The organism is Paenibacillus radicis (ex Xue et al. 2023), from assembly GCF_024722015.1.
Lineage (GTDB): Bacteria > Bacillota > Bacilli > Paenibacillales > NBRC-103111 > Paenibacillus_S.
This window is the reverse complement of record NZ_JANQBD010000010.1, coordinates 173,015-230,685: the sequence shown is the minus strand read 5'-3', so window position 1 is coordinate 230,685 and position 57,671 is coordinate 173,015. Positions and strand designations below refer to the sequence as shown.

Genomic DNA, 57,671 nt, shown 5'->3' with positions numbered 1-57,671 from the left:
GGAGATTTTCCAGTTAAGTTCCGCACCGAGGATGTAACGGGAAAATTAGCTCCGGAAATTCCAGTTAAAATATACTAACCCCCGACGAAGATGCATTCGTGCTTTAGCCGCCACCTTCTTTTCGAGTATAAAAGTTCAACATACGCTTTCGCGAAATTTATTGGTCAAGGTTGCCCGACGTCAAGAATAAAAAAATGCTTCTATTCGAAGCCTTCTCGATGAAGATACATTCGTGTCTAAGCGGTGGCTTTTCTTGCCATATCAGACTTGTTCAACTTCGCTGAAAACTTCTAAAGTTTGATAGTATAAAAAACTTCTCTCATAGGAAAACCGCCTTGCGGCGGCCTCGGTTTTCCATTTACGTTTTGTGCTTTTGGAGGGAGGGATAGATGTGGGATTACGGCAGCTGTTGGAATCGTGTTTTTTAATGTAGGCCTCGCAGCGTTTGGAACACGATCTTCAGAGGTAAGTTGCATACCCGAGTAGTTACCAGAGGTGATGATCAGAGCGGATGCTATTGCCCCTCCCCCGTACCCATACCCTCTTCTGTTGTATTCTGTGCTTAGTGTTACCACCTTACTTGCTAACCCGCCTTCAATCCTTAATCCGTAATCTCATAACCATGTTCCTCATTACCGACCACTATCCACGAACCCTGATTCGTTGTTTTAATGTAAAATGTTTACTATGCTATAAGTTCCTTTACTATGCGAAGCTCTACGATTGTGCACGTGGTAAGTTAACTTTCTGAGGTGTGATCACGATTGTACTCGAGGTGAGTTAACTTTTAAGGTGTTATCGCGATTGTACTTGAGGTGAGTTAACTTTTGAGGTGTGATCACGATTGTACTTGAGGTGAGTTAACTTTTTGAGGTGTGATCGCGATTGTACTTGAGCTGAGTTAACTTTTGAGCTGTGAACACGATTTTACTTGAGGTGAGTTAACTTTTTGAGGTGTGAGATCTGGAGGTTTCGTTGCTTGTTCAAGGGCTTGCAAAATTGAGAAGGCTTCCTCGTTAGACTGCCCGCACATATCTTCCGAAGGTCGCAAGCTGCTGCATATGGCAGGACGTTCTGGTTTCTGGAACAAGCCGCATCTATTATCGGCCGAAAGATGAATGCAGCTGACCCCTGCCGGTTTTCCTTCGGGCATTCCGGGAATCGGAGATGAAATCGAAATAACAATACAACATGCCGCGCAGCCTACCCTGCAATCCATAATGCCGTACCTCCTTTTCCTGATAGTTTGATTATAGCATGTCAAGTAAGGAACAAGTTAAGCCCACAAAGCAAAGCCAGGTGAGTCCCTATAAGAAAACCTCTATTGCGGCCTTTAAAAGATGAGCGACAGTGATTCATTTGTAGGTTTCTTGCAATATCAGACTTGTTTAGCTCCGCTGAAAACTTATAAAGCTGATATTATAAACAAAAGAACCTTCAACCCCACTATAAAAGTGGAAACTGAAGGTTCTTTTTCAACCAAATTACGGATAAAGTTTAGGCTGTAACTACCAATAAGTAATTATCGGACAGCCTAGCCCCTTTACTCCGTCGCGGTTTATTAATTATTTGTTAGTACTGTGCTGCTTACCGGGCAATTTATTGCCTGGATTCTCTTTTTGATGCTTTTTGTTTTTCTCAGCCTTCTCCTGTGTATCATGCACTTTCTCCACAAAATCATGTGTGCTGCTGTTATCCATCTATTGAACCCTCCCTGATTATGGAACATGATAAAATTAGCAAAGTTTAGGATCGAAGCCCTCGAAGCCTCTCGATGAAGATACAATTATGTTTAGCGGCAGATTGCTTACAATATCAGAATAGTTCATCACATATTATAAGCAAAGGACTCCTCACGGAGTCCTTCTCGACGGTGAATTGATTTGGTACTACTGTCTTGAACCTCTTGGAATCTTAGGTCTAACCACAATTAAACACTATGCAGTATAAGGTACTACAATAACGTCTCTGCGGCACATCCCCTCGCTTCTATTTAGATTCTAACAACTTCCCTAGTATTGCTCGTTAGATCGCCCAACGGAACCACACCTCTCGTTTCACCGTCGAATCATATTATAACTACTTCGCTGCCTTATTATTCAGAGATGTTGCAAAAAAAGCTGCTAAGCTTTAATCTCCACATATTCCGTCACAAACTTACGCAGCTCCAGCTCATTGATTTCCACACCCAGACCCGGGTCGTTTGGCACCTTAATAGCTCCCTGTTCCAGCTTGAACGACGCGCTGGAGTACTGCTCGGATGCCCTCAACGAATTAGGCTGATATTCGAAGATCAGGAAGTTGGAGATAGCGGCAGATACATGCACCGAGGCAGCTACACCTACTGCCTGATGCACACTAAGATGCGGTGCAAAGGACAGATGATGAGCTTCCGCCAAATGGGCGATTCGCATCATTTCTGTAATACCGTTGCGGCCCAGATCCGGCTGTGCCACCTCAAGCGCTCCCTCCGTAATCCAATCCCTGAACGTATAAATAGTACGCAGCGGCTCCCCAACGGCGATAGCGGTATCAATAGCGTCCGCCAGCTTCCGATGCCCTTTAATATCCTCGAAGGTCAGCGGTGTCTCAAAAAATAACAGGTCAAGCTCTCCCAGTGCACGACCAAGCGAAAAGGCTTCTGAATGGGTATATTTCCCATGACCGTCCAACATTAAATCCAGCTGGCTTGAATCATACTTTCGGCGAATGGCCGACAGCAGCTCCAGATCAGCTGTTTTTCCTTTGCCAAATGTATGAATTTTAATAGCATCGTAGCCATCCTCCATAATCCGGTCCACGCTTTCGAGCCGTTCCTCGGTCGTTCTCCCCGGCACGCTGGAGCAGTAGCTCCGCAGCTTGTCGCGGTATTGCCCTCCCAGCAGCATATAAACAGGCAGTCCGAATGCCTTGCCTTTGATATCCCAAAAGGCTACATCCAGCCCTGCCATCGCATCGACCAAATATCCGCCGGTGTAGCCTCGCTCGCGCAAGGTATCCAGCATTTTATCCCACAAATATTGGGTTGCCATCGGATTCTCTCCGAGAACCAATGGGGCCAGATGGCCTCTAATGACAGCCGCCGCCACTTCGGGGTTCGTTGGAGCAAGCAGCTCGCCCCAGCCCTCAATCCCCTCATCGGTAGAAACTTTGATGAAGATAGTCTCCACCTTATCCGAATAAATGCAGGAGCGGCGCCCTTCATTAATATAATAATCTTCGGTTATGTAACGCTTGGTATTGGGAGAAGCTACCTTGGGAGTTGGAATTTTGACGATAAACACTTCAACCTTCGTAATTTTCATGCGGAATGGACCTCCATCCATTGATTGATTGACAGCAACATCTATCTTTCCTTGAAGTTATATATAATTCATATCCCCCGTCTGGGCCTTATCCCTTTTCATCTGTAAGATCAGGCAGCAGCCTATAGCTTCCCGGCTTCCAACCCGCCCGCAAGTCATCCCTTACGACCGCAGAAACGGATTGTGACGTCATCCCTCCATCCACTAGCAGGTCTTGCCCTGTAATAAAGGCCGCTTCATCCGAAGCCATAAACAACACGGCATTGGCAACATCCTTCGCCGTACCGAAGCGGCCAAGCGGATAGCAATCCAATGATATATCGGAAGCGGCAGGCGAGGCACCCTTCTCCCTGAACGTCAGGCTTGGGGAGACGCTGTTCACTCGGATGCCTATAGGCGCACACTCGACAGCAAGCTGCTTGGTCAAGGCGAGTACACCTCCTTTGGATGCACTGTACGCTGACAAGGCAGGTACCATTGTGTAAGCGTTAACAGAAGCAATATTGACGATACTCGCCGAACGCGATTGCTTCAACAAAGGGACCGCATATTTACACATAAGAAACACGGAAGTCAGATTAATGTCCAGGACGCGATGCCAATGGTCAAAGTCCAATTGGTCAACAGCAGCTTTTCCTCCCGTCCATCCTACGTTATTAACGAGTATATCGAGCTTGGGCAGCGTGGATACCAGTGCTCTAACCTGCTCTTCACTGCATACATCCATCTGCTTGAATTCGACACTCCCTCCCTGCTGCCTAATCTTCCGCGCTGTCTCCACTCCCTCAACCTGATCCATGTCGGCAAAAATAAGATGAGCGCCCTCCTCAGCAAAACGAGCTACAATGCCTTTGCCGATTCCTTTTGCTCCCCCGGTAATTAAAGCCGTCTTCCCTTCCAGTCTCATACAATCGCCTCGCTCCAGTGATAAGGGAGCCCCGGCCGCCCCCTGAATAGCCTTATAGCTGTAGTCGAGCTCAGTATATCTCAGAAAAATAAGGAGAAGCTTCAATATTTATTGCAGTTAGTACAATATTTTAGGTTCTTGCAGCCTACTCGACCTTGTAAAGTTAGCTTTTTGAACACACACTTTGAGAACCTCTGCTTCCTAATCCGTGTTAATTTTTAAACAATTTGATTTGAATATTTAATTCCGTTAAAAATCCCCCTACCCTATAATACGTTTATCAACAAGGAATGGGGGAACAGAGATGACTGGAAACACTATCAATTCGAATATTCAATCTGTAATGAAGCACAGGAAAAATCGCATAAATTGGATGCATAAGCTGCCAATCCCCCTCCTAATCCGAGCAATTAGCTATTAATAGCTAGCCGTAATATACCCCATCTTCATTGAAATCCGATCCGTCGCCTCAATCAGAATGGAAGCCAGCTCACTTTCCCTTTGCGGAAGGTTAATCTCGGATAATGGACCTGAGAGACTGACGCCTCCTATAACCTTCCCGTTGCGGCCCTTTACAGGTGCAGCTAAACAAGCTCGCCCGAGGGCCAGCTCCTCATTCTCAGTTGCGTAACCTCTCTTGCGAACCAGCTCCAGCTGTTGCACTAATTGTTCTTGAAGGACTATGGTTTTGTCTGTATACCCCTCCATTCCCGCTTCATCAAGCAGCGCCGTCACCTTCTCACTATCCTGATAAGCGAGCAGCACCTTGCCGATTCCCGTGCAGTGCAGCGGATTTTTGCGGCCAATCAGCGTATACATTCGTGGAGATTTATGACTGTCGACATGAGCCAAATAAAACATATGGCATCCGTTCAAAATAGCCAGATTAGCACCCAGGCCAAGTCTTTTTTCCAGGTCATGCAGCTCGGGCAATGCTTGCTTGCGGATTTCATAGTGGTTAAGCGCAATGCCTCCGAGCGATATGATCGCCGTCCCCAAACGGTAAAAGCCGGTTATCTCATCCTTCTCCACATACCCCAGTGTAACCATTGTAGTAAGCAATCTCGATACGTTGCTCTGGGTTAAATTCAGCTTCTTGGCAAAATCGATTCCTCTTAGCTCTGGCTGCTCATCGGAGAAGCATGATAATATCGCCAACGCCCTCGTCACGCTTTGCGTCAGCATAGTTGCCGTTTGCGCCTGCTCTTTTTCTTCCTCTTTTTTCAATACGTCCACCCTCTCGTGTCTAAACAACAGATTATCTATGTGTGTCCATTGTATTATCAATAAATGCCGTATTCAATATAATGAATTATATATTAATATTGAAATATATATTATCATATTATACAATCTACTTGCATATTACGAAATACATATTCAAATTTACTTGGAAAAGTGGTGAGTCAATGAATATTAAAAGCGTCGAGGTGTTTCCGTTAAAGGTTAAGAACGGTCCCGTCTACTTAGGAAGCAGCCCCGCAGGAATGTCCAGTGAGAGCGATTACTATATTCGTCCCGAGTATCGCTCCATCTACTCCCGCAATCTGGAAACACTGCTCGTGAAGATAACTACGGAAAGCGGAATTTACGGCTGGGGTGAAGCACTCGCTCCCGTAGGTCCGGAAATTACCGGAGCCATTATCGAACGGCTGTTCACTTCGCTGCTAATTGGAAGGGATGCCAGGGATATCGACGTCATTTGGAGCTGCTTGTATGATTCTATGCGGGAACGCGGCTACTTCACAGGCTTTATGGTAGATGCTATTACCGCAGTCGATGTCGCGTTGTGGGATCTATTAGGCAAGTCCGTTGGGCTTCCGATCTACCAGCTGTTGGGCGGTGCATACCGTCGGAAGATTCCTGCCTATGTATCCGGTATTCCCAAAACTACAAGAGAAGAACGAATCGAGCTGGCGCTGGAATGGAAAGCGAAGGGCTTCACTGCAATCAAGCTGCATCTTGGATTCGGGGTGCATGAGGATGCCGAGATCGCCGCTTATATGCGTGAAGCGCTAGGTCCCCGCTTCCGCCTTATGATCGACGCTCATTGGCAGTATTCGGTCTCCGAAGCGATCCAGCTCGGCCGAAAGCTGGAAAAGCTCGATATCGACTTTTTGGAAGCGCCTACTGCACCGGAGGATGTTGAAGGCACTGCGGAAGTTTCGCGTGCGCTTGATATGGCTGTTGCCATAGGTGAAGCCAAACGCACCCGCTACCAGTTTAAAGATCGCCTGCTGAAACGGGCAGCGGATATTTATCAGCCGGATATCGGACGTACCGGCATTACCGAAGCGAAGAAGATCGCCAATATGGCGGAAGCCTTCAACATCCCTATCGCCCCCCATCTTAGTGTCGGTCAAGGCATCTGCATTGCCGCAACGCTGCATCTTAGCGCTGCCATTCCTAACCTGTATATATTGGAATATCAACCAACCGTCATGAGTACAGCCAACTCGCTCCTGATCCATCCCATTGTCTGCGAACAGGGGCATTATATGCTCCCGGAAGGCCCGGGTCTCGGAGTGGACATTGATGAAAAACAATTAAGAGCACTTATATAATTCTGCTGATGGAGGAGATTTATAATGACCAAGCAAGTGGCCTTAGAGGGCGTTTATCCGATCTTAGCTACACCATTTACAGAGCAAGGGGACGTGGATGAAAACAGTCTACGCGAGCTTGTCCGCTTCCAGCTTCATGCCAAGGTGGATGGAATCGCCTTATTTGGGATGGCTAGTGAAATGTATACCCTTCTGGACGATGAAAAGGCGAGAATCGCTGAGATCGTAGTCGACGAAGTGAAAGGACAGGTGCCGCTCGTGTTCGGCAGCGGCCATACAGGGCTAGAAGTCGCGGTTCAGCTAAGCAAACGCGCGGAGAAGTCAGGGGCGGATGCGCTTATGGTGCTCCCGCCTTATATGGCTAAGCCGGATGGCAAGCGGCTGTACGATTATTTTGCCGCGGTGGCCAAGGCCGTCACCATCCCGATCATGATTCAGGACGCCCCTCTCGCGAGCGGTGTCAATATGCCGGCGGCTATGCTCGCACGGCTGTCCAAGGAATTCGAAAACATCGCCTACGTTAAGGTAGAAGCTCCGCCGACAACCTTCAAAGTAACTGAAGTGCTGGAGCAATCGGAGGGTCGCTTAACCGTATTCGGCGGAATGAACGCTATGTACTTTTATGAGGAGCTGGGTCGTGGAGCTGTAGGAACGATGCCGGCTTGCGAATTCCCTGAGGTGTGCGTGAGCATCTACCAAGCCTTCAAAGCCGGCGATTTGGATACGGCACGCAGAACCTTTTATCAATATCTTCCTTTCCTGAGAATAGGTACGCTTCCGGGCTCTGCCATGGCTGTACACAAGGAAATATTGAAAGCGGGCGGCGTTATCGAATCAGCCTATGTCCGTAATCCGAACGCACCTATCGACGAACGGACCCGTCAGGAAGCATTGGATACACTCAAGGACCTTAACCTGCTGGCGCTGCGTTGGAATGAGCTTAAAGCTGCAAGATAGAACAAATGCAGGCAGCCTCTGGCAGTCCAGCTAAACAACCTATACTTTCCTTCTCCTAACCTCTGCGGAAGCATTTATTATGCTGCTGCAGAGGTTCTTTACAAATAAAAAAAAATCTGGATTTCCGTGTATTTATTATGTTATAGTAATGCCTAATATACAGGAGATGATCAGATGAATGCTAAGGTTTCATTTCAAAATGTAAGCCGGCGAAAGCTTGTTGATGAAGTCGTGATGCAATTGCAAAAGAAAATATCGAGCGGCGACATCCCTCCGGGCCAAAAAATACCAACGGAGCCGGAGCTTATGGAGCAATTCGGAGTCGGACGTTCAACTGTACGTGAAGCGGTTCGGGTATTGGTGCACGCAGGTCTGCTGGAGAAGAAGCAGGGCTTCGGCACTTATTTGAGTACCAATCTGACTATTCAAGAGCCCTTGGATCACCGTCTGCGCCGCGCCGAAATTTTGGAGGTTTATGAGGTCAGACGTATGCTGGAGCTGGAAATCGCCAAGCTGGCCGCCGAGCGCCGGGACGACGACGATCTTGCCCAAATGCGACAGTTTTTGGATCAGCGTGCTCAAGCGCTAAAGATCGGCCCCAATAATGATTATTTGAATGCGGATATTTCATTCCACATTGCCGTGGCTGCAGCCAGTAAAAATTCGATTGTTATCGATCTTTATCGAACCTTCTCTACCGTACTCCGCGAAGCTCTCGATAAACTCGTTCAGGTAAGCACTGTGCACGATTCCCACGATCTGCACCATGAAAATTTGTATGACGCCATTAAAAAGAAGGATGCAGCAGCAGCGGTTCATTGGACCCTTCAAAATTTGGAGGAGACTGTAAGCAGCATGAAAAAATCTTTAAACGCTGCCGATGATAACTGACCCTAAGGAGCAGCTGTGATCGAATGTCATTCCCAAGGGCTTGAACTGTTTAAGCAACAATCTACGCAGACGATCAGCCTCTTTAGAATAGAGGTATCTTTATCCGTGGCCTTGCATAATTTCAAACATCAGATGATAGGATGTTCCAAGAAGTTTTTACACAAATTTATATATACATTTTATGAGGTGATCGCATGAGTATTTCAGCAAGCAGCAGTAACAGTAATAGCATCAGCAGTCCGCAAACGACCGTTTTTTCCATCATCTTTGCAATCAGTCTAGTTCATCTATTGAATGACTCGATCCAGTCTATAGTTCCCGCGATGTTCCCGATTTTACATGATGCCTTGAAGCTTTCGTATGCGCAGATCGGTTGGATTGCTTTTACCCTTAATATTACGGCCTCCTTCCTGCAGCCATTGATCGGATTATATACCGACGCCCGGCCCAAGCCTTACATTCTCCCGATCGGGGTTGGCTTTTCGCTGGTTGGAGTTGTCCTCCTTGCTTTTGCCTCATCGTTTCCACAGATTCTTATAGCGGTAGTGTTATTAGGAATAGGCTCGTCCGTTCTTCATCCGGAGGCATCGCGAGTTGCGTATTTAGCAGCTGGCCCTAGAAGAGGCTTGGCTCAATCGATTTTTCAGGTGGGTGGGAATATCGGGCAGGCGCTCGCGCCTATATTTACAGCTCTTATCTTCGTACCGTTAGGCCAGTTTGGAATCATTTGGTTCACTGTTGCCGCAGGAGTCGCTATTGTGGTTCAAATCTATGTAGCCAAGTGGTACAAAAATCATTTGTCACAGCGCACTAAAGCCACACAAACGGCAAGACGCTCCACATCCCAGCTGTCAAAAAGTACTTTGCTGCTCGCGTTATTCGTTCTCATTATGCTCTTATTTTCCAAATTCTTTTATTTGTCGGCTATGACCGGTTTTTACTCCTTCTTTTTAATCCAGAATTTTAACATGCCTGTCGACCGTGCCCAACTCATTATTTTCGCTTTGCTTGCCGCAGGTGTTGTAGGAACCTTTTTTGGGGGCCCTCTTGCCGATAGGTTCGGAAGAAGAAATATGATTTGGTTCTCAATACTCGGCGCTGCGCCGTTCTCCATGCTGCTGCCTTTTGCTAACTTGTTCTGGTCGGTTGTTTTGTGCGTGTTGATTGGTCTTATTATTTTATCCAGCTCTTCAGTAATTGTCGTGTACGCTCAGGAGCTGCTCCCAGGTAAGGTTGGGACGGTTTCGGGATTATTTTTTGGCTTATCCTTTGGTCTTGGCGGTGTCGGCTCGGCCGCGATGGGCACGCTTGCGGATGCCACGAGCATCACGTTCGTTATTCAGCTGTGCGCCTTTTTACCGCTGCTTGGTCTGCTGGCTGCATTCCTTCCCTCAGATTCCAAGCTGAAGCTAGCACCAATACCAGCTCAAGGCGCAGAAACTTCTGCTCGTTAAAATTCGCTATAATTCAGGAGGCGGAGCATCATGGAAAAGGTTATTGAAATGAACAATGTATCATGGAAAAGAGAGCATAAAACTCTGCTTCACCAAGTCAATTGGCATGTCAATAAAGGGGAGCATTGGGCTATTCTTGGTCTGAACGGATCGGGAAAAACCACCCTGCTTAATATGATCAACGGCTACATCTGGCCTACCAATGGGGAAGTCAGCGTGCTGGGGCATCTGTTCGGCACCTTCGATTTGCGCGAGCTGCGCAAGTCCATCGGCTGGGTCAGCACCTCCCTTCAGGAGAAGCTGTACGGCAGTGACCGGACGCAAACGGTGGTGCTCAGCGGCAAATTCGCGACCATTGGCCTCTATGATGTGGCAACCTCTGAGGACCACGAACGTGCGCTGCAATTGATGAATCAACTGGGCTGCAGCCACTTGGTTGACCGCACCTATCAAACCTGCTCGCAGGGAGAAAAGCAAAAGCTGCTCATCGCTCGCGCGCTTATGGCTTCGCCGCAGCTGCTCATTTTGGATGAGCCCTGCAATGGCCTTGATTTTCTTTCCAAGGAGATGCTCCTTGCCAGTATTGATGAATTAGCTGCGCAGCCTGATGCGCCGAATATTTTATATGTAACGCATCATACAGAGGAAATATTGCCGATTTTCTCCCATACACTGCTCATTCGGCGTGGCGAAGCGTTCAGAAGCGGAAAGACGGAGGAGATTCTGGAGAGCTCCTGCTTGTCGGATTTCTTTGAGACGCAGGTTGATGTACAGTGGCGTAACGAGAGGGCATGGCTGTCTGTGCACTAGTTAGTAGGTATTATTTTAGATAAACAACCGACCCGCCAGCAAATTATTGTGGCGGGTTGTTCTATTGTCGAGATACGGTTTGCTATCGATGTATCTTTGTTAGTAGGTCTTGTACTATAGGGATAACAGGCGGGCTGATATTGTCTGGAATTGCTTCCAAATCAAAAAAACGGGCTCTCCTGCTCTCCTCATTAACTGTTAAATTTCCTTTATAATTAGATGACCTATAAACGATATCAACGTTGTATACCTCATCACCATGCGGATATTTATAATAAAGCTCTTCACCCGAGAAGACATTGTATAATTCTAATTCAATTACTTCTAAGCCGGTTTCTTCAAATACTTCCCGCCGAGCTGCATCTTCTACTTTTTCACCAAGCTCTATTGCTCCGCCAGGAAAACACCAGCAATCGTTGTCAGATCTAAGGAGCATTAATACCTGCCCCTCTGCATTAAAAATCATAACAGATGCCCCACATAACATAATGGGTCTCTGTCCAACGTACTTTCTCATTTCTTTTATATAGTTTTTCATTGCGATTCTCCCAAATAAGAACGATTTAAAAAATTATATTATTAAAGATAACAGAATGCTTTCACAGCCCATTGTTCAGCATCTAACCTACAATACTTTTAATATGGTTAATAGCTTGCTCCGCGAAGGAATCAAGCTGACTGGTATGCTCCTGCCGCTGCTGCGCAACTGCATAAGGGTTGGATGCCGGCGGCATAAATTCCATAGTAAGCGCCCCCGAGTAGCCGATTTCGCGTAAGGTTGCAAGGATTGCTTGGAAATTCATACTGCCTACGCCTGGTGCTTCCCTGGTATTCTCCGCAAGATGAACGTGGACTAATTCAGGGGCAATAGCGCGAAGCGTCCCACAAATATCCCGTTCCTCTAGGTTCATATGGAACACATCAGCCATAAGCTTGACGTTGGATGATCCCGTTTGCTTGATAAGCTCCAAGCCGGCCTCCAATCGGTTTATCAAATGGGTCTCATAACGGTTCAATGCCTCTAATGCAAGCCATATCCCCTTGCTCTCGGCGTATAGGCCGCATTCCTTGAGACTCCGTACTGCCGCCTTCCATGCTTCCTCTGCCTCTCCATCCGGAGACAATAATCCAACTGGAGATGGAACGACAATTACACAGCTTGCCCCCACCCGAGCTGCTAAATCCACACAATCCTGTACATATTGGACCGCTTGATTACGTACTTCTTCATGCATCGAGGACAAATTTCTTTCTGCGGTATAAATCCCGCATATCGAGGTGCACTCAAGTCCATAATCCTGTAACAAAGCCGGGACATTAGGATCGGAGAAAAGCTCAGGATCGCCTGTCAGCTCGATGCCGTCGTAACCGTATTTTTTTAACCTTTCCAAAGTGCGGCTTAGAGCTTCTTTGCCAAAAATCCATTGTGTTGCGCTTATTTTATACATAAAATCTTCCTTTCGTCAGTCAGGATTCGCTAGATTGTTTTCAGCACTATTTGGGAATGGAATCGCTTGCATAATCTGCAAAATCTATTGAAGCATCCGTTGGTCTAATCGGGGCCGAAGAAGGGAAAACTAATCTACGCCCACTATATCTCAAAGTTGAATAAGGAGCAATAGCCCCAGGGGCTCTCCTCTAGCTTTAATGGTATAATAGCAATAATCTATGCTTACCTGACAATTAGAGAATCAGAGCTATTTTCAACAAATGACGAAATTACCCGGAGGAACTATGACTATACGACCCGCACAGCTAACGGATGCTTCAGCAACCGTACGATTATTGTTTAATGCTATTAAGGACATCGGTTATCAGTTAACCGGAGGGGTGACCGAACAAGAGGTAATAGAGCGGTTGACGAGCTTTTATGAGCAAAAGGGAAACCGGTTCAGCTATACCAACTATCTTATAAAAGAAATGAACGAACAGGCTGCCGGCATGATCCTGTGTTATCACGGCTCGCAAGCCGAAACGATTGATAAGCCCATAATAGACCAGCTGCGCCGCATGAAGAACGAGCCGAACCTGACTATTGATAAGGAAGCGGACGAGGATGAATATTACATTGATGCTCTTGCCGTATCACCGGAATGGGGAGGCCGCGGATTCGGTACAGAGCTAATCACAGCAGCTGAACAGCATGCTCGCCAGCTCGGTTATAAGAAGATTGCCCTTAACGTGGAGCAATACAACGAACGGGCTGTTTCTTTGTACAAAAAGCTGGGCTATGCTACCGATAAAGAAACGCAGATTAACAAGAAAACCTACTATCATATGATAAAAAGCGTTTGAAGCTATCTATGGACAATGGAGTCGCATGCTCCAGCATACATACAAATAAAGAAGCTCCCCGAGGTCAAATGACTAAAGGGCAGCTTCTTTCTTTGCTGTGCTTACTTGCTATCTTAATTGCTATTTTACATACCGTCTTGCTTACTGTCTTAATCTCTATCTTACATACCGTCTTACATAATATCCTACTTACTATCCACTTGCTGTCTTACATTACAAATCTCAGCTGCACCATTTGTGCAGTCCTTATTTTAACAAGCTACTTCTTAAGCGTTGATGATGTATTGGTTAACGATAGATCTGATTAGCTCAATACGACCGGACTTGGATTCAATGGATTTGTTTTGCAGCGCATAAGCTTCCAAAGTGTGGAAGTTAGCTTTGCCTGCAACGATATCCGCACCAATACCTGTTTTGAATGAAGCATAACGGTCTTCAAGAATATTTTCGAAAACGCGATCCTCAATCAGCTTAGCAGCTACTTGCAGCCCTCTCGCGAATGAATCCATCCCTGCAATATGAGAATGAATCAAATCGACAGGCTCAAAGGATGAACGGCGTACTTTGGCGTCAAAGTTGACACCCCCGCGGCCGATTCCGCCCTCGTTCAACAAGATTTCGTACATAGCAAGTGTTGTCGAATACAGGTCCGTCGGGAATTCATCTGTGTCCCATCCCAGCAGCACATCACCTTGGTTAGCATCAATGGAACCAAGCACTCCGTTAATACGGGAAACACGCAGCTCATGCTCAAACGTATGACCGGCTAATGTCGCATGGTTAGCTTCGATATTAAGCTTGAAGTACGGCAGCAAATCGTATTTTTGCAAGAATGACAGCGCAGTTGCCGCATCGAAATCATACTGGTGCTTGGAAGGCTCCTTCGGCTTCGGTTCGATCAGGAATTGAGCATCAAAGCCGATTTTTTTGGCATAATCTACAGCCATGTGCAGGAATCTCGCCAAGTTATCGAGCTCTAGACCAAGATCTGTGTTCAGCAAGGATTCGTAGCCTTCGCGGCCGCCCCAGAACACATAGTTCTCAGAACCAAGACGTTTGCCGTGCTCCAACGCTTTCTTCACTTGAGCCGCTGCATAAGCGTATACATCTGCATTACTTGTAGTTGCCGCGCCATGAACAAAACGAGGATTGGTGAACATGTTTGCCGTGTTCCACAGCAGTTTTTTACCAGTTGCTTTCATTTGCTGCTCAATTAGTCCAACAATTACATCCAAGTTCTCGTTTGTTTCTTGCAGCGTGTTGCCCTCGGGAGCAATGTCACGGTCATGGAAGCAGAAATAATCGACGTCAAGAATATTTAACAGCTCGAAGCAAGCGTCTACTCTCGCCTTTGCCAGATCCATACCGCTGTATTGATCCCAGCTGCGTACATATGTACCTGCACCAAACGGATCGGAACCATTAGCCGAGAAGGAGTGCCAGTAAGCTACGCCAAAACGCAGATGCTCACGCATCGTTTTGCCAAGAATGACTTGATCAGGATTGTAAAATTTAAATGCCAACGGATTGCTCGATTGCTTGCCTTCGTACTGAATTTTCGATTGCTGATTAAAATAACTCATATTAGTCCCTCCAATAAGAAGTAGTGAATTTTTCATAATCTTACGTTTGTGTTCTTATCATATCACCGAATATAAAGTTTGTAAATTGATTAAACTAACTTAGTTTGATGAACATTATTTGTTTTCGTGCTACAATCGAGGAGTCTGATAGATGAACGGAATCACTATCCAATTGACTTTTACCTACTAGGCTGGAAAACCAAGAAAATTCTTATGCAGCTAATTATTTGGAGGACATAATGAAACAAACAGGCGATTTGAATCTCGTAAAAAAAATAAATAAATCAATCGTGCTCGAACATATAAAAGATAATGCCCCTGTATCGAGGGCCAAAATAGCTGAATTAACCGGACTAACCAAAGCCACCGTGTCGACGCTGGTTAACGAGCTGATCGAGAGCCAGATGGTATATGAAATCGGGACCGGGGCATCTAGCGGAGGCCGCAAACCGATGATGCTGTTATTTAATCAAGCGGCTGGCTATGCGGTAGGCGTCGATCTTGGAGTCGGCCAGATATCGGCTGTGCTCACCGATCTGAAAGGCGAGATCATCGAGGAATACAAAACAGCTCACGCTAACGAATCCATCGATTCAGTTATAGGCACGCTGATTTCATGCATCCACGAAACGATTCGACGCGCTCCGGATAGCCCCTACGGTGTTGTAGGCATCGGAATCGGCATTCCGGGCATTAGCGATGACGAGGGCAATGTGCTATTCGCCCCGAATCTGGGCTGGCAAGATGTCCCGCTCCAGCAGCGGATTGAGCAGGAATTCGGAATTCCAGTGGTCATTGACAATGAAGCTAATGCCGGGGCTGTCGGAGAAAAGCAATTCGGGTCCGGAAAAAATGTTTCTCACCTGATCTATGTGAGCATCAGCAGTGGGATCGGAACGGGTGTCATCATCAAGGAGGAGCTGTACCGAGGAGTTTCCGGCTTCTCCGGAGAGATGGGACATCTATCGATCGAGTTAAATGGACGAGCATGCCGTTGCGGCAATGTCGGCTGCTGGGAGTTATATGCATCAGAGCAAGCATTGATAGATGATGCTCGAAAGCAATTGAATGATCCATCCATTAATTTGGAAGCATTAGCACAACGTGCAGGTAATGGGGATCAAAAGGCTATAGAGCGCTTTGAGCAAACAGGACGATATTTGGGGATTGGATTGGTTAATGTAATTAATTGCTTTAATCCGGAGCTGATCATTATTGGCGGCAGTATCGTTAGCGCCAAGGAGTGGCTGCTACCTCCGATTCTAAGCATAATGAAAAAGCGTTCCCTACCGTTTCCGCGAGCCCAGCTAAGCATTGCATTCTCTGAGCTGGAGGGCCGTTCGACCCTACTTGGAGCAGCTTCGTTCGCTATTTCCCGTTTCTTCGCATCCACCAAGGTTATTCTTGAATAATAGTGAAGGAGCTTGTCTCACGTCACAGCGGTTCTTTAACGGGTCCCACGGAATGCCAACTTGTTTAATCCCAGCTGCTCTATCCATGGTTCGAGTAGATAGCGGAAATCATCCTTCCGCTATTTTCAAAATAAGCCTAAATACGGTTAAATAGCGGAAGCATTCATTCCGTTATCTTACCATTTTTAGTGTGCGAAGCCCTATTTTCCCAAATAACGGAATTGCAGCTTCCGCTATCTTCTCGGATTTAACCCAGTGGACAAAATAGAGGAACTTTGAGTTCCGCTAGATAAAGCAAGATACATATACTTGCTGCTCGACGCAAAAAGCCGTGAATATGATTCACGGCTACAATTGCATTCAAGGTTTAATCTCCACTGTAGTTTAACTTATCCGATATACTCTAATGATGATGCTATACCCTTTTATTCCGTTGAACTTCCAGCACCTACTCCTGAACCTGCACATACTCTTCGTCCTGCTTTTCCTCTTCTTCTTCCTTAAGAGAACGCTTCTGCAACCACAAGAAGCTAGCCATCAGAATGAATGCGATCAGAGCCAGAAAAGGGATCGTAATAAATCCGAGCCAATCGATGTAATCCTCATTGCACGGCACCCCTACTGTGCATGGCAGCAGCTTAGCCAAGGCGGGAATTTTTTGCTCCGCATAGTGGTAGAGCGAAATGCATCCTCCAATAAGGCTCAGCGGAAACAAATACGACGCCATTCTGCGATCATTCTTGAAGCACGCCATCCCCAGCAATATAGCCTGTGGATACATGCATATGCGCTGAAGCCAGCAAAGCTTGCATGGCTCATAGCCCAAAATTTCACTAAAGTACAAGCTACCCAGCGTAGCTACAAGCGACACTACCCAGGCCAGGTAAAGAGCATATTGCTTAGCGGCTTGAATAATCCTCATCCTGGCTATTCACCCTTTACTGCTTTATCAATCGCTGCTTTAATGGCGTTGTAATCCATAGAATTATCGAACTTCTTGCCATTAATAAACAGGGTCGGTGTGCTGTTCACTTGATTTTTACGGGCAAACGCATTGTGTGCATCGACCTCATTTTGGTACTTTTTCGAAGTAATATCCAGCATGAGCTTGTCATAATCAATCGGCAGGTTTTCTTTCTTCGCCAAGTCTACCAGAAATTGAGGAGTCGCCCACTGAACCTTCTCATCACCTTGGTTTTTATACAGAGCATCGTAAAACTTCCAGTAAGCATCATTATTTTGATGAAAAACAGACTGGCCAGCAAGCGCCGCGGTATTCGAATCAGGTCCGATAATGGTAAAATTCATAAAATGAAATGAGGCTAAGCCCTTATCCACATAGTCTTTCTTAATCTGTGGCTCGAACTGCTGGCTGAAATATTGGCAGGAAGGACATTTGTAGTCCCCTAGCTCCACAATTTTTACAGGAGCATTCGCTTGCCCCAGGCTCGGCATGGTGTCATAAGCGATCTCGACCGGTGCTGCTTTCGGTTGAAAGATAATAACAGCTGCAATAATCGCAACGATAAAAATACCCGTAATCCAAATAAGTCTTCTTGTCGTTCTTTGCTGCTTCTGCGCTTCCAGCTTGCGTTGTTCTTTATAGCTTGCCTTATTGGTATTGTTTTTTTTCAACGGATTCTCTTCCTTTACTATGTGTATAGTTTAATATTCTACTTACTAACGCATGAGGATCATAAACATAACGCTCAACAGCGCAACCACCTGAATCGAAATCATAAGAGGTGCCATTGGCCATTTTAGCTCAAGCTTTCTTTCAGGCTCCAGAATCTGCTGAATTCGATAGTTAATCGAAGCATCTGTGATGGAAACATGCGATACCGGCATCCGCGCGGGAATGCCTCCCCTCAACAGCTTCAGCAAGGCGCTTCCGAGCTCTGCCGAGGTTCCCATACGATGTATGGCGTACTGATCTGCCAGCACTTCCCTCACAATGTTGTAGTTACGCTGAAACCATTTTAAAATCGGAATATACCACAATGCCGTGGCAAAAAGAGACAGCATGAATGTTTTCAAAGGATCTGAAGATCTGGCATGAAACGATTCGTGGTAAAGGACAGCCCTTAGCTCATTCTTGCTTAACAGCTTCAGCAGACCCGTTGAAAGAACAATACGCCGTTTAAAAAAGCCTGTTGCCAACGCGATAGGCGTCGAGCTGTTTATGACCGAAATCTCCTCTTTGCCTGTTCCGTACTTTCGATTCATTTCGCGGGAGAGCAGCTGGTTGCGGCATACGGCGATCTTACTTGCAAACCTAATGGACAGATAAGCTTGTCGGATGATCGTAAAAACAAATAAGAAAAAGGTTTGATACACGATGGCTTGAAGCGCATAACCGGCAAAATTCAGCCCATATGCCTGCAGTAGAGTATGGCAAAGCTCAATGATGTTGTAACCCATCCTCCAGTCCATAATAACATGAACCATATACAAGCCCATTTGCAGTAACAGCACACACGAAAACAACGAACATGTGATAAAAATCAACCTCGACCGGTTCTCCCACATAGATTAGGTTTCCTTCTTGAGTTCCTTGATTTTTTGCTCCAGCTTATCCATGAGCATAGGATCCGCCACTTCCAGCGCGTCCAACATATGATTCACCACTAGAGAGCCAAACTCCTCCATAAGCTCATGTGTCAGTTCTTTGGATTGTGCCTCCAGAAATTCAGGCTTGGACAGAACCGGACGGTATAAAAAGGACCTGCCCGCTGCACGCTTTTGCAAAACACGCTTCTCCACCAGCCTGTTCATAACAGTCATTACGGTGTTAAAGTTGACGACTTTCTCCTCTTCAAGCTTATGCTGTACGTCTTTAATGACCATTTCCTCGCCGTCCCAGAGGATGTCCATTATCTTCGCTTCCAGGGTTCCGAAAAAACGGTTTAATCCACTCTCGTTGTACTTAAAATTATGTATTTTCATTCGGCCACACCTCACACTACAAATTGTAGTGATGACAACTTTAAAAGTCAAGCTTTACCGTCGCTAATTGTCCTGCATTTCTTCGAATTCGTGAACTCACGGACAGGTGTGCATCATAATAGAGCCCCCTGTTCCTCGGAGTGATGCGAAGTTAAGCAACACACAAAGGAGCCGTACCAATGTGCATTGGCCGACTCCTTATGTGCAATTCCTTATTGGTTCTCTGCAGGCCGTATTACCGTGATGAGACCGGTATATTCTGCTCAGCAAATTCTATCCGTTCTATAGAAAGAGATGCAATTCGGGCTAGAGATTCCACACGGTAACCCGCTTCTTGAAGCTTGCGGTAACCATCCTGAAATGACTTTTCTATTACGATCCCCATACCTACTACCTCTGCACCGGCTGCTTCAACGATACGAGCCATGCCGAAGGCAGCTTCTCCATGTGCAAGAAAGTCGTCAATAATCAACACTTTCTCTCCTGGCGACAAAAACTTCCGCGATACTGTAACATCGCTTGTCTGCTGTTTCGTAAAGGAGTAAACCGTTTCGACATACAGGTTGTCCGTCAGCGTCAACGACTTTTGCTTACGGGCGAACAGCAGCGGTGCTTTCAAATACAAAGCGGTCATGAGCGCCGGGGCGATGCCTGAAGATTCTAAGGTGAGCACCTTATCAATAGCTTGGTTCTCGAACCTTCTAGCAAATTCCTGTCCAATGCTCATCATTAGCATAGGGTCAACCTGATGATTCAGGAACGAATCTACCTTCAATACCTCTTCGTTAAGCACAATACCTTCATTAATTATTTTATCCTGCAGTTCTTTCATACATGTTCCTCCAGCAATATGCGAAAATCTAAATCCCTGCTTTAATCACCATGTTATCCATCTTAATAGCACTTTCGTACAGAATCCGCTCTTCATCCAAGGTGAGCATCTCTCTATTGATCATAACGGCCTTACCGTCAATGATTACATCCTCGACATCCTTACTCGTTACCGATTGAATTAATGTGTTCACTAAATTACGGGTTGGAGAAAGATGGGGTTGATCGATATCAACCAGAATCAGATCGGCTTTCTTGCCTGCTTCAACCGTTCCGATTTCATTCTCCAGGGACAGTGCTTTAGCCCCTCCAGCGGTGATCATCCTCATTAATTCAGTTGCTGGAATAACCAAGGGATCGAATACAGGAAGTCCATAAAAAGCGACTATTCCCGCACGAAACACTCTGATTTCATCAAATAAACTAAGATTAGAGCCTGCCGAGCCATCGCTTCCGATACCAATGGTCATTCCCATCTGCATCATCCGTGGAGTTTTTGGAAATCCATGAGAACCGAAGTTGGCCCGCGGGCAATGAATGATCTTAACATTCCGTTCATTCAACAAATCCAATTCGCCCTCTGAGTATGCGACATTATGGGCAGTGACCAGATTCGGACCCAGCGCACCCAGCGAATCCAGATATTCAGCCGGCCTCAGTCGATATTTCTCTAAGCAATATCTTACCTCATCACGATGCTCAGCCAAATGCGCATGAAGCCCTGTGTTGTACTCCCTTGCTTTTTCAGCAGCCGCACGGATGTATTCCGGCGAGCAGCTCATCACTTGTCTTAGACCGAACCAAATATGGATCCGATCATCACCCGCTCCATGATACTCTTGGAATAACCGCTCCGTGCTTGCAATAATTTCTTCTTTGGGCTGCCTCATTGAAAGGGGGAGGAATTCGCCGATATCCATGGACGAGCGCGTAATGGTTGCTCTCATTCCCGACTCTACGGCGGCCTTAGCCACCTGATGCATATGAACTCCGCCCGCATCGTTAAACGTCGTCGTCCCTGATTTGATCATCTCAAGGCAGCTTAGCTGAGCGCTGACATAGACGTCTTGCTCATCAAGATTGCTTTCAAAAGGAACCAGGATCCGCGACCAAATCATCGGCAGCTCTTCCATCGTTCTTCCTTTTAACAGCTGCTGGCATGTATGCGTATGGGCATCCACCAATCCCGGCATACATAGCTTTCCTTTTCCCACGATAATGCGATCCGGTTCATATTTCATTCGAAGCTCCGAATAAGTGTCTATCTCTATGATTCTATTGCCCTGAATGACGATAGATTGATTCTGCGCGATTTCAAAACTCGGTAACAAAAGACTGCAATCTTTTATTAAAATATCACATTTCATCATGTCATCTTTCCATTTCTGTTGTAATTAGCAGCCCAGTTCTGTTATAAAGGACTGCGTTCTTCCATATATCCTCAAAAAATTATTTAGTACCAAGTCGCTGCGAAATCATCGCTGCTGTGTATTTGCACTGCAACAAAATGCTTTCCGATTGCTCGAACATTCTAAACTCAGGTCCGGTCACGCTCAATGAGGCTATAATGTCTCCGTCATAATTGGTAATAGGAGCCGCTATCCCCATCGACCCTTGCGTATATTCGCCTACAGTTATACAGTGACCTTCGCCCCTGATAGTTCTAAGCTGCTCTCTAAGCTTCTCGGGATCGGTAATGGTCTTTTCAGTCATCTTCTGCAAACCGTCCTGAATAATTTTCTCGATTTTGTCCTCAGGTAAATAAGCCATCAGCATTTTAGATGTAGCTCCCGCATAAAGCGGCACCCGGCGACCGAGTGGTGATGTCGATTTTATGCTATGGGTACTTTCCACCTTCTCCAAGCAGATGCCTTCGAGTCCATCAGGAACAAGCAGCATGACAGTCTCGTTCACATTTTGGGACAGCTCATCCATAAGCGGCTTGGCAATTTTGCGTAAATCCATTTGGTTGCTTACAACCATGCCTAATTCAAAGATTTTAATACCCAGCGTATATTTCTTGGTAGTCGAGTTCTGTGTTACGTAGCCTCGGCCTTCCAGCGTGCTTAACATTCGGTGTACAACACTTTTATATAAATCCAGACGATGGCTGAGCTCTGTTACTCCCCACTCCGGTGTCTCCAAAGTAAAACATTCCAGAAGCTGCAGCAATCGATCAACGGTTTCCAACTTTTTCGTTTTTTTAATAACCACTTCACTCATAAGGACATCTTCCTTTTTTCCAATTTAAGCTATTAATTCTATGGAAAATGTTTGAACACCTTTTTTCTTGATTACGAAAGGATGCTCGCGGGTTACGATTATTTGACTCCGCCTTCGGTCAGACCTCGGACAATATACTTTTGGAAAAACAGAACCAGAATCAATACAGGCAAGCTCGCCACAACACCCGCTGGAAACATGATTTCGTAGGCAATCCGGTCTTCCCCGATGAATTCAGCCATTCTTACAGAAAGTGTTTTGACATCCGTGTTAGTCATAGCGCTTGCGAACAAAAATTCATTCCATGCTCCGATAAAAACAAAAATACCGGTTGTGACCAGCCCGCCTAAGGAAAGGGGCAGCACAATTTTTCTAATTACCTGTATTCTGGAACAGCCGTCAAGCTTGGCAGCCTCCTCAATCTCATACGGAATGGAATATATAAAAGCTCGGAACATCCAAACCACATACGGAAGGGAGAAGCTGATATAGGTAATGATGAGCCCTTGATACGTATACAACAATCCCGAAATTCTAAGGATCATAAACAACGGAATTAACAGTGCCATGTGAGGCAGCATTTGAGAGGCGAGCACCGTCATAAGAAATGCATTTCTTCTCGGAAACTTGAATCTGGCAAAAGCATAGGCACCCAGTGTTCCAATAGCTAATGAAATGACCGTAGTAAACACAGCCACAATAAAACTGTTAAGCAATGCTTTATTGAAAGAAGGATCCGTCATCAGCTTCAAATAGTATTTAAACGTCACTTCCCCGGGCCATACCTTGGGAGGATTGCTGAATAACTCCAGTGGTAATTTGACGCTCGATAAAATCAACCATAGCAATGGAAAAAGAATAAACAGCATCAACAGTAAGGAGACTAAGACTTGAATCACCTTGACCAGGCTCTTATTCACACTAAATGCACCTCCTCCTCATGAAATTTCAATGCTCGGCTATCGGAGGAATCCCCCAAGCAGCACTGTCACTCAGGGGCCTTCCAATCCTGTTCTGTTATTTACTCAAAATTTGTAGGATCTTCTGCTCTGCATCCTTCAAGGCTTGCTCGGCAGTCACTTTACCCAACACGGCTGCAAGCAAATGCTGAGACAGTTCATCGGTAATTAAAGTAGCCTTTTCATGTCTAAACAAACCGAACGGATATTTGACCTGCTCTGGAATAATGCTGAAATGCGGGTACTTGCTCTGTACTTCTTTATCCGTTAGCGCTTCGCTGTCCGTCGGAATTTTTCCGGTTGCTAATGCCATTTTCTTTTGCTGATCCATGCTGGATACGAATTTAATATATTCCCAAGCTAATTCCTTCTTCTTGGAGGAAGCTGGGATCGCAAGGCCTCCGGATTCACCGTAGGATGCCGTCTTCACTTTACCGCCAGGGATAAGAGCTACACCCACCTGATCGACAATCCGGGACTTCTCACGGTCATTGGATAGCGGATAGGTTTGCGGTGTATTCATGTTCATAGCTACCGCTCCTTGAGTGAATACTTCAGCCATCGGGCTAGAGCCGTTAAATTCTTTGGACATAGGACTCATGATCTTATGCTTTAAATTCATATCCACCATTAACTGTAAAGCAGCCAAGCCCTCTGGAGTGTTGAACGAAGGACGATCGGTTTGATAATTCCAGAACTCTCCTCCGTTGGCGCGCATATGAACGATAAATGACGAGTAAGAATATTTGGTTCCCCAGGATTCAGCATAGGCAGAAACTTTGTCTTTACCGATTTTTTTGGACATTTCGATCAGCTCGTCCCATGTTTTGGGAGCCTCGTTGTAGCCTGCATCTTGAAGCAGCTTTTTATTGTAATAAAATTGCCAAAGCCATACATAGCGTGGCACCGCATAGGTCTGTCCTTTATACGACATCGCCTCCAGGGATTGAGGATTCAGCCGTTTTTTCATATCATCGGTGATGTTTTTATCCAGGGAATCAATAATTCCTTTGGATGCAAATTCAGTTGCCCAATCATCGCGTACGTGAATTACATCATAATCGCTGCTTCCGCCTGTAAACGAAGTAACTACTTTATCATGCAGCTGCGTAAAAGGAACCGTTTCATATTTAACCTTAATTCCGGTCGCTTTTGTAAATTCTTCATTTTGAGCTTTCCAGAACGGCTCGTCCAAATATAGTACCGTAATTTCTTTGTTCTCCGATTTGGCTTGACCCGCTCCCGATTCCTTATTGCCAGCCGCTGCGCCGCAGCCTGCAAGCATTGAAATTGATAAAGCAGTGGCCGTGAAAGTCAGTAGTTTTTTTTGCATGTTTACTCCCCCAATATAATGTTATTAAGAATGTTCGTTTTTCCCGATCGTTTTAACATAAAGAAAGGTGAAAACAAACGTTACAATCGTTATGAAAAAAGCTAAAGCCGAACCATACCCCATGTTGGAATGCCTAAAAGCCTGCTCATACGCATACACGTTTAATACCATGGTAGAATTGAGCGGACCGCCTTGGGTCAGCACCCATATAATATCGAACACTCGCAAAGCCCACATCGTTTCAACTACGAATAATACCATCAGCACCGGTTGAAGAGACGGCAAGGAAATATGTATAAACCGCTGAAAGCTTCCTGCCCCATCAATCTGTCCAGCTTCGTAAAGATCCTTGGATATCGTCTGCAGACCGGCCAAGATCATCAATGCCGCAAAAGGGACAGCCTTCCATATGTCGGCAAAAATAATGGCCCCCATCGCCGTCGATTCCTCCGCCAGCCATGATTTATACTGATCGAGCAGTCCCAGTGACACAAACAGCTCGTTGATGATTCCATTATTGCCGTTATACATCCACTTCCACATAAGGCCGTTAACTACATTAGACAGCGCCCAGGGAATGAGAAATATTTTTTTGAAAAATTCCCCGCCCCATACTCCATGGTAAATAATCAAAGCAATGCCTGCGGCGAGAACCATGGTCCCTACGACTCTTACGACCATAAATATCAACGTTTGCGAGAGTACAGCCGGTATTTTCGGATCTTTTAACAGTTCCAAGTAATTATCCAGTCCAACGAAGGTGAAATGCGGGAGCCCCTGAACGAATTCCATTTTTGAAAAAGAAAGAAATAAAGCATAAACCATGGGAAATAAGATAGTCAGAATAAGCAAAATAAAGGTCGGAGACAAATAAAGTGCAGCTGTCGCTGAATCCGATAATCGTTCAATTCGTCCAGAGAGCCCAGAAGAAACGGTTTGGTTGTCATTATTTTTCATGTCATCCGGCTCCAATCAACATACCCTGTTAAGGAAATGTTCTACAAATTGAGTTGAATCCACTTCAAAGCAAACATGAGTATTCGGGCTTGTAGATGAGGTCGAGGTACGCAGTACATCTTCTATCGTCCTGCCAAGCGAATCCTCATCAAGATCAACGTCTATATACATCGGTACGGTCTTAACAATCTCCGGGTGGGTGACAACCCCTACAGCAAGCGGATCATGCAAAGCACATCCATCCAAGTATGGATAATTTTCCTTGTAAGCATTCATGTAGAATTGTGTAGCTTCAGCCAAAAGAAGGCTTAGCTCGGTTCCTTGAGACCGCCAATTATCCAATTCGGAGCTCTTAAGCAACGTCTTTCTGGTTACATCAAGTCCAACTAAAATAATGGGCAGCTCGGATTTAAAAACGATATTGGCGGCATGAGGATCAATGATAATGTTGGCTTCAGCAAATTTAGTAGCATTGCCTGGGGTAGCCACAGCCCCGCCCATACTCACGACTTGGCCGATCTTATGTATAATGTCCGGCTCTTTAATAAGAGCATGCGCCAGATTAGTGAGAGGCCCGGTTGTGATTAGAGTTAAATCCTTTTCGTATTGCCTGATTTGTTCAATGATAAAATCCACTGCATGCTGAGATTCAGCTCTACGTTCAGGAGGGGTTTTAACGGCTTCTCCTAAACCATCATGCCCATGAAATTTACCGCTGTATTGTCGAGTCCGTACAAGCGGTTTATCAGAGCCTTTAAAGACAGGTATCGCGCTTTGCAGATGCTCAAGTATTTTAAGCGTGTTCCTTGAGGACAAATCAACGGTCACCATACCGTAAGTCGTTGTAATGCCAAGAAGCTCGATTTCAGGAGAACCTACCGCATAGGCAATGGCCAGTGCGTCATCAATTCCAGTATCTACATCCAATATCACTTTTTTCATTAATAATCGATCCTTCTCCTAGAAAAATTTGATTTCCCTAATAGCCGTTTTCAACTCCTGATTAATCCCTACCGTTATAATCGTTCTTATTTGCGGAACGTCGTTCTTCAATATGTGCAAAAAAAAGGTTTTTTACTGCAATCAATTTTTTAATATTATATATCTTGCCTCGCGGCTTGGTCAATATGATTATTTTACATGCATAGAAAAGACCGCCATTTCCCTATAAGGTTAATCGACGGTCTTTCTGGCTATTTCTCAACTGGACGAGCCTACAGCTTACAGTATCGGTGATATCTCCAGCATTGCTTTGCGGACGTCCTCCGCGTTAAACACGCCGTCTCCTGTTATGTCTCTCTTAAAGGATAAAAACTGTATAAGCTGATGAATCTGGAATTTGTCTCCTGCCTTCATTCCTGTTAATTCTTGCAGCAGGTCCCTCAAGAGCTGTATCTCATACTCCACCGTAGCATTCGTTCCATAATTCAGCACGAGCTTCAAGCTGGGGTCCAATATCGTAAAATCATTAACAGCATTCCCTGTTGTTTTATTGACCACCTTCGCCGTTGCTCCAGATTGAAGCGAAAGCTGGCTAAGCAAGGTTCCCACTGTTGTCCCATTCGCGACTCCTATTATTTTGTTGCCGTACACAGCGCCAATACTGCCTTTCATGGTAAGAAGCACGGGCCTTAGTACATTTATTTTATATGTGCTCTGAGCACCATTCTGTGCGAGCACCGTCACATTAACATCCGTACTTGGCGAGTTTAAATAAACGCTTTCTGTTACAGAACCTGCAGCCGTAGTTGCAGCAGCGCTCATGCCTGGGTACGTTATGGAGATGCGGCTTAGCGTATCATATACCGCTGCATTAACGGTGATGCTGGTTGCCTTGCTGTCAACGGTCGTAGTATAGCTTGTTATATCTTTGGCGAAGCTCGGGCTTAAGCTGTAATCACCGCCTAGGGACAAACTGTTCAGTTGAGTATTACCGGATAGCGGATCTGTAACTCTCGTGATACTGAGGTTGTACATGCCTGATGCAATGCCATCCTCAGCCGTAACCCATACGGGTATATTATTGACCCCTGGAACCAGATTTACATGGGTTGTTACTGTGGAGAGCCCAGATACTCCCATTATAGTAACAGTAGCGCCCGGTGATTCTGCTGTGGCTGTAACAGCCGTGCTGTACACATTACTCGATACAGTGGAAGAATATAAATAGGTGGAACTTGAAAATGCAGGAGTAATCGCTGCTGCATCCGTGGATAATGCGCTCAGCTTGGCATTCCTGTATAGCAAAGATACCATACCTGGAACCGATACTCCCCCCTCAGTCATTGCGGAAACTCCAATGTATTTTGTACCAGCCGGTAATTCAGTATTATCAGGTATTTGAATTCCGTAAGAGTCTGCTTTGTAATGAAAGTAAGTGTTCTTATACGATTGCAGCACATGATTATCGCCATCCATGAAATATATGGCAAAAGCGTTGTCAAAAACATTTGAATTATAATTCCAGTTCAGATACCCGCTAATTTTATTCGGGTCGGGGTTAAAGTCATAGAAATCCACTTTGGTGGGAGCGGTTATTGCGGAATTTGTAATTAAAGGAAAATTCGTTCGGCTGGAAGTATCATCCGTTACCTGGATTGAATAGTAGTTAGAGATCTCTCCATGCCAGTCCAAGGTTGTGATATACAAATCCGGGGCCGATACTCCTACTTGATATTCATAGGGGAGCTCGAAGGAGTACCACGGTTCACCAGAAGCAAGAACAATTCCAATTTGCCGAAAAGCATTGCTGTAACGCTCATAAATTGCATAATGACTGATCCTTGATTCATTCCCTATTTTATTCCAAGTAATAGTGCCTTGAATATATCCGGGCTCCTTATTGGAATCTTGCTGCTGCACATTAAACATGAAGTCGCCAGGGCTATCTCTTAAAGTAATGTATACCGGTGTTTTCTTCTTATCTGCAGAGTCCATAGAACTTGTCTTATAAAAGCGCAACTGCTCAGCACCGGCAGGGATAGCTGTGTCTGGAACTTCATACCGATAACCCATAGCTCCATTTATTGTAGTCGTCTCCAATTTACTCTTCACTGCAAGCGGAGGTACATTCGTTATGATGTTGCCGCTATCATCGGCAAAATACACTTGATAAAAAGAAAAGCTGTCATCCTCCATGGAAGGAGAGCCCCATTGGAGAGTACCGGCTATTATCCCCGCAATGTAATTATTATCGTAAAAGTTAGCGTAATTAGGATTTTGGATAGAAATCAATTCAGCTGTATACGCCAAATCTCGATCCGTTACACTCAGATTTTTATAGTAATAATAATATTCATACGGCGAATCCTTCACTTTGGTTGTATCAACATGCAGCTCATACTGCCCTGAATCCAGATTGCTGAACACTTTGGTACCATCAGCGGTGCCATTTACAGGATAGATGGGTGCGTCCCAGCTCTCCCCGTTATAATGCATCAAATAAGCAGTATAAGTGGAAGTGGTATCATTGGGATCCAAATTCACCTTAACGGTTATTGAGTGCGATATGTACGCTGCTTGAGCAGCAAAAGGACTCGCCACTAATGCATGACAAACAAAGAGGAGCAAAACCATCCATAAAGCCATCATTTTCTTTTTATATAAAGCTTCCAAAAAAATCCTCCATCTGGCACCTTCTGTAGTATGCCTGGTCATTAAATACATCAATTATTTTAAGTACTAATAGTTAGGTTGTCTATACTATTTTCTTATCTTTACAGCTATATAATATATTTTTAGTGCTGTAGTCCGAATAGCTTCCAAGTTCTTCCCTCCGATATCCTAACTCTATTAAATATTAACTCTACTAATTATTGTATTTTTAAAATAAACGGTTGTCTATGTGTAATATCTCTCTTTCTGGCTTGGTTTTCATATAATGGGAATCCCTTGGTTGACACCGGCTCCCCTTGATGTTATGTTGAAAGTTGTAAAGGCATTCCGCGAATTACGTGGGGTGCCTTACTGTATTTACAAATACATTTTACATTTAATGTTAGTTATAGATGAGGAGGCAGATGCTTATACTAGTCTAATAAGAAGAAATGCGAGTATAGGTGATAGTTTCGAAAAAATAGAACATAAAGGATGATAATTCAATATGATACAAGTTAAGGAATTTGTAGATTCAGATACGTCTTTAGCCGAGAAAAAGGCTAATGTTTTTTTAGCAGAGCTTCAGGACGAGCAAGTTATAAATATTTGTTACGGCTCCATGACCAAACCAACAGCATCAGGTATGAATGCACAAAGGAGCACGATCTTAGTTACTTATAAGACAATCAGTAAACAAGGGTAATGGTAACGGAGAATGAAGTAAACAGAAGATACAGGATCTTTTTCAAATCACTTTCTATTGCAGGTTCTCTTCTAATTGTGATTTCTTCGATTTGCTATATAGTTTATATATTTTTGAAATAAATTCCTGTATGGAGGTCATCATGAAATTATTACTGATTTGTCAAATAGTCCTCTTAAAAAGTGGAATATTCAACAAACCGTAGTAACCTGCTTGCCGGAACCGGAACAATCGTCCTAAAATAAGCCTATAAAAACAAAACAAGCAGCCTTCGCCTTCATGGCGGAGGTTGCTTGTTTGTTTTCATTGAAAATATCTTTTTACGAAAAGATTAGCGCTATAGATACCCGCAATTGTTGTACATAATTTCCTCAAGCTTTACATCAATTTCCCCGGAAGAAATCTTAAGCTGATAAGTTTCATTAATTTTGGCCATCAACAGCTGCAAACCGATAGGAGATAAGAAAGATATCTTGTTGCTATTGGGCTCTGCCTGATGAGGAAAAACGATCGTATATGAATCTGTGAATCCGTCTTCCAAATAACTGATTTTCATTCGACTGCCTATTAGCACAGTAGAATTCAGGCTTTCTTCGTTAAATTCGCCAAGTATTTTTTCAAGTGTCGCGGAATAAACGGACAGCAACAGCTCGATCTTACTTCTTTCCTTAGCCGAATTAGGGAAATATTGATCCAGGAAATCTTTTTTCTGCTCATCAAAATAAACAAGCTGATTAATCAGCTGCGTCCGTGATCCCTGCAACAGAAGACTATGGCTCATAGTAGATTTCCCCCCCTATGCGAAGCTGCTCCATTGTGACGAAGAATGCAAGCTTTTTCATATATGCTCCTCCTTGTATAGAAATAAAGGCCTCCCAATGAGGGGGGCCATATAGGTATCTTACCAAATATTCAGGGTATATCCAAGAAAGCATTTTCATTTCATTCATTTAGCCAGTGCAACTTGAGGAACTACAGCTGCCGGAGCACCCAAACTTAGCCATGCTTGAGCTGCTGCAATTCTTGCTAACGGCACTCGAAATGGCGAACAGCTTACATAATCCAAACCAGCCTGCTGGCAAAAGAAGATGGATTCTTTGTCGCCACCATGCTCGCCGCAAATCCCCGTTTTCAATGCAGGCTTCGTATTTCGCCCCTCTTTCACAGCCCACTCGATAAGCTGCCCCACTCCTTCGGCATCAAGCACCTGAAATGGATTTTTCGGCAAAATCTTATGATCCACATAATGGGCAAGAAACTTGCCTTCTGCGTCGTCCCGGCTGTAGCCAAATGTCATCTGCGTCAAATCATTGGTGCCGAAGGAGAAGAAATCGGCATGCTTAGCAATAGCTGCTGCAGTTAGTGCAGCTCTCGGTACCTCAATCATCGTACCTACCTTATAATCCAGGCTCCGTGTTCCAAGCACAGCTTTGGCCGCTTGATCTACAAGCTCCCGCATACGCTGCAGCTCATTAGCATGACCGACAAGCGGAATCATAATCTCAGGGATTACGGTTATTCCTTTATTAAGGCACGCTAAGACTGCACGAAAAATAGCAGTCGCCTGCATCTCATAGATTTCCGGGAATACGATCCCAAGACGGCAGCCACGGGTTCCCAGCATCGGATTCATCTCCTGAAGATTCCGCACCTTTCTTATTAAAGCTTCGGTTTTCTTCCATTCATCCTCAGCTTCTGCCGCTGCATGACTACCAGCTCTCTGCCGTTCTTGTTGCAGCAGCAATTCCTCCAGCTTGGGCAAAAATTCATGCAGCGGCGGATCAAGCAGCCTGATCGTGACCGGCAATCCGTCCATGGCTTCGAAAATCCCCTCAAAATCACTTTGCTGCATAGGCAAAAGCTGGTCTAATGCTGCTTGGCGGCTCTCCGTGTTATCCGCAAGAATCATAGCCTGCACGACAGGCAGCCTGTGCGGCGACATAAACATATGCTCCGTGCGGCATAACCCGATCCCTTCGGCTCCGAATTCTCTTGCCTTGGCTGCATCCTCCGGCGTATCTGCATTCGTCCGCACCTTCATAGATCGGACCTCGTCCGCCCACTTCAATAGCTCCAGCAGCTCGCCGCTCATCTCCGGCTCCTTTAGTGCAACAACACCGGAGATTACCCGTCCTGTAGCGCCATCCAACGTAATCCAGTCTCCTTCATTGAATGTCCTTCCCCCCGCTGTAAACCGGCGCGCCTCCAAATCTATGTGAACCTCTTCACATCCACACACACAAGGCTTGCCCATTCCTCGGGCTACTACCGCCGCATGGCTGGTCATACCACCTCTGCTTGTGAGGACTCCTTCCGCCGCTATGACCCCATGAATATCTTCCGGAGTCGTCTCCATGCTTACCAGCACGGAATGTTTACCGGAACGGCTCCATTCCTCAGCGGTATCTGCATCGAATACAACCTGCCCCATGGCAGCTCCCGGTGAGGCGGGAAGGCCAGTAGCAACGACATCCAGATGCTCTCCATCTTCTATCGCCCTATGCAGCAGCTGATCCAAATGCTCCATCTCTATTCTTTGCAGAGCCTCTTCCTTGGAAATAATCCCTTCTCTTACCAATTCCACAGCCAGCTTAACGGCAGCCTGCGCCGTACGTTTTCCATTACGGGTTTGAAGAATGAACAGCTCCCCTTTTTCAACCGTAAATTCAATGTCCTGCATATCCTTATAATGACCTTCAAGTCTTGAAGCGATTAGGGATAGGCTGGTGTGAATCTTGGGCATTTCGGAATTAAGCTTCGCTATGGGAAGAGGTGTGCGCACACCTGCAACTACATCCTCCCCTTGGGCATTCGTTAAATATTCACCATAAAGCAAGTTTTCTCCAGTTGAAGGATTACGCGTGAACAGAACACCCGTACCGCTCTCTTCACCCATATTTCCAAAAACCATAGATTGAATATTAACCGCAGTACCCTGTTCGTCGGGAATCGAATATAGCTTACGATAAATAATAGCTCTTTGATTATTCCACGAACGGAACACCGCCTCTACCGCAAGCTGCAGCTGTGCATATACATCTTGTGGAAATTCCTTGTTAGCCTTCGAGCGGATTACAGCCTTATATTGGGTAATCAATTCCAGCCACGCTTCCGCCGGAACCTCTTTATCCGTGTGGATTCCATTCTTCTCCTTCAATTGATGAAGCAGTCTTTCAAAGTAAATTCCCTCTATGTCAAATACCACATTGGCGAACATCTGAATAAGCCTTCGGTAGCAATCATAAGCAAAACGTTCATTACCTGTATGCTGAGCTAACGCTTGAACCGTCACATCATTCAACCCAAGATTCAGTATCGTATCCATCATCCCTGGCATCGAACTCACAGAGCCAGAGCGGACCGATACAAGCAGCGGATCGCTGCTTCCTCCAAATTGCTGGCCTTTCCTTTGCTCCACCTGCTTTAAGGCTGCGCGTATTTCGTCGAACAATCCTTCCGGCAGCCTTCCCCCATTAGCATAATACTCCCGGCAAGCTTCCGTACTCACTGTAAAACCTGGAGGCACAGGCAATCCGATGTTCGTCATCTCCGCTAGATTGGCGCCCTTCCCCCCAAGAAGCTTTTTCATGCCGGCATGGCCTTCTTGAAAGTGAAGCACTCTTTTATTATTCATTGATAAGTTCCTCCTGATTGGTCTTCGCGCCAACGCCGGTGCAGCTGCTTCTCTTACAAACGCTATAGTAAGTAGTCACTTTTTCTGTATCTTGAGTCGCAATAACTTCCCCGCAATGCTTGCAAATAATGACTCCCAGCTCCAACTGCTGCTTGCTTACAATTAGATTCATTAGATTCATAAGATACCCGCTCCTTTAGCAATTTTGTTGGCCAGCATTGCTGCCACATCGATAACACGACAGGAATATGCCCACTCGTTGTCATACCATGCCAGCACCTTCATTTGATCTCTTGTTACCATCAAAGAAGGTCCATCAATAACAGCTGAATACTCACTCCCTATAAAGTCGGAAGAAACCAGAGGCGTATCCACCATGCCCACGTATTTACTCATTTCACCAGCTGCAGCCTTCTGCAATACTTGCATCGCCTCATCGTGTGTAACGATTCTGCCGAGCTGTACCGTTAAATCCACCAACGATACATCAGGGGTTGGCACCCGAATAGAAATACCTTGAATAATGGGGGCCAAGTGTGGCAGCACATCCGTTAAAGCTTTCCCCACACCCGTCGAGGTGGGAATTATCGATTGTGTACAAGCTCTCGCTCTACGCAAATCTTTGTGCGGGTTATCCATATGATTCTGATCGCTTGTAAAAGAATGGACGGTTGTCATCCAGCCGCTCTTCACAGCAAAGGCTTTGTCCAATATATGCAGAAGCGGTGCTACACAATTGGTAGTACATGAAGCGGCTGATACAATCCGGTGCTGATCAGGATTGTATCTGCTGTCGTTGACCCCCATCACCACAGTTAAGTCCGCTTGCTTCGAAGGGGCTGTAATAATCACTCTTTCGGCACCTGCCGCCAAATGCTTTCCCGCTCCCTCGCGATCTGTGAACTTCCCTGTTGCATCGATGGCGATATCAACGCCCAGCTTCCTCCATGGAATGAATGAGGGATCTCTTTCATTCACCATATCAATGACATTTTCATTAATGTACAGCTTTCCATGCTTAACCGTTATATTGGCATCCCAACAGCCATGTATGGTGTCATATTTCAATAAATGTGCCACCGTTTCAACCGGGTATGAACAGTTGATTGCTGAGATGGCAATACCGCTTCGTTCATCTGATAATGCCTTTCTAACAAGCAACCTACCGATTCTCCCCATCCCGCTAATGCCAATTTTGCTGTTCAAATTATCACAACCACCTTTTAAAAATCATGATATATAATACATACCATATAATTATTTATGATGCAATAATTAATTTGAACCTTTGTTAATATGACATACTTTATTTTATTTTTAACACTTATGCGTTATCTTCTCTAGCTATGCCGCTTTTCAGCATGTTATAATCTGATCGAAGCGTATTCGGTGAAGCTTCAAGCCAACCTTGAAATTTCGGAGGAACGACATTTTGCACAAAGTTATGGGAGCCATCGACAGTCAAACCAGGTGTTCGCATTATCATAGTGAATTGGACATAATAGCCATTAAATTCAAGTGCTGTGACACCTACTACGGATGCTATTTTTGCCATGAGGAAACGGTTAACCATGAGGCTGTTGTATGGCCCAAGCTGGAATGGCATACCAAAGCTATCCTATGCGGACATTGTCAAACGGAGTTATCTATACATCAATATTTGAATAGCGGCTATGCATGCCCTTCATGCAAAAGCCCATTCAACCCCGGCTGCAGCAACCACAACCATTTATATTTTGAGTCAGCGTCTGAATAGCAAAAAAAACAGCGAAGACTTCCCCTGCTACTAGCCATTAGCAGCATGGGGAGCTTCGCTGTTTGCGATCGCTTTATTTCAAACTCCGTGAAGTTCTGGCCTAAGCCTTCCACTTCAGCAATTCATCAATGATTTGATGCTGGCCTATAGGCGTCCAGCTCATCCCAACCCAATTCGGAACTTCCCGGGTTTGATTGTTCCTAACGGCTTTCATCCCACTCCATGAGGTTGTTTTCTGAACCTCCGCAAATAGTTCAACCTCCTCCGCCAGAGGAAGATGCTTATACATGTACAAAAAATCCGTTTCAAAGGGCGGCAAACTCCCTAAAGCAAACTGCCTGTTCCGTTCGCCGAGAGGGACACAGCTGCCCGGCCTTAAACCCAGCTCATTGTATAACAGCTCGTTAAGAGGATGATCCACTAATCCCTGTACCCTGATTATTGTACTGTACAGGCGAATGAAGGACACCGTCTCCTCTCCTATAGTTTGAGCCAAGATGTTGCGGGCATATTTCACCTTCAGCTCCAGCTGGCTGAAGTTTTGCTCCGCTTCCTTCTCCCTTCCGACCAATTCGGCAATCTTCATATGGTTAACACGCCAATCATAGGAAAAATCCAAAATAACAGTAGGCGCGATTTGTTTTAATTGCTCCTGAAAGGGCAGATGTCTGTAATCTGCGATAATTAGATCGGGATGCGCTTGACGCATCTCATCGAGTTGAGCCTCCATGAACCGTTTATTTTGCTCATCTGTGCAATTTCTGTATGTATAACGGTTCATTTCAACAAGCGGCTCGATGCCTAAGGAGCGCAAGTTATTCTCATAACGGAAGCAGGAAGCGACAGCCACCTTCAGCTCCCTCCTTTTGACATATACGGTTGGAGAAATCCCGACAGTACGTTTGAACATTCGGCTAAAGTAGAACTCGTTGCCGAAGCCAACTGAATCCGAAATTTCCTTGATCGAGCAATCCGGCTGCTGCAGAAGCTGCTTCGAAGATTCGATTCGAACATGATTTAAATATTCAACCGGCGATACGCCCATTGCTTTCTTGAAGCTCCTCGAGTAGGAAGTCGGAGTTAGTCCCGCTATGTCCGATAAAGCGTCCAGTTTAATTTTATTAGTAAAATGTTTATGCATATAGCTGATGCTTTGATCTATTCCCTTGCTCTCCTCCTCTAGTTCATCCTGCTCCGGCAAATCCTGCAGCACCAAATAAATAAGGCTTTGGAATAGCATCTGCAGCTCAGAAGGACTTTTGGACCGAGCTTTACTTTCCTCATGCAGCTGCTTCACACGGTCGAGCTTTTGCTTCGCATTTTTCAGTTGAATTTTGCCATAGGGGAGTAGAGAGGTCTGTTCAGCATGGGTGCTCCATGAGCCTTTATGTTTGGAAATAGTCACACTGCTCAAGACCAGCATGTAATATTCGGCCATGTCCGAATCCAACAGCACTTCGACAGCCATTTGGGGAGTAAGAAAAAACGCTTGATTAGGAGTAATTTGCAGAACTTGATCATCTATACGCAGCATCCCTTTACCTTGGGTCACTATACACAGGACATCGCCAGGAATCTTTTGCAAACGTAAAGTGCTGTTTTTTTTATAACGGCGTTTATGAATTGAAGAAAGGAGTACAAGGGGATATCTTTTGGGGGTACCTGGCAGCATATACAGCCTCACCTTCCTGTCCAAGATCTCTTGGTGGAAACACAGCAATAAGTGTCCGTCTGCTCTCGTCTATGGAAAGCAAACCGGACACCTGAAGACGGTATTTTTCACCCATGCCAACTATGATAATTATTATCAATTAGTATAGCTGGTTTCCGGGCATATAGGAAGGATTATATTAGAGAATTCTCATCGCTGCTTTGAGTGGAGCCAGGAACTTGGGCTACTTCGAATCAATGATGGTCAGCAGCTCCTCAGCTGGCTTGCGCGGCTGTACCGGAGGCACAGATGCCGGATAACCAATATGCAGGATACCGACTATTTTCTCACCTGGCTGTATACCAACCGACTGATGAAACTTGGGAGCATAATTGTAATTATTTGTTTTCCATACAACTCCGAGACCCTGCTCCCATGCGGCTAGCTGAAAATTCTGAATCAAAGCGCATACCGCCCCGTAATCTTCATCCCATTGCTTCTGACGCGGGTCCTCCTTCATAATCACGACCAAATGCGCTGGCACCTTCATAAAGTAATCCCATTTATGCTGTCCGTACTTCACCTTATCTTCAGCGGAATAGGTCTGGATCATCGCATCAGCGAAGGCTACTCTTCCCTCTCCCTTATACAGTATAAATCTCCAAGGCTGCCTGTTGCCATGATTTGGTGCCCACACCGCTACATTCAGCAGCTCCTGCAGCAGTTCAGTCGAGACCGGATCGTTATTGAATGCTCTAATGCTTCTTCTCTCTTTGATCAAATCTACAATGGATCCAGCATATTTCATTTCTAATAAACTCATAATTGTCCCTCCCTAGTAGTTTTGCTTTAGCAAAATTTGCTTCGCAAGCGACTGTGTTATCTTGAATTTCGTTTGGTGTACAGCAAATAAATGAAGAATGGCGCGCCGACGGCCGACGTGAACACACCGACTGGAACATCCAGTGGAAGGAAGAACGTCCGTCCTGCAAGATCCGCAAATGTCACAACAATCGCGCCCAATAAGGCGGACACCGGGAGTACGCTGTCGAAGCTTGCTCCAACCAGCTTGCGCGCCATATGAGGCGCGATTAATCCAACAAACCCAATGCCTCCTGCAACTGAAACTGCCGAGCCCGCTAGAGCTACGCTGACCAACAGCAGCAACAGACGGTTAAATTCGACCCGGCTTCCCGCGCTAGCCGCGATATAATCACCGAGCTGGCCAATATTGACATGACGAGCCAATATAAATGCGATCGGAATGAGGATAAGGGTCCAAGGCAAGACGGTCAGCACATTTTCCCAGTTGGAGGCGTAGATCGACCCTGTCAGCCATAAATAAGCTTGACCGGCATCGTTCTTCGGGCTAAAGACGATCATCATCGTTGTTGCAGCGGACATGAGGGACGACATCCCGATCCCAACTAGGATGAGGCGAATGGGCGTTACTCCTTTTTTCCAGGCAAGCAAATACAAGAGAATGGCGACAATCCCGGCTCCGAGCATTGCGGAGACAGGCAGCAAGCGAACATTTACCACACCCGATAAGTAAGTAATAAACGATACTGCGGCGACTGAAGCGCCTCCCGTAACCCCCATAATATCCGGTGATGCCATAGGATTGCGGACAATGCCTTGCATGATCGCTCCTGCTGCAGCCAGAGAAACGCCAACAAGGATGCCGACTATTATACGTGGCAGGCGAAGCTTTTGAATGACCATCGTATAATCGTCTGCCCCCACTCCCAGCAAGCTGCGGACGACATCCAGTGGTGAAATGTACATCTCTCCGATGCCAATACTAATAACAGCAATAGCTATGCAGGCAACAAGCAGTACAAACGATATAAGCATTGTTTTCTTATGAATTAGAAATGAAAGCTCTCCGCGTTTGAACCGAAAGGGAATATGCTGCTTCATGATTTGACCAGCCCCCTCCGCGCAATATAAATAAAGAACGGAGCCCCGATAATCGCTGTCATAACACCAACCGGCATTTCCTCGGGAATCATAATAAATCTCGCGCCTATATCAGCAAGAATCAACAGAATAGCTCCGAGAACCGCACAGTACGGAATAACCCAGCGATGATCGATTCCAACAATAAACCGTGATATATGCGGGATGACGATACCGATAAAACCAATCGGACCTGCCACGGAGACTGAGCCTCCTGCCAGTACAATAACAATGATTCCTGCCGCTACTTTAACGAAGATCGTCTTCTGTCCCAAACCTTTCGCAGCATCCTCACCCATCATAAGAAGGTTCATATCTCTTGAAATCAACCATGCAGCTGCCCAAGCCAAAGCCATATAAGGTAATACGGCTAGCAAATTGTCAGGCGAACGGCCTGCGATCGTACCGGTCAGCCAGAACAATACGGTGTTCAAGCCTTGTTTGTTCAATACCAAAATTCCCTGCGTAAAGGATGAAAACAGTGCGGTCATCGCTGCTCCTGCCAATACGATCTTCAGCGGAGTTAATCCGTCTCTCCCAAGCGAGCCCAGAATATATACAATTACCGCTGCTGCCGCAGCACCTAGGAATGCAACCCACATTAGCACCTGCATGGAAGAAACAGACAAGGCTGTTGCCGCTACAACAACCAGGAAGGTGGCCCCCGCATTGACCCCAAGCACGCTAGGCGAAGCAAGCGGATTACGAGTCAAGGTTTGCATAAGTGCGCCAGCGATCGCAAGGCTCGCTCCAATAGCTGCCGCAATACAAGCACGTGGCACTCGTGTTGTTCGAATAATAATCTGTTCGCTGATCGCTTCATCGTAATGGAAGACCGAAATCCAAGCCGTATGTAGATCATAATTAGCGGCTCCGAATAAGATGCTTGAGATCATGCATAGGACCAGCAGCAGAATACCGGCCAGCAGCCCTGCTGCTTTCCCTAGATTCGTTTTCATAAAATTAAGCTCATTCCCTCGTAATGCGTCCTATTTGATTTCAAAATATTTGTACAAATCATCCAGCAGCGCCTTAGCGGCAAGAGAGCCGCCAGACAAATTCCAGGTAATCGCATCAACCTTGAAATATTTCCCGTTCTTCGCGCCTTTCAAATTTTTCCAGAGCGGGTGGGAGGTCCATTCGTTCTGGGTTTTCTCTGTAGACAGGTCACTCGCGCTCAACTGGGTAACATCGAAGATATAATCCCCATCCAATTGTGCCATCTGCTCTTTGGAGGTGATAGAAAGGTACGTCTTCCCTTCCACAATTTGCGATTTGGGCCGTCCCAAACCAAGTTCCTTAAAGATACTTCCGGCAAACCCCGTACTATAAGCACGTGCGCTGCCATCCTTCTCAAAACGAATGATCGAGACTTCCGTTTTCGCTAAACGGTCTCCCGCCTTTTGTTTAAATTCGGCAACTCGTTTATCCCAATCGCCAATAATTCTTGCGGCTTCATCATCTTTGTACATCGCTTCCGCACTAATTTTTAGATTGTTCTTCCAATCGAACAGCTCTTCCATAATAATAGTCGGTGCGATGCTGGAGAGCTGCGGATATATCTTCTCATGGCGCGACTTCTGTCCGATGATCAAATCAGGCTTCAACGCTATAATGGCCTCTACATTGGGCTGAATTTCATCTCCAAGATTTTTGACCCCTTCCATATTGGCACGCAGATACTGATACCACGGTCTTTGATCCCAGGACTCCACGGCCCCAACCGGCTTAACTCCCAGATTGATGATGATATCGTTCATACCGTTGAAGAGCACCACGACACGTTCCGGCTTTTTCTTCAAAACCGTTGTGCCCATAGCATGCTTGATTGTTCTTTCGGCGGCATCAGATTTGCCTTGGTCCTTCGATGCAGCAGGATCAGCGGATGCAGCCTTTCCACCAGTACTTGAAACCCCACTCGGCGACACGGCTCCACAAGCGGTAACGGCCAACGAGAGTATAACAATTATGATCATTTTTAAAGCCTTCATTCATTTCTTCCTCCTTGTACAGCTAAGCAAACATCAATCGTTGAGAATTATTATCAATTATAAAAGGTCAATACCCCATTGTACATGTCGGATTATATCCGTTTCGTACACTTAATTTATCTGTCCCCAACAAAATATCCCCACAAAGTGGGGTCTTTCTTCGAAGTTGATTCAGATACTTTGCGGGGAGCCCCAAAACATATAAATTCTGGCGTGCAAAAAAAGGCCATCAAAAGCATGGCCCCGTTAGCCATACTCTTAATAGCCTTCAAAACTAACTATCATGTAGGGACTACCTTATTTCCATGGCAGAAGCTTTCGCTCAAGCCACTGCAGCCCACGGTTAAAAAGAAGCCCTAATAAAGACAAAATCAGAACACCAACCATTAGCTTTGTCGTAATCATCAAATTCCCGTAATGAAGAATCATCGAACCGACACCTTTTTGGGCTGCAATCATCTCTGCCGCTACCAGCAGCAGCAGGGAAGTTCCAGCCGCAAGCTTAAGACCGGCAAAAATCATCGGCAAAGCTCCGGGAAGAATAACCTTCCGAATAACATTCAAATGGCTGGAGCCGAACGTAACTGCCGCTTTAATCCAAATAGGATCGACATTCTTGACTCCCGAGAACGTATTTATTACAACCGGGAAAAATACACCCAATGCAATCATAGTGAATTTAGGGGTTTCCCCGATACCAAGCCAAAGAATAATCAAAGGCAGCAAAGCGATTTTGGGAATCGGATAAATCGAATACACGACAGGAGAAAGTATAGCGTCCACCCAACGCGAAAATCCTAAAACGAGCCCGAAAATAATACCGCAACCAGCACCTATGGCATAACCAATGGCAATCCGGTATAAGCTAGCCAGTATGTTTTCGTGCAGCTCGCCACTTGACAGCATATCCCACCCGGCTGCCAATATTAGGGAAGGCGCCGGCAAAAACAACGGCGGGACTATTTCCAGGCGACAGACCAGCTCCCACAGAATTAAGATTCCGACAATCCCTATAATAGAAGCATAACCCGGAATCTTTTGCTCCAGGAAGGACACGCGGTTACGGATAACATGGCGCTGCTCTCGTCCTTGCGCTGAGGCTTGGGCGGGATTCGCGGCGGCTTCTCTTGATGTTTGATTCATTGCTTATCCCTCCTTCAGCGCTTCTTGTGCATCATGCCGGATTAGCTGCCAGATTTCATCGGCATAACGTTCAAAAGCAGCACGATGCTGCTCTTGATCCCTTCCCATCCTTGGCAAATCAATCTGAATCACTTCTTTGATTTGTCCTGGATGACGGGAAAGCACAATAACCCGATCAGCCAAATAGACGGCCTCCTGAATATTGTGAGTGACATATAATGTACTTAATCGGGTGCGATTCCAAATGGAAAGCAGCTCCTCTTGCATCAGCGTTCGTGTCTGAGCATCTAGAGCGGAGAATGGCTCATCCATCAGCAGCAAATCAGGTTCAACGGCAAGAGCCCTCGCAATGCCTGCACGTTGGCGCATTCCTCCCGATAGCTGTTTCGGATAAGCCGATTCAAAGCCGGTAAGACCCACCAGATCAATGAAGTTCTGACCTTTTTCCCGCTGCTCCTGCTTGCTTGCCCCCTGCTCTTCCAGACCGAATACAACATTTTCATAAACCGTACGCCAAGGAAACAGCGCAATCTCCTGAAAGACAATTCCTAGCCGGGGTTCCTTTTGAGAGGTCATCCCTTCAAAGTACACCTCACCGCTGGATGGGGATAATAGACCACCCACGATGTTCAGAAGTGTAGACTTCCCACAGCCGCTGGGACCGACCAATACAACAAACTCCTGCTCTTCGATTGTAAAGTTGATGTTTTGAAGCGCAGTAACTTCACGTTTCTTCGTGTCAACGAACCGCTTTTCCACGTTGTTTACGACGATTCTCATGATATTATTTCCCCAGCTTCTGTAAGGCTTCATCCAATAAGCTGGTATTAACAATCCCCGCAGGATCAATTGCTTTGTCAATCAGCTTCTCTTTAGCATACCAATCCGCTTGTGTCTTGATATCAGTTGCCAAGAGCTTGCCGTCTCTATCCATGTAAGGAAGCCCCTGCTTCACATTTTCTTCAGGCTGGTCTGTATATTTGGCAACAATTTTGACAACCTCATCATAGTTGGCGCCAGGTACGATTTTGCCATCCTTTTGAACAAGCACCGCGTCATAGTAATAACGTGTAGCCTTAGCATAAGCCTTCAAAAAGCGTACCGCTGCATCTTTATTGCCTGCAAGCTTAGGCGAGAAGAACAATCCGGATGTTTGGTATTCAATTTCATCCCCTACTTGTGCTACAACCTTGCCATATCCCTCTTTCACCACAGCGGTGATATTCGGTTCATTAAGCATAACCGCATCAACCTGCTTGCTTTTGAGAGATTCCATCAATCCTTTAATGCTGTTCAAAGGCACCAGCTCAACATCTTTAAGTGTCAAGCCATGCTTCTCGAGAAGTCTTCCTACCATATAATGGTAAGTAGATCCAGTCTGAGTAATCCCGATTTTCTTCCCTTTCAATTCATTTATAGCTTTAATAGCCGAATCCTTGGGAACCATTAAGGCCGTGGACGAATAACCCTTTTGCTCTCTTCCTTTATCAGCCACGATAACAAGCTTTTGACCTCCGGCTACCATGTTGTATAAGCTGGCAGTAATTCCGGTAGCGCCTACATCTACACTCCCGCCTGCCGTAGCCACTGCAATAGGCTGTGCCGCGTCAAACCATTTAGGCTTAGCCTCAATATTCTCTTCCTTGAAAAAACCTTTTTCAATCCCAATAAATAAAGGGGCCGAGCTAGCTAGCTTGAGCATGCCGATGTCCACCGAAAGCGCTTCAGCTTTTGCCGGTGCTGCTGCTTTCTCTGGTGCTGCGGCTTCTTTTTTTCCACAGCCGGCCAGAGCGGTGGTTACCAAAAGTACCGCGGTTAATGCGAGAAGTGATGCTTTTTTCATTTTCTGTGTACCCTCCAGTTTTTCATTGTTGAATTAAATCCTATAAGGATTCGACAACGCCATTAGGTTTTCCTGCGAAAATTCTTATTTTTATTGAACATTGTTTAAATATTTAATCTTAAATAAATCTTCTGAATTAATGCTTCCATTTCAATAGATTTACATTTTCTCCCTGAAAAATTCTGGTCATATACATGATCTGTCCTGTATGATAACTATAGTGTACCGTTACGTGATACAGCAGCTCCATCAATTGTCGGTTGGAGGACGCTATCCCCGCATCAGGAGGATAATAGACGGTTACTTCACGGTAAAGATCTTCCTCCGAAAGTGTGCCCAGAACCTCCCGCGACTTCTCTCTCACTGCATTCAAATGCGCTGAGAGCTCCTTGCACGTGTATCCGCCTTCTGCCAAAAACTCAGCTGAACGCTCCCGAATATACGGATAGCCACCTATACTGTTTACAATATTGTGATATTCGTTCCCTGCCAGATGAAGGCATAAGTTGCCTACGCTGTTCGTTCCTTCCCGCAGCTTTTTCCACAAAACCTCATCGGAAATGCGGGTTAACGCAAGTTGAATTTTCTCAAGTTCTTTGTCAAGCAAGTTCAAGGTCATTGGTATGAACAATTGTATTTCCTCCCTAGCAGCCTATGTTTTCGTTCAATAGTACTCAATAGTACAATAAGTTCAGCGCTACTGAAAACTTATACCTGCTGATAGTATGAAAATAGACCGCCCCTACTTAAGGATTCGGTCTAACTTCATATTGCCATGTCCATTACTAGCCTTCCCTATATAGCTTCAATCAAACGCGCCAATAACGCAGTGCGCAAAGGAATCTCATCGATTCGCACATACTCGCGTGGAGAATGCGCGAAGTCCCCGCGCGCGCCTAGACCATCGAGCGTCGGAGTACCCGCAGCCGCTGTGAAGTTGCCATCGCTAACTCCACCGGTCGCCGTCTCCTCCAAAGCGAGGCCGAATTCAGCCTTCGCCAGCTCCCGAGCGAGGCTGTACAGCGATGCAATAGCATCGGTACGCTCCATCGGAGGGCGCATCATGCCGCCGGTAACCGTCAGCTCAGCGCCTGACAGAGACGGAGTCAGCGAGGCGAACTCCGCTTCGATCCGCTCCGCTTCATCCAAAGTAGCGATGCGCACATCGATCTCTGCTTCTGCATGATCCGGTACGACATTGCTGCCGATACCTCCATGCACAAGGCCAACATTAACTGTTGTCCCGATATTGTAATCGGTCAGCTTGTGCATGAGCTGAATTTGGTGAGCTAGCTCTTGAATCGCTGATATCCCTTTCTCCGGATTTACACCCGCATGAGCGGATACCCCTTTTACTGTCAGCTTATACCGGCCGCTTCCTTTGCGGGCTGTCTTGAGCGCACCGCTCGGCTCCATAGGAGGCTCCAGAACAAAGGCTCCAGCAGATTGCATAGCAGCCGATTCAATAAATTCCCGAGAAGTTGGGCTGCCGATTTCTTCGTCGCTATTGATTAACAGTACGATCCGTTTATCCTCTGGCAAACGCCCTGTATCCTGCAACGCCTTAATCGCAAAAATAGCTTGCAGCAGCCCTGCTTTCATATCATAAACACCGGGACCGTAGGCTGCTCCGTCCTCGATTCGAAACGGACGTCGCTGTGCTTCACCACTGGGCCAAACCGTGTCGTAATGACCTACGAGAAGAATTTGTTTGGCTCCGCTTCCTGCAACACATAGAAGTCGATCTCCCGCAATTGCATGCGGGATCCGTTCAACCCGACCACCGATCAATCGGCTAAACTGAGCCGCATACCAATCAGCAGTCAGATCGCATTGAGCTTTATTTCGGGAAGGAGAGTCCATATTTACGCTTTCCTCCAGCAGCTGAAGCAGCTCTGGAAGATAAGATTCGATTTGTTTCAGAAGTGATGTTTGTGACATGATGTAAGGTATCTCCATTTAATGGGAATGCGAATTGGATCCAAACAATCGATCCAAACCATAAACGCGTTCCAAAATAATAATAAATACAAGACTTAATAAAATAACAACCGATGAAATGGATGCAACCAACGGATCCAATATCTCCTGCATATAGCTAAAAATAGCAAGCGGAAGCGTTGTGGTCGAAGGAGAAACAAGAAACAACGAGACGGTAACATTATCGAATGAGGTCAGAAAAGCAAAAATCATCCCTGACATGATAGCTGGCCTTAATAAAGGTAGTGTAATATCCCAGAATACATTGAAGGGCTTAGCCCCCATAATATAAGCTGCCCGCTCCAGCGTATAATCGAAATTGCTCAGCCCTGTCAACACAAGCCTCACAACATAAGGAATAGATATCAGCACGTGAGCCAGCAGCAGTCCAATAAAAGTACCGGCCAAACCTATCCTTGTAAAAAACAGCAGCACCGCAATACCGATAATTAAAGCCGGTACAGTTAAGGGTGAGAGCAGCAGTCCATTGATGACTCCACTGCCACGGAACTTATACTTATGCAGCGCAAGCCCTGCCAGCGTACCTATGATCGTTGAAATAACAGCGGTCAATGCTGCGAGCTCCAAGCTGAATATAAATGAATCCACAAATTCGGGACGGTCAAATATTTTGACATACCACATAAAGGAGAATCCTACTGGTGGAAATGAAAGATATTTTACCGAAGTCAACGAGGTCGGGATAATGATAAGCAAAGGTGAAATGACGAACAGCACCACGAAAAAAGTAATGATACCAAGCGGAGAAATTTTCTTTATCATGTGTTAAACACCTCTTTATATCGCTTGGTTTCGATTAAACGGGTGAACAAGGCTACCAGCGCAATCGTTGAAGCCAACAACAAGAAAGCAATGGCTGCCCCAAGCGACCAATCCAATTGGGTCATTATTTTTTCATAGGCAATAACAGGCAGCACCTTCACGGATGTCCCTCCCATCAAAGCCGGTGTAACAAAAGCACTCATGGACAGGCTGAAGACAAGCGTTGTTCCAGCGACCATCCCTGGCAAGGTAAGCGGTAAGGTGACGGAAAAGAACGTACGCAGCCTGCTGGCGCCTAATATGCCTGCCGCTTTATATAACGAGCCATCAATCTGGTAGAGACTGGTCGCAATCGCCAAAATCATGTAAACCAGCAAAGAATCCGTTAAACCAATGATAACTCCAAGCTCGTTATACAGCAGCTTCAACGGTTTATCGATCAGTCCAAGCTGCAGCAAGGTATTATTGATCCAGCCCTTATCCCCCAGAATAATGACCCATCCAAAATTACGAATAACAACGCTCACCAGATGCGGAGAAATAATTAAAAAAGTAACAATTCCCCGCATTCTGCCTGACGCTTGAGCCATATACAATGCCACAGGGAAACCTAATACTAAGCAAGCCAATACGGTGAGCAAGCTCACTTTGATCGTACGCCACAAAACTTGAATATAGTAGGGATCCTGAAAGAACAGCAAGTAATTTCCGAAGGAAAAATGCTCCTGCTTGTCTTGAAAGCTGAACATCAGAATATAGAGCATCGGAAGTAAAAATACCCCCATCACCACCGCAAGTCCCGGTGCCAGCAGCAGAGTGGCGTTTCGCGTCAAACGGCTACGGCCCTCGCTCATTGTCCCTGCCCCTTTCCGGTGAACACGAACATATCCTCAGGCTTCCAATCCAGGTATACGCTTTGCCCTTGTGAGAATTGAATCATTTGCTGTACCGTCTGGATACGTACTGTGAGCGAATAGTGTCCTACTTCAACCTCACATTCAGTGTAGGCGCCAAGGAAGGAGGTCTGCTTCACAATACCCTTCACCTGATTAACGCCATCCATTACCACTTCTTCCGTATTCAAACCGATTTTCTCAGGCCGAACATAGATAGAGACCTTTTCTCCATTCCCAAAGCTGCCGTCTCGGCGATCGGCAAGAAGTGTGAAGCCGGCATCGGTTTTCAACATGAGGGTGTCGCCATTCGTTTCCTCAACTACTCCCTGCATGCGGTTCGATTTCCCAATAAAGGTATGAACAAACTCTGAAGCAGGACGATTGTAAATATCCCAAGGGGTACCAATCTGTTCTACCTTGCCATGATCAAGAACGACGATACGATTGGAGAGATAGAGCGCCTCTTCCTGATCATGCGTTACAAAAATAGTAGTAATTCCGATTTCCTGCTGCAGCCGCTTCAGCTCATCCCTAAGTTCCTCGCGCAGCTTAGCATCCAAATTACTCAAAGGCTCATCCAGCAGAAGCAAGGACGGCTCCGTTACCAAAGCCCGCGCAATCGCAATCCGTTGTCTCTGTCCGCCGGATAGCTGCTTAGGATAACGTTCTGCAACATGAGGCAGCTTTACCAGCTCAAGGATGGCATTCACTCTGCGAGTAATTTCCGCCTTAGCGACTTTACGAAGCTTCAACCCATAGGCAACGTTCTCAAATATTGTCATATGCGGAAATAGCGAATAGGTCTGAAACACCATTCCCAGCTCACGCTTGTTGGACGGCACACCATTCATTCGTTTTCCTTTAATCAGCAAGTCGCCTTGATCCGGTTCCAAAAAACCGGCAATCATATTCAATGTGGTTGTTTTACCGCACCCGGACGGGCCGAGGAAGGAGACACATTCTCCCTGCTCGATTCGCAGATTGAAGCTGTCTACAACTACATTCGGACCAAATTTCTTCTGGATGTTTACTAGTTCGACGTCAATGCTTTTGGCCATCTATTATCACCTATTTCCCGACTTTAGGAGCAACTTCTTTATTAAAGCGGTCTAGCCATTCCGGCATTTTGCTGCCTACAACTTCCGCGTCAAATTTAACTACCTTTTTGCTATCAAAGCTCAGCTTCTTAGCCAGCTCTTGAGGAAGATTTACTGGAACAGCCGGATTGTAATAAAGCTTGGAAGCATACATAGTCTGTACTTCATCTGTCAACAGAAAATCAATAAACAGCTTTGAAGCATTGGGATTTTTCGCACCTTTAACTATTGTTGCCACGTTAGGTACTAGGTTAGCCCCTTCCTTCGGAATTACAAATTCAAGATCCAAGCCTGCATCCTTTTGAACTAGGCTTCTTGCCATAGTCCAGGTCGTATAAGCCGCCGTTTTATTTTGCAGGTTTTGCTGCAATTGTGCTGCGCTTTTAGCAAAAGTCGGCATATAGCCCGCTATTGTTTTCAGCTTTTCAAAGCCTGGATCCATGTTTTTCTCAGAACCGCCGTTAGCATAAGCAAGCATTATAAAAGCTGACCGGCCAAAATTACTGGACATCTCGGCTAATGTAATGTTACCCTTCATTTCGGGCTTCGCTAGATCATTCCATGATTGTGGTACCGGCAGTCCTTTTGATTTCACAATCTCAGCGTTATAGGAAATACCCATAGGTGTAAAGTTAACGGCAATTCCACTGTTGTCTTTAACCTTGAGATCCTCGCCTACCTTTTTCATATTTGGAATATCTTTGTCCGTAAGCGGTTCCCATAAACCTTCTACGCGACCTGCTTCCTGCTCTCCGCCTTCAACAATTGTTACATCGATTTGGGGGGAAGCCTTCTGTGCTTTCACCTTGGCAACAATTTCGGTAGACACACCGGAAACATATGTGAGTTTCACATCTGGATATTTGGCATTAAATTTTTTGAAAATTTCATCCTTCATCAATTCTTCTACTGTTGCTCCGTTACCGGCAATGACCAGCTGCTTCTCAGGCGTTAAGCCTGCTTCTTTGCCAGCTGCTGCTCCTTTATCCCCTGCTGGCGCCTGCTGTGCCGCATTTGTTCCACACCCTGTCACTAGAACACTACAAATTGCTGCGACCGATAAAATTGCTCCCCATTTTTTCATTGAAAACTTCCTCTCAACATGTTATTATCGTTCTCTATACGTGAACGATGTTTACTATATGTGAATATATTGGAATTTTAACATGTTTTTCAACAAAAATGCAATAAAAAATTTAAGAGATGTCAGATTCCCTCCCATTATCGTTTTCATATAGGAAAAAGCTTTTATTTATGGTAAACTAATTGCAAAAAAACTATCAACGGCCACTTTTTGCCTTTTAAGGAGCATAATTGAAGTATGGACAATCACCTCTCCTCCGTAAAAAATAGCTGCAGACTGCTTAAGCTGTTCCTTGATTCCCCGAAGGAAATGGGTGTCAGTGAACTTAGCCGTCAGCTTCAGCTTTCTAAGGGTGCCGTACATAAGCTCCTCATGACATTGGAAAGCGAAGGCTTTATCAAACAAAACCCTGCAAATAAACAATATTCCCTAGGATTCACCTTATTAGGACTTGGTAATAAAGTGTTGAAAAATCATAATCTGGTGGACTTTGCCAAGCCGTATCTGCAAAAGCTCGCCGACACAACGCAAGAGCTTGTATGTCTGTGCGTAAGAGATGGTCAAGAGGCCATCTACATCGATCGAATCGACTCCATTCATCCGATCCGATTCAATGTGGAGGCTTACCGGCGGTTCCCTCTGTATGCAACATCAGCTTCTCGGGTTATTCTCGCTTATCAAGATCCGTCTTTTATTGAAAGCATCATAAATACGGACATTCGCACTTTTACACCTTATTCATTAAAGGAGCCTGCGGAAATAAAGGAACGACTTCAATCGATTTTTACTAAGGGCTATGAAGTCAGCGAGAACATGCGTAATGTCGGTGTAATGGGGATTGCCGCACCACTCTTCGATATCGATAGCACCGTAACTGCATCAATCAGTATGATTGGTCCAGTCGACCGGGTAAAGCCGTCTTTAGATTCCTTCGTACAGCATGTGACAGCAATAGCACAGGATCTTTCCGTTCAGCTTGGATATAGAGGATAAGGATGTAAATAACTGCTTTTCAGCATAGACCCCGCGTCTGCTCTGTCTAGACATTACGAATTAGCATAGTGTGTTGAACTACTTAATGAAATTTATCTATGCAAATAACAAGCCCATCTATAAAAGCTATCAGCTTTATAGATGGGCTTGTTATTACTATTCCATATTAAATTATCGCATCGCGGGCCCGCGCAGCTTCTTTTCCACAGCAACTGATGATTATGCAAGACGCTTACACGGAAAATCACAACCATAGCTACTCTAATTATTTGGATCTGTTATTCCAGATCACTTTTTCTCATAATTTTTTGCCCCAGCTGTACATCATTTTTAGATTAGGCATAAGCTTTCCCTCATAGTCTGCCAATGCATATAAGGGCAGCGTCTCGTCGATCTGGAGCTTGGTCTTATCAACCTGTGTACAAGCAAATTCATGAGGAAAATAAGCTGCGTTTGTAATCCATACGCTGATGAACATCCTGCTTAGTATGGATTTCACGCAGCATTACTGGACCCTGCAATCCAATTGCTCATCTTGCGGAATTGAAATAAAGTGAAAAAGGACCCTCAATTCCATTTTGGAATTAAAGGTTCTTTTTCACATTCTACGGGATTCATTCACTCACTAGGGTTACCCATTTGATACTGCCCTTATTGGGTATTCTCAGCAAAATGCAGAGATGAGGTCACTTTCTAACGTATGCTAATCGCGGATATCTGGGTTCGTTTACAGCATTGCATGGCAGCCTAGCGAACCCCACGTCAATTATCAGGAAAATGTCACGTTATTTTTCCACATAATAGCGTTCCAAGCCCTATAACTGGAATTTCTCATGCTAATTCTAAGGATTTGGGTGATATCATCCCTTATCACCTCTATTAGCAGGAGTATTTACAGTTAGATTGCTTTCTAACGATATCTAGGCTGAATTAACGGGAGGATTTCCATCTATCGCCTTTCTTTTTGGCAGCCCTCCGAAAATCCTAGTCTCCTTTAGAATGAAAGCAACCTCTGAACATCTGTTCTCGCACGATCACTTAAGCAGCATTAGAAAGGGTACCAGAGGGAGCGCTATAAAGCAATTAACTCCCTCTTATATGTTAAGAAAGAGCAGAGAGAATGATCTCCCTGCTCTTTCAATGTGTAATGCGTTTAGTTCATAAATTCAACGAATTGCAGCAATCGTTTCAGCATGACTGCAGCCTCTGCACGGCTTGCATGTTCATCAGGCATGAATGCGTCAGCCGACTTGCCGTTAATAATACCGGCATTCACAGACTGAGCGACAGCGCTTGATGCCCAGCTGTTGATAGCCTTGCTGTCGGTGAAAACAGCTAATGCTTTCGCATCAGAGTCTACTTTCTTGCCAGCCAGACCAATTGCACGACTGACCATCACAGCCATTTGCTCGCGGGTGATATTGGCGCTCGGACGGAAGGAACCATCCTCGAAGCCAGTAACCAGTCCTGCTTTGGAAGCAGCACTTACAGAACCCGCGTACCAATCGTTAGCCGACACATCGGAGTATGCTGTGCTGTTTCCTTCGTTCAAGCCCAGGGCACGCGTGAGAAGTGTAGCAAACTCAGCACGTGTAATTGGGTTTTGCGGTGCAAAGCTTGTTGCTGTTGTTCCATCGACCACCAGCTTGGAAGCCAGCAGGTCAATATCGCTCTTAGCCCAGTGACCGTTCAAATCGGCAAACGTTTTGCCCGACTCTACTATGGCGTAAATACTATTCCCCGGACGTTTGATTGTCACGTCTGTAACACCGCCATTTACCTTGATAATCGCCGGTACGAAAATTAGTTTGCCGGTTGCAGGGTTATAAAGGACAGCCGTTACTTTATTCGGATCAACCGTGTTTGGAATTTCCAGTGTTCGTTCCACGTAAGTACTGCCAAAATCATTAATGGATGTAGATTTCCCATTGGCTTCAACCGTAATTTTGAAATCAACACCATTGTTAAGCAGCTTCAATCCGTTTTCTTTTGCCTTGGATTCCAGTCCAGCTGCGGATGCTCCTGTAACCTTTTCTATCGATATGATTACCTTCGCATCTTTAACATCTGCGCCTAATCCTTTTGCCAGCTCTTTTACATCAATCAATTTCACAGGCAAACTATATGTGACATTATCCAATTTGATGGATAAAACCGCCGCAGGTACTTTACCTTGCGCATCCGATACGGAGGAAGCAGGAATCTCAACCGTTGCAGCTGTTTCCTTCACTTCTGCCTCTATACGAATCTTCGGTTCAGCAGTACTGCTGCCAGCTGCCAGCAGACTATCCAGCGCTTTAGAGAGAGCCGCCGCATCCACAATAACTCTTGCTACCGTGGTTCCATCCGCTCTTTTCTCGCTCAATGGCGTCACTCGAATGCTCGAATCATTTGTCGGAGCAGTTACTGTACCTCCACTTGAACCCGATGGAGTCGATGAAGAATTGCCTGAAGATTTATTGGAATCTTCGTAGGTTACTCTTGCATTCGCTTCATTGGATGTAACTTCCACCCCAGCAGCATTCACAGCTGTAACTACATAATAGTATGTCATGCTGCGGATCAATCCTGTATCCACATAGCTTGTTGAAGTAAGCTTATCAGCCACCAGCTCGTATGGACCGCCGATAGTTAAGCTGCGCTTCACGCTATACGTTTTGGCTCCTGTTACAGCATTCCACGAAAGGTTCACTTGCCTCAAAAACGGTGTTGCTGTAAGGGTCGGAGCTGACATTACAGGAGTAGAATCTTCATTATCTACTTTAGCGCTTACTTCATTTGATGTTGCGTTTTTCCCTGCCGCATTCACAGCTGTTACCACATAATAGTAAGTAGAACCGGGTGTTAAGCCAGTGTTCACATAACTTGTAGTCGTGAGCTTTTCTGCTACAATCTCGTAAGCACCTCCGCTAGTCGCGCTGCGCTTCACGTTGTAGTACACAGCACCTGTTACTGTGCTCCAGGTAAGATTCGCTTGCTTGGAGCCTCCTGCTGCTGTAAGAATCGGAGCTGACATTACAGGAGTAGAATCTTCATTATCTACTTTAGCGCTTACTTCATTTGATGTTGCGGTTTTCCCTGCCGCATTCACAGCTGTTACCACATAATAGTAAGTAGAACCGGGAGTTAAGCCAGTGTTCACATAACTTGTAGTCGTGAGCTTTTCTGCTACAAGCTCGTAAGCACCTCCGCTAGTCGCGCTGCGCTTCACGTTGTAGTACACAGCACCTGTTACTGTGCTCCAGGTAAGATTCGCTTGCTTGGAGCCTCCTGCTGCTGTAAGAATCGGAGCTGACATTACAGGAGTAGAATCTTCATTATCTACTTTAGCGCTTACTTCATTTGATGTTGCGGTTTTCCCTGCCGCATTCACAGCTGTTACCACATAATAGTAAGTAGAACCGGGAGTTAAGCCAGTGTTCACATAGCTTGTAGTCGTGAGCTTTTCTGCTACAAGCTCGTAAGCACCTCCGCTAGCCGCGCTGCGCTTCACGTTGTAGTACACAGCACCTGTTACTGTGCTCCAGGTAAGATTCGCTTGCTTGGAGCCTCCTGTTGCTGTAAGGGTCGGAGCTGACATTACAGGAGTAGAATCTTCATTATCTACTTTAGCGCTTACTTCATTTGATGTCGCGTTTTTCCCTGCCGCATTCACAGCTGTTACCACATAATAGTAAGTAGAACCGGGAGTTAAGCCAGTGTTCACATAGCTTGTAGTCGTGAGCTTTTCTGCTACAAGCTCGTAAGCACCTCCGCTAGTCGGGCTGCGCTTCACGTTGTAGTACACAGCACCTGTTACTGTGCTCCAGGTAAGATTCGCTTGCTTGGAGCCTCCTGTTGCTGTAAGAATCGGAGCTGACATTACAGGCAATGTATTTTCTGCCCCAGCTTGTGCCGTTACCTTCCCAGGTACCTCCTTAGTTGCATCTATCGAAGTAAACAACGTAGGAGTCCAGCTAACATCACTTAAACCACCGCTGCTTGCTGCAATATTTACTTCCGCTCCATTCAGTACGGAACCTTTATCTGTGAAGTTTTTCCCTCCCAACACTTGAATTAAAGCTTGTGCCGGTGTCCCTGCGTCTTGGACAAAATAATTGTTTTGCGCATAAATTTGCGATTCAACACCAACCCCCATCGAGTACAAGTACGGATAGGTCGGATGGCTGTAGGACCCTTCATAGAAATTATTGTACAGATGGACTTGCCCGTAACGAACACGAGGCGCGCGTTGTCCTACATTTTGATAATAATTATGATGGAATGTAATTCTTTCTTTGCCCGTATCGCCTGTAAAACTATCACTTCCGCCAACAAGAGTTGTTTTATCATGGTCGTGGAAGTAATTGTAAGATACCGTGATCAGATCGGATGTATTCGTTATATCCAGAGTTCCGTCATGCAGCTGGTATTTGCGTCCGAAATACGTATGATTGTGGTCGTCAGGTTGGCTGCCGTCACTGAACGTATTATGGTCGATCCAAATATGCGTGCCGTTTTTAATCGTAATATTGTCAAAGGCAGAGTTCCAATTGCCTGTGTCCCCGTCTGTCGGGTCCCACTGCGGGAAATAATCGAAGGCATTTTGGAAATCAATATTGCGAATAATGACATTATCCACGTTCTGAACCATCAGATTACCACCCAAAACCTTTGCGTTTGAGCCAGGCAATCCAACAATTGTCGTGTTAGGGCCTACATTAATTTTGATCTTGTTGCCCTGATTCGTCTCTGATGCAGCGCGAGCCGTTTCAAGGGGTCCTGAAGGCACTGATGTTCTTCCCCAAACCGCCGGATCGTATGCTGCCAGATAAGCATTCAGATCATACGCCGCATCCTTGTAATACTCCATGCCTACCGGATTGTCATTATCATCCACATTCATGTCTATTGTGCCTTTAATGTAAATAATTTTCGGAGTCGCATTTGTAGCATTGGTACCATTATTACCGCCTAATGCTTTGATCAGCTCGCTGCGCTTAGTTACCGTATAAATATTGGCAGGTTCGGCCGCTGCTCCGCCTTTCGTTCCCGTTGTAAAGGAAGCCCATCCATCGTTGACAGCAAGTATCTGCTTGCCGATATCCGAAGCGGAGGTATCCACTACATGGATCGTTAGAGGAACGAAGATCGTTCCGAATTCGAAAACCAGCGTTGTTGCCCCTGTCTGAAGTCCTGCAAGGAAGGATTTATTAAGGGTAACGACACTGCCGCTAACCGTATAATCTGATACACCGAGCACAGTCTGATTATTTTTAATTTTGTTCAAAGCTATTCCGTTGGTTTGTAGCATAACTTGAATATCAGCTTGATTGGCTGTCTTCTTGTCAAAGGTTGAATTAGTAACGGATACTGTCGGCAAGTATCTTACCTTCGGCATCATGACAGGAATCGAAGGATCCCAACCGCTGAAAAGAGTAGAGATGGCCTTGCTTGCTTCTGATCCCGTCAGTTGCTTGGCAATCTGCCGCGAAGCTGCATCTGCTCCTGCTCCATAGCTGTTATACTCGTTAAAAGAGTACGAAAGGCAAGTTCCCGCGCAAGCCGCAATCCAGCCGGCATTAAGGAATTTCTTAGAATCGATTAACGTATTAATAAAGCTGACGCTGGCATTATCCTTCCAAGGGCGTCCCAAATCGTAAACGCCTTGTGCCGTAGCATCATCAACAACTTGCGAATTCAAGAACACATACCCGACATCTGTTGTATTTTTTTGTGCAGCTGCCGTGATGTGTCCTCCGCCGCCCGTTTGGCTGACGAGAACCATTTTCACATTATCAAATACTACAGCTGGAGCTTCACCGAAAATGAAATCGACATCTCCTTGAATAATGCTGTTATGGAAATAATGGCGGCCTTTCCCCGTAGCATTCAATCCGGTATACAACGTATCCTGATAGCCAATCAATTTGACCGATTCGAATGTCGCCATATCGCTTTTCAAAGATAACGCTACAGCCTGCGCCACAGCAGAACGCGGACCGGCACTGTTTTCGATCGTCAAATTGGCAGCCGTGAAGTAATCTGCATTGACATCAACGGTCTGGCTAAGGAAGGTGTTACCGGTATGTCCCGGTTGACCTGTCGTTGCCGCTGTTCCTGCATAATCACCATACACGATTTTGGTCACATCCATCCCCGCCCCTACAAGACTGACATATGGACGAGTTACAACCAGCTTCTCCGTATACGTTCCTGGCTTGATATAAATGACCGTTCTTTCCGTATTGGTTATCGGAATGCTATTCACAGCGCTTTGAATGGTTTTGAACGTCCCTTCGTCCGCTGTGGGACTGGCATCAACAGTAAGCACTTTAGCCGGGAGCACCACGACCTCATCTGATTGTTGACTTTCTCCACTCGCATTCACTGCTGAGACCACGTAATAATAAGTCGTTCCGTTAACAACGCTCTTATCCTCATAGGATGCTGCACTGCTTGAAACTACCGGATCATAGGAACCGCCACTTGTGGTCGCTCTTTTCACCTTGTATTGGGTTGCACCAGGCACCTCGTTCCAAGTAAGTTTCACACTGCCCGTATCTACAGCTGGTTGTAAGTTTGTCGGCTGAGCAGGCGCACCTGATACAGGAGTGTATGGCATAGCGTTCAGCTGATTAGAGATCCTGCTTTCTTGCATAGCTATCTTTTCTGGATTAATTTTTGGTACCTGTGATTCATTAATTGCCGTTATGACATAATAGTAAATCGTTCCGTTAGCTGCACTGTTATCTGTGTAGCTAGTACCGGCCGTTTTAAATTCTGTGTAAGGTCCGCCGTTAGCAGTACTTCTTTTTACACTGTACCCTGTAGCCTTTGCAACCGGGGACCAATTCAGAGTAACACTGCCGTTTCCTGGTACAGCACTTAATAGAGTCGGTGCTCCTACAGGCGCTGTTGGGGCGACTTTTAGAAGGTCAGAGCTCGGACTGCTGCCCCCCATATTTTCAGCTACAACTTGGTAATAGTACTCCGTACCATTAACTAGACCTTTATCCAGGTACGTCAGACCGCCAAACTTCTGTGCCACTGTAACAAAAGGACCATTTGGTGTCGTACTTCTATAGAGCGTGTAGGTGGAAGAGACTTCCGCACCATCTCCGTCTATGCCCTTTACATCGCTCCAATTCA

At 45.6% G+C, this 57,671-nt stretch carries 51 protein-coding genes and 3 pseudogenes; 10 read left to right on the top strand and 44 right to left on the bottom strand.

Going from position 1 to position 57,671, the window contains the following annotated elements:
* Window positions 1–901: 901 nt before the first annotated feature.
* The 5 genes from NV381_RS15765 to NV381_RS15745 all read right to left on the bottom strand — a co-directional run bounded on the left by NV381_RS15765 (window position 902) and on the right by NV381_RS15745 (window position 5,439).
* The gene (locus NV381_RS15765) at window positions 902–1,219 is read right to left on the bottom strand and encodes a YkgJ family cysteine cluster protein (protein WP_258214240.1); all 318 of its coding nucleotides are present in this window, start codon (window positions 1,217–1,219) and stop codon (window positions 902–904) included.
* A gap of 346 nt (window positions 1,220–1,565) precedes the next feature.
* Entirely contained in the window at window positions 1,566–1,700 is a 135-nt protein-coding gene (locus tag NV381_RS15760) for a DUF4023 domain-containing protein (RefSeq protein WP_258214239.1), read from the bottom strand.
* Between the two features lie 423 nt (window positions 1,701–2,123).
* The gene (locus tag NV381_RS15755) at window positions 2,124–3,305 is read right to left on the bottom strand and encodes a mandelate racemase/muconate lactonizing enzyme family protein (RefSeq protein ID WP_258214238.1); all 1,182 of its coding nucleotides are present in this window, start codon (window positions 3,303–3,305) and stop codon (window positions 2,124–2,126) included.
* An 88-nt stretch (window positions 3,306–3,393) separates the two neighbouring features.
* Window positions 3,394–4,212, bottom strand: coding sequence for an SDR family NAD(P)-dependent oxidoreductase (locus NV381_RS15750; protein ID WP_258214237.1), 819 nt, complete (start codon window positions 4,210–4,212; stop codon window positions 3,394–3,396).
* A gap of 417 nt (window positions 4,213–4,629) precedes the next feature.
* Window positions 4,630–5,439: an IclR family transcriptional regulator gene (locus NV381_RS15745; RefSeq protein ID WP_258214236.1), complete on the bottom strand. Its 810-nt coding sequence runs from the start codon at window positions 5,437–5,439 to the stop codon at window positions 4,630–4,632.
* A 182-nt stretch (window positions 5,440–5,621) separates the two neighbouring features.
* Here NV381_RS15745 and NV381_RS15740 point away from each other — a divergent pair, with 182 nt between their 5' ends.
* The 5 genes from NV381_RS15740 to NV381_RS15720 all read left to right on the top strand — a co-directional run bounded on the left by NV381_RS15740 (window position 5,622) and on the right by NV381_RS15720 (window position 10,888).
* Window positions 5,622–6,776 (top strand): mandelate racemase/muconate lactonizing enzyme family protein, encoded by a 1,155-nt coding sequence (locus NV381_RS15740; RefSeq protein WP_258214235.1) that lies wholly within the window; start codon window positions 5,622–5,624, stop codon window positions 6,774–6,776.
* Between the two features lie 24 nt (window positions 6,777–6,800).
* On the top strand, window positions 6,801–7,733 hold the full coding sequence (locus NV381_RS15735; protein ID WP_258214234.1) for a dihydrodipicolinate synthase family protein: 933 nt from the start codon (window positions 6,801–6,803) through the stop codon (window positions 7,731–7,733).
* Between the two features lie 174 nt (window positions 7,734–7,907).
* Complete coding sequence (locus NV381_RS15730; RefSeq protein ID WP_258214233.1) at window positions 7,908–8,624, top strand: FadR/GntR family transcriptional regulator; 717 nt, start codon at window positions 7,908–7,910, stop codon at window positions 8,622–8,624.
* Window positions 8,625–8,818: 194 nt separating this feature from the next.
* Complete coding sequence (locus NV381_RS15725; protein WP_258214232.1) at window positions 8,819–10,078, top strand: MFS transporter; 1,260 nt, start codon at window positions 8,819–8,821, stop codon at window positions 10,076–10,078.
* Between the two features lie 30 nt (window positions 10,079–10,108).
* On the top strand, window positions 10,109–10,888 hold the full coding sequence (locus tag NV381_RS15720) for an ABC transporter ATP-binding protein (protein WP_258214231.1): 780 nt from the start codon (window positions 10,109–10,111) through the stop codon (window positions 10,886–10,888).
* A gap of 82 nt (window positions 10,889–10,970) precedes the next feature.
* On the opposite strand, the gene NV381_RS15715 is transcribed toward NV381_RS15720, so the two are convergent.
* Complete coding sequence (locus NV381_RS15715) at window positions 10,971–11,426, bottom strand: NUDIX hydrolase (RefSeq protein WP_308861913.1); 456 nt, start codon at window positions 11,424–11,426, stop codon at window positions 10,971–10,973.
* Window positions 11,427–11,508: 82 nt separating this feature from the next.
* Window positions 11,509–12,336 carry a sugar phosphate isomerase/epimerase family protein gene (locus tag NV381_RS15710; RefSeq protein ID WP_258214230.1) on the bottom strand — a complete coding sequence of 276 codons (828 nt, stop codon included), beginning with the start codon at window positions 12,334–12,336 and terminating at the stop codon, window positions 11,509–11,511.
* A 286-nt stretch (window positions 12,337–12,622) separates the two neighbouring features.
* Here NV381_RS15710 and NV381_RS15705 point away from each other — a divergent pair, with 286 nt between their 5' ends.
* Window positions 12,623–13,183, top strand: coding sequence for a GNAT family N-acetyltransferase (locus tag NV381_RS15705; RefSeq protein ID WP_258214229.1), 561 nt, complete (start codon window positions 12,623–12,625; stop codon window positions 13,181–13,183).
* Window positions 13,184–13,449: 266 nt separating this feature from the next.
* On the opposite strand, the gene xylA is transcribed toward NV381_RS15705, so the two are convergent.
* Window positions 13,450–14,766, bottom strand: a complete 1,317-nt coding sequence (gene xylA, locus NV381_RS15700) for a xylose isomerase (protein WP_258214228.1) — start codon at window positions 14,764–14,766, stop codon at window positions 13,450–13,452.
* 239 nt (window positions 14,767–15,005) lie between these two features.
* On the opposite strand from xylA, the gene NV381_RS15695 reads away from it, so the two are divergent.
* Window positions 15,006–16,178 carry an ROK family transcriptional regulator gene (locus NV381_RS15695; protein ID WP_258214227.1) on the top strand — a complete coding sequence of 391 codons (1,173 nt, stop codon included), beginning with the start codon at window positions 15,006–15,008 and terminating at the stop codon, window positions 16,176–16,178.
* Window positions 16,179–16,626: 448 nt separating this feature from the next.
* Here NV381_RS15695 and NV381_RS15690 read toward each other — a convergent pair whose 3' ends face one another.
* The 12 genes from NV381_RS15690 to NV381_RS15635 form a co-directional block, all read right to left on the bottom strand.
* The gene (locus NV381_RS15690) at window positions 16,627–17,100 is read right to left on the bottom strand and encodes a disulfide oxidoreductase (protein WP_258214226.1); all 474 of its coding nucleotides are present in this window, start codon (window positions 17,098–17,100) and stop codon (window positions 16,627–16,629) included.
* A gap of 5 nt (window positions 17,101–17,105) precedes the next feature.
* Window positions 17,106–17,813, bottom strand: coding sequence for a DsbA family protein (locus NV381_RS15685; RefSeq protein WP_258214225.1), 708 nt, complete (start codon window positions 17,811–17,813; stop codon window positions 17,106–17,108).
* A 45-nt stretch (window positions 17,814–17,858) separates the two neighbouring features.
* Window positions 17,859–18,686, bottom strand: a complete 828-nt coding sequence (locus NV381_RS15680) for a M56 family metallopeptidase (RefSeq protein ID WP_258214224.1) — start codon at window positions 18,684–18,686, stop codon at window positions 17,859–17,861.
* A 24-nt stretch (window positions 18,687–18,710) separates the two neighbouring features.
* Window positions 18,711–19,124 (bottom strand): BlaI/MecI/CopY family transcriptional regulator, encoded by a 414-nt coding sequence (locus NV381_RS15675; RefSeq protein ID WP_258214223.1) that lies wholly within the window; start codon window positions 19,122–19,124, stop codon window positions 18,711–18,713.
* 235 nt (window positions 19,125–19,359) lie between these two features.
* Window positions 19,360–19,956 carry a xanthine phosphoribosyltransferase gene (locus NV381_RS15670; RefSeq protein WP_258214222.1) on the bottom strand — a complete coding sequence of 199 codons (597 nt, stop codon included), beginning with the start codon at window positions 19,954–19,956 and terminating at the stop codon, window positions 19,360–19,362.
* Between the two features lie 28 nt (window positions 19,957–19,984).
* Entirely contained in the window at window positions 19,985–21,286 is a 1,302-nt protein-coding gene (locus NV381_RS15665) for an amidohydrolase (RefSeq protein ID WP_258214221.1), read from the bottom strand.
* Between the two features lie 118 nt (window positions 21,287–21,404).
* The gene (locus NV381_RS15660) at window positions 21,405–22,178 is read right to left on the bottom strand and encodes an IclR family transcriptional regulator (RefSeq protein WP_258214220.1); all 774 of its coding nucleotides are present in this window, start codon (window positions 22,176–22,178) and stop codon (window positions 21,405–21,407) included.
* A 98-nt stretch (window positions 22,179–22,276) separates the two neighbouring features.
* A complete protein-coding gene (locus tag NV381_RS15655) occupies window positions 22,277–23,098 on the bottom strand; it encodes a carbohydrate ABC transporter permease (protein WP_258214219.1) in 822 nt (273 codons plus the stop codon).
* 97 nt (window positions 23,099–23,195) lie between these two features.
* Window positions 23,196–24,470, bottom strand: a complete 1,275-nt coding sequence (locus NV381_RS15650) for an ABC transporter substrate-binding protein (RefSeq protein WP_258214218.1) — start codon at window positions 24,468–24,470, stop codon at window positions 23,196–23,198.
* A 24-nt stretch (window positions 24,471–24,494) separates the two neighbouring features.
* Window positions 24,495–25,427 (bottom strand): carbohydrate ABC transporter permease, encoded by a 933-nt coding sequence (locus NV381_RS15645; protein ID WP_258214217.1) that lies wholly within the window; start codon window positions 25,425–25,427, stop codon window positions 24,495–24,497.
* 15 nt (window positions 25,428–25,442) lie between these two features.
* Complete coding sequence (locus NV381_RS15640) at window positions 25,443–26,369, bottom strand: nucleoside hydrolase (RefSeq protein WP_258214216.1); 927 nt, start codon at window positions 26,367–26,369, stop codon at window positions 25,443–25,445.
* Between the two features lie 279 nt (window positions 26,370–26,648).
* Window positions 26,649–29,042 (bottom strand): cadherin-like beta sandwich domain-containing protein, encoded by a 2,394-nt coding sequence (locus NV381_RS15635; RefSeq protein ID WP_258214215.1) that lies wholly within the window; start codon window positions 29,040–29,042, stop codon window positions 26,649–26,651.
* A 487-nt stretch (window positions 29,043–29,529) separates the two neighbouring features.
* Here NV381_RS15635 and NV381_RS15630 point away from each other — a divergent pair, with 487 nt between their 5' ends.
* Entirely contained in the window at window positions 29,530–29,727 is a 198-nt protein-coding gene (locus NV381_RS15630; RefSeq protein ID WP_258214214.1) for a hypothetical protein, read from the top strand.
* A gap of 337 nt (window positions 29,728–30,064) precedes the next feature.
* Here the strand turns inward: NV381_RS15630 and NV381_RS15625 are convergent, their stop codons facing one another.
* The 5 genes from NV381_RS15625 to NV381_RS15605 form a co-directional block, all read right to left on the bottom strand.
* A complete protein-coding gene (locus tag NV381_RS15625) occupies window positions 30,065–30,508 on the bottom strand; it encodes a GreA/GreB family elongation factor (protein ID WP_258214213.1) in 444 nt (147 codons plus the stop codon).
* A 165-nt stretch (window positions 30,509–30,673) separates the two neighbouring features.
* A complete protein-coding gene (gene ppdK / locus NV381_RS15620) occupies window positions 30,674–33,361 on the bottom strand; it encodes a pyruvate, phosphate dikinase (RefSeq protein ID WP_258214212.1) in 2,688 nt (895 codons plus the stop codon).
* Entirely contained in the window at window positions 33,354–33,542 is a 189-nt protein-coding gene (locus NV381_RS15615; protein ID WP_258214211.1) for a GapA-binding peptide SR1P, read from the bottom strand. Before NV381_RS15615 ends, ppdK begins: the two co-directional genes overlap by 8 nt.
* Window positions 33,539–34,567, bottom strand: a complete 1,029-nt coding sequence (gap, locus tag NV381_RS15610) for a type I glyceraldehyde-3-phosphate dehydrogenase (protein ID WP_258214210.1) — start codon at window positions 34,565–34,567, stop codon at window positions 33,539–33,541. The genes NV381_RS15615 and gap overlap by 4 nt, the downstream gene beginning before the upstream one ends.
* A gap of 118 nt (window positions 34,568–34,685) precedes the next feature.
* On the bottom strand, window positions 34,686–34,967 hold the full coding sequence (locus NV381_RS15605) for a hypothetical protein (protein WP_258214278.1): 282 nt from the start codon (window positions 34,965–34,967) through the stop codon (window positions 34,686–34,688).
* On the opposite strand from NV381_RS15605, the gene NV381_RS15600 reads away from it, so the two are divergent.
* A complete protein-coding gene (locus tag NV381_RS15600) occupies window positions 34,854–35,117 on the top strand; it encodes a CHY zinc finger protein (RefSeq protein WP_258214273.1) in 264 nt (87 codons plus the stop codon). The genes NV381_RS15605 and NV381_RS15600 overlap by 114 nt on opposite strands.
* A gap of 100 nt (window positions 35,118–35,217) precedes the next feature.
* Here the strand turns inward: NV381_RS15600 and NV381_RS15595 are convergent, their stop codons facing one another.
* From NV381_RS15595 to NV381_RS15530, 14 genes are all read right to left on the bottom strand, one after another.
* Window positions 35,218–36,789, bottom strand: coding sequence for a helix-turn-helix domain-containing protein (locus NV381_RS15595; RefSeq protein WP_258214209.1), 1,572 nt, complete (start codon window positions 36,787–36,789; stop codon window positions 35,218–35,220).
* A gap of 223 nt (window positions 36,790–37,012) precedes the next feature.
* The gene (locus NV381_RS15590) at window positions 37,013–37,591 is read right to left on the bottom strand and encodes a nitroreductase family protein (RefSeq protein WP_258214208.1); all 579 of its coding nucleotides are present in this window, start codon (window positions 37,589–37,591) and stop codon (window positions 37,013–37,015) included.
* 56 nt (window positions 37,592–37,647) lie between these two features.
* Entirely contained in the window at window positions 37,648–38,691 is a 1,044-nt protein-coding gene (locus tag NV381_RS15585) for a FecCD family ABC transporter permease (RefSeq protein WP_258214207.1), read from the bottom strand.
* Window positions 38,688–39,689, bottom strand: coding sequence for a FecCD family ABC transporter permease (locus NV381_RS15580; protein ID WP_258214206.1), 1,002 nt, complete (start codon window positions 39,687–39,689; stop codon window positions 38,688–38,690). The genes NV381_RS15585 and NV381_RS15580 overlap by 4 nt, the downstream gene beginning before the upstream one ends.
* A 30-nt stretch (window positions 39,690–39,719) precedes the next feature.
* Entirely contained in the window at window positions 39,720–40,721 is a 1,002-nt protein-coding gene (locus NV381_RS15575; RefSeq protein WP_258214205.1) for an ABC transporter substrate-binding protein, read from the bottom strand.
* 297 nt (window positions 40,722–41,018) lie between these two features.
* Window positions 41,019–41,864: an ABC transporter permease gene (locus NV381_RS15570; RefSeq protein ID WP_258214204.1), complete on the bottom strand. Its 846-nt coding sequence runs from the start codon at window positions 41,862–41,864 to the stop codon at window positions 41,019–41,021.
* Window positions 41,865–41,867: 3 nt separating this feature from the next.
* Entirely contained in the window at window positions 41,868–42,644 is a 777-nt protein-coding gene (locus NV381_RS15565) for an ABC transporter ATP-binding protein (protein ID WP_258214203.1), read from the bottom strand.
* 4 nt (window positions 42,645–42,648) lie between these two features.
* Window positions 42,649–43,707, bottom strand: a complete 1,059-nt coding sequence (locus tag NV381_RS15560; RefSeq protein ID WP_258214202.1) for an ABC transporter substrate-binding protein — start codon at window positions 43,705–43,707, stop codon at window positions 42,649–42,651.
* A 136-nt stretch (window positions 43,708–43,843) separates the two neighbouring features.
* A complete protein-coding gene (locus NV381_RS15555) occupies window positions 43,844–44,338 on the bottom strand; it encodes a DinB family protein (protein ID WP_258214201.1) in 495 nt (164 codons plus the stop codon).
* A 164-nt stretch (window positions 44,339–44,502) separates the two neighbouring features.
* Window positions 44,503–45,648, bottom strand: a complete 1,146-nt coding sequence (locus NV381_RS15550) for a M20 family metallopeptidase (protein WP_258214200.1) — start codon at window positions 45,646–45,648, stop codon at window positions 44,503–44,505.
* Window positions 45,649–45,666: 18 nt separating this feature from the next.
* Window positions 45,667–46,470, bottom strand: coding sequence for an ABC transporter permease (locus NV381_RS15545; protein ID WP_258214199.1), 804 nt, complete (start codon window positions 46,468–46,470; stop codon window positions 45,667–45,669).
* Entirely contained in the window at window positions 46,467–47,324 is an 858-nt protein-coding gene (locus NV381_RS15540) for an ABC transporter permease (RefSeq protein WP_258214198.1), read from the bottom strand. Before NV381_RS15540 ends, NV381_RS15545 begins: the two co-directional genes overlap by 4 nt.
* Window positions 47,321–48,424 carry an ABC transporter ATP-binding protein gene (locus NV381_RS15535; protein ID WP_258214197.1) on the bottom strand — a complete coding sequence of 368 codons (1,104 nt, stop codon included), beginning with the start codon at window positions 48,422–48,424 and terminating at the stop codon, window positions 47,321–47,323. The genes NV381_RS15540 and NV381_RS15535 overlap by 4 nt, the downstream gene beginning before the upstream one ends.
* Window positions 48,425–48,434: 10 nt before the next feature.
* Complete coding sequence (locus NV381_RS15530; protein WP_258214196.1) at window positions 48,435–49,547, bottom strand: ABC transporter substrate-binding protein; 1,113 nt, start codon at window positions 49,545–49,547, stop codon at window positions 48,435–48,437.
* 237 nt (window positions 49,548–49,784) lie between these two features.
* Here NV381_RS15530 and NV381_RS15525 point away from each other — a divergent pair, with 237 nt between their 5' ends.
* A complete protein-coding gene (locus tag NV381_RS15525) occupies window positions 49,785–50,540 on the top strand; it encodes an IclR family transcriptional regulator (protein ID WP_258214195.1) in 756 nt (251 codons plus the stop codon).
* A 298-nt stretch (window positions 50,541–50,838) separates the two neighbouring features.
* Here the strand turns inward: NV381_RS15525 and NV381_RS15520 are convergent, their stop codons facing one another.
* From NV381_RS15520 to NV381_RS15505, 5 genes and pseudogenes are all read right to left on the bottom strand, one after another.
* Window positions 50,839–51,039, bottom strand: a complete 201-nt coding sequence (locus NV381_RS15520; RefSeq protein WP_258214194.1) for a hypothetical protein — start codon at window positions 51,037–51,039, stop codon at window positions 50,839–50,841.
* A gap of 654 nt (window positions 51,040–51,693) precedes the next feature.
* Window positions 51,694–53,094, bottom strand: coding sequence for an S-layer homology domain-containing protein (locus NV381_RS15515; RefSeq protein WP_258214272.1), 1,401 nt, complete (start codon window positions 53,092–53,094; stop codon window positions 51,694–51,696).
* 222 nt (window positions 53,095–53,316) lie between these two features.
* Window positions 53,317–54,363: pseudogene (locus tag NV381_RS38475) on the bottom strand (fibronectin type III domain-containing protein); the annotation flags it as partial.
* A 57-nt stretch (window positions 54,364–54,420) separates the two neighbouring features.
* Window positions 54,421–55,920 (bottom strand): annotated as a pseudogene (locus tag NV381_RS15510) (X2-like carbohydrate binding domain-containing protein); the annotation flags it as partial.
* A gap of 99 nt (window positions 55,921–56,019) precedes the next feature.
* Window positions 56,020–57,144, bottom strand: a pseudogene (locus tag NV381_RS15505) (pectinesterase family protein); the annotation flags it as partial.
* Window positions 57,145–57,671: the final 527 nt, after the last annotated feature.

What these genes read in the sequence shown, in the direction of transcription:
- NV381_RS15645 (WP_258214217.1), bottom strand. Translation starts at nt 25,427, where the DNA reads ATGAAAAATAATGACAACCAAACCGTTTCTTCTGGGCTCTCTGGACGA.
- NV381_RS15535 (WP_258214197.1), bottom strand. Translation starts at nt 48,424, where the DNA reads ATGGCCAAAAGCATTGACGTCGAACTAGTAAACATCCAGAAGAAATTT.
- NV381_RS15750 (WP_258214237.1), bottom strand. Translation starts at nt 4,212, where the DNA reads ATGAGACTGGAAGGGAAGACGGCTTTAATTACCGGGGGAGCAAAAGGA.
- NV381_RS15730 (WP_258214233.1), top strand. Translation starts at nt 7,908, where the DNA reads ATGAATGCTAAGGTTTCATTTCAAAATGTAAGCCGGCGAAAGCTTGTT.
- NV381_RS15580 (WP_258214206.1), bottom strand. Translation starts at nt 39,689, where the DNA reads ATGAAAACGAATCTAGGGAAAGCAGCAGGGCTGCTGGCCGGTATTCTG.
- NV381_RS15735 (WP_258214234.1), top strand. Translation starts at nt 6,801, where the DNA reads ATGACCAAGCAAGTGGCCTTAGAGGGCGTTTATCCGATCTTAGCTACA.
- NV381_RS15590 (WP_258214208.1), bottom strand. Translation starts at nt 37,591, where the DNA reads ATGAGTTTATTAGAAATGAAATATGCTGGATCCATTGTAGATTTGATC.
- NV381_RS15720 (WP_258214231.1), top strand. Translation starts at nt 10,109, where the DNA reads ATGGAAAAGGTTATTGAAATGAACAATGTATCATGGAAAAGAGAGCAT.
- xylA (WP_258214228.1), bottom strand. Translation starts at nt 14,766, where the DNA reads ATGAGTTATTTTAATCAGCAATCGAAAATTCAGTACGAAGGCAAGCAA.
- NV381_RS15575 (WP_258214205.1), bottom strand. Translation starts at nt 40,721, where the DNA reads ATGAAGGCTTTAAAAATGATCATAATTGTTATACTCTCGTTGGCCGTT.
- NV381_RS15585 (WP_258214207.1), bottom strand. Translation starts at nt 38,691, where the DNA reads ATGAAGCAGCATATTCCCTTTCGGTTCAAACGCGGAGAGCTTTCATTT.
- NV381_RS15525 (WP_258214195.1), top strand. Translation starts at nt 49,785, where the DNA reads ATGGACAATCACCTCTCCTCCGTAAAAAATAGCTGCAGACTGCTTAAG.
- NV381_RS15705 (WP_258214229.1), top strand. Translation starts at nt 12,623, where the DNA reads ATGACTATACGACCCGCACAGCTAACGGATGCTTCAGCAACCGTACGA.
- NV381_RS15670 (WP_258214222.1), bottom strand. Translation starts at nt 19,956, where the DNA reads ATGAAAGAACTGCAGGATAAAATAATTAATGAAGGTATTGTGCTTAAC.
- NV381_RS15530 (WP_258214196.1), bottom strand. Translation starts at nt 49,547, where the DNA reads ATGAAAAAATGGGGAGCAATTTTATCGGTCGCAGCAATTTGTAGTGTT.
- NV381_RS15755 (WP_258214238.1), bottom strand. Translation starts at nt 3,305, where the DNA reads ATGAAAATTACGAAGGTTGAAGTGTTTATCGTCAAAATTCCAACTCCC.
- NV381_RS15560 (WP_258214202.1), bottom strand. Translation starts at nt 43,707, where the DNA reads ATGAAAAAAGCATCACTTCTCGCATTAACCGCGGTACTTTTGGTAACC.
- NV381_RS15615 (WP_258214211.1), bottom strand. Translation starts at nt 33,542, where the DNA reads ATGAATCTAATGAATCTAATTGTAAGCAAGCAGCAGTTGGAGCTGGGA.
- NV381_RS15740 (WP_258214235.1), top strand. Translation starts at nt 5,622, where the DNA reads ATGAATATTAAAAGCGTCGAGGTGTTTCCGTTAAAGGTTAAGAACGGT.
- NV381_RS15540 (WP_258214198.1), bottom strand. Translation starts at nt 47,324, where the DNA reads ATGAGCGAGGGCCGTAGCCGTTTGACGCGAAACGCCACTCTGCTGCTG.
- NV381_RS15625 (WP_258214213.1), bottom strand. Translation starts at nt 30,508, where the DNA reads ATGAGCCATAGTCTTCTGTTGCAGGGATCACGGACGCAGCTGATTAAT.
- NV381_RS15570 (WP_258214204.1), bottom strand. Translation starts at nt 41,864, where the DNA reads ATGAATCAAACATCAAGAGAAGCCGCCGCGAATCCCGCCCAAGCCTCA.
- NV381_RS15675 (WP_258214223.1), bottom strand. Translation starts at nt 19,124, where the DNA reads ATGAAAATACATAATTTTAAGTACAACGAGAGTGGATTAAACCGTTTT.
- NV381_RS15630 (WP_258214214.1), top strand. Translation starts at nt 29,530, where the DNA reads ATGATACAAGTTAAGGAATTTGTAGATTCAGATACGTCTTTAGCCGAG.
- NV381_RS15550 (WP_258214200.1), bottom strand. Translation starts at nt 45,648, where the DNA reads ATGTCACAAACATCACTTCTGAAACAAATCGAATCTTATCTTCCAGAG.
- NV381_RS15710 (WP_258214230.1), bottom strand. Translation starts at nt 12,336, where the DNA reads ATGTATAAAATAAGCGCAACACAATGGATTTTTGGCAAAGAAGCTCTA.
- NV381_RS15640 (WP_258214216.1), bottom strand. Translation starts at nt 26,369, where the DNA reads ATGAAAAAAGTGATATTGGATGTAGATACTGGAATTGATGACGCACTG.
- NV381_RS15650 (WP_258214218.1), bottom strand. Translation starts at nt 24,470, where the DNA reads ATGCAAAAAAAACTACTGACTTTCACGGCCACTGCTTTATCAATTTCA.
- NV381_RS15545 (WP_258214199.1), bottom strand. Translation starts at nt 46,470, where the DNA reads ATGATAAAGAAAATTTCTCCGCTTGGTATCATTACTTTTTTCGTGGTG.
- NV381_RS15715 (WP_308861913.1), bottom strand. Translation starts at nt 11,426, where the DNA reads ATGAAAAACTATATAAAAGAAATGAGAAAGTACGTTGGACAGAGACCC.
- NV381_RS15760 (WP_258214239.1), bottom strand. Translation starts at nt 1,700, where the DNA reads ATGGATAACAGCAGCACACATGATTTTGTGGAGAAAGTGCATGATACA.
- NV381_RS15595 (WP_258214209.1), bottom strand. Translation starts at nt 36,789, where the DNA reads ATGCTGCCAGGTACCCCCAAAAGATATCCCCTTGTACTCCTTTCTTCA.
- NV381_RS15765 (WP_258214240.1), bottom strand. Translation starts at nt 1,219, where the DNA reads ATGGATTGCAGGGTAGGCTGCGCGGCATGTTGTATTGTTATTTCGATT.
- NV381_RS15690 (WP_258214226.1), bottom strand. Translation starts at nt 17,100, where the DNA reads ATGAGGATTATTCAAGCCGCTAAGCAATATGCTCTTTACCTGGCCTGG.
- NV381_RS15605 (WP_258214278.1), bottom strand. Translation starts at nt 34,967, where the DNA reads ATGCCATTCCAGCTTGGGCCATACAACAGCCTCATGGTTAACCGTTTC.
- NV381_RS15660 (WP_258214220.1), bottom strand. Translation starts at nt 22,178, where the DNA reads ATGAGTGAAGTGGTTATTAAAAAAACGAAAAAGTTGGAAACCGTTGAT.
- NV381_RS15695 (WP_258214227.1), top strand. Translation starts at nt 15,006, where the DNA reads ATGAAACAAACAGGCGATTTGAATCTCGTAAAAAAAATAAATAAATCA.
- ppdK (WP_258214212.1), bottom strand. Translation starts at nt 33,361, where the DNA reads ATGAATAATAAAAGAGTGCTTCACTTTCAAGAAGGCCATGCCGGCATG.
- NV381_RS15565 (WP_258214203.1), bottom strand. Translation starts at nt 42,644, where the DNA reads ATGAGAATCGTCGTAAACAACGTGGAAAAGCGGTTCGTTGACACGAAG.
- NV381_RS15725 (WP_258214232.1), top strand. Translation starts at nt 8,819, where the DNA reads ATGAGTATTTCAGCAAGCAGCAGTAACAGTAATAGCATCAGCAGTCCG.
- NV381_RS15515 (WP_258214272.1), bottom strand. Translation starts at nt 53,094, where the DNA reads ATGACATACTATTATGTAGTTACAGCTGTGAATGCTGCTGGGGTGGAA.